The organism is Streptomyces sp. NPDC006739, assembly GCF_042869815.1.
Classification (GTDB): Bacteria; Actinomycetota; Actinomycetes; order Streptomycetales; family Streptomycetaceae; genus Streptomyces.
Genome location: NZ_JBIAGM010000004.1, coordinates 393,232 through 450,056, shown reverse-complemented (window position 1 = coordinate 450,056; position 56,825 = coordinate 393,232). Strand labels below are relative to the sequence as shown.

General features: G+C 71.5%; 50 protein-coding genes, 1 tRNA gene and 1 pseudogene (2 of these 52 only partly in view). 23 read left to right on the top strand and 29 right to left on the bottom strand.

All coding sequences use genetic code 11. The features are described from left to right. On the bottom strand, window positions 1-1,076 hold the 5' portion of the coding sequence (gene ssd / locus ACFYMM_RS11895) for a septum site-determining protein Ssd (RefSeq protein WP_388385689.1). 25 nt of this gene lie to the left of the window's left edge; the window shows 1,076 of its 1,101 coding nt (coding positions 1-1,076); its start codon is at window positions 1,074-1,076; its stop codon lies beyond the left edge, outside the window. A gap of 605 nt (window positions 1,077-1,681) precedes the next feature. On the opposite strand from ssd, the gene ACFYMM_RS11890 reads away from it, so the two are divergent. After that, window positions 1,682-2,521: an HAD family hydrolase gene (locus ACFYMM_RS11890; protein WP_388385688.1), complete on the top strand. Its 840-nt coding sequence runs from the start codon at window positions 1,682-1,684 to the stop codon at window positions 2,519-2,521. Window positions 2,522-2,837: 316 nt separating this feature from the next. Here ACFYMM_RS11890 and ACFYMM_RS11885 read toward each other — a convergent pair whose 3' ends face one another. Next, a complete protein-coding gene (locus ACFYMM_RS11885; RefSeq protein WP_388385687.1) occupies window positions 2,838-3,662 on the bottom strand; it encodes an oxidoreductase in 825 nt (274 codons plus the stop codon). Window positions 3,663-3,756: 94 nt separating this feature from the next. Here ACFYMM_RS11885 and ACFYMM_RS11880 point away from each other — a divergent pair, with 94 nt between their 5' ends. Beyond that, the gene (locus ACFYMM_RS11880; RefSeq protein WP_388385686.1) at window positions 3,757-4,743 is read left to right on the top strand and encodes an ATP-binding protein; all 987 of its coding nucleotides are present in this window, start codon (window positions 3,757-3,759) and stop codon (window positions 4,741-4,743) included. Window positions 4,744-4,799: 56 nt separating this feature from the next. Here the strand turns inward: ACFYMM_RS11880 and ACFYMM_RS11875 are convergent, their stop codons facing one another. Further along, window positions 4,800-6,065, bottom strand: coding sequence for a hypothetical protein (locus tag ACFYMM_RS11875; RefSeq protein ID WP_388385685.1), 1,266 nt, complete (start codon window positions 6,063-6,065; stop codon window positions 4,800-4,802). 276 nt (window positions 6,066-6,341) lie between these two features. On the opposite strand from ACFYMM_RS11875, the pseudogene ACFYMM_RS11870 reads away from it, so the two are divergent. The 6 genes and pseudogenes from ACFYMM_RS11870 (at window position 6,342) to ACFYMM_RS11845 (ending at window position 14,012) form a co-directional block, all read left to right on the top strand. Beyond that, window positions 6,342-8,512, top strand: a pseudogene (locus ACFYMM_RS11870) (bifunctional SulP family inorganic anion transporter/carbonic anhydrase). Between the two features lie 107 nt (window positions 8,513-8,619). Beyond that, the gene (gene acs, locus ACFYMM_RS11865; RefSeq protein WP_388385684.1) at window positions 8,620-10,575 is read left to right on the top strand and encodes an acetate--CoA ligase; all 1,956 of its coding nucleotides are present in this window, start codon (window positions 8,620-8,622) and stop codon (window positions 10,573-10,575) included. Between the two features lie 222 nt (window positions 10,576-10,797). After that, window positions 10,798-12,234, top strand: a complete 1,437-nt coding sequence (gene nhaA / locus ACFYMM_RS11860; RefSeq protein ID WP_388385683.1) for a Na+/H+ antiporter NhaA — start codon at window positions 10,798-10,800, stop codon at window positions 12,232-12,234. 54 nt (window positions 12,235-12,288) lie between these two features. Continuing rightward, window positions 12,289-12,774, top strand: a complete 486-nt coding sequence (locus ACFYMM_RS11855) for a phage holin family protein (protein ID WP_388385682.1) — start codon at window positions 12,289-12,291, stop codon at window positions 12,772-12,774. Next, window positions 12,771-13,703 carry an alpha/beta fold hydrolase gene (locus tag ACFYMM_RS11850; RefSeq protein WP_388385681.1) on the top strand — a complete coding sequence of 311 codons (933 nt, stop codon included), beginning with the start codon at window positions 12,771-12,773 and terminating at the stop codon, window positions 13,701-13,703. Before ACFYMM_RS11855 ends, ACFYMM_RS11850 begins: the two co-directional genes overlap by 4 nt. A 129-nt stretch (window positions 13,704-13,832) precedes the next feature. After that, window positions 13,833-14,012, top strand: a complete 180-nt coding sequence (locus tag ACFYMM_RS11845) for a hypothetical protein (protein WP_388385680.1) — start codon at window positions 13,833-13,835, stop codon at window positions 14,010-14,012. Window positions 14,013-14,070: 58 nt separating this feature from the next. Here the strand turns inward: ACFYMM_RS11845 and ACFYMM_RS11840 are convergent, their stop codons facing one another. From ACFYMM_RS11840 to nth, 3 genes are all read right to left on the bottom strand, one after another. After that, complete coding sequence (locus ACFYMM_RS11840) at window positions 14,071-15,270, bottom strand: MarP family serine protease (RefSeq protein WP_388385679.1); 1,200 nt, start codon at window positions 15,268-15,270, stop codon at window positions 14,071-14,073. 57 nt (window positions 15,271-15,327) lie between these two features. Beyond that, a complete protein-coding gene (locus tag ACFYMM_RS11835) occupies window positions 15,328-16,023 on the bottom strand; it encodes an NUDIX hydrolase (RefSeq protein WP_388385678.1) in 696 nt (231 codons plus the stop codon). A gap of 100 nt (window positions 16,024-16,123) precedes the next feature. Next, entirely contained in the window at window positions 16,124-16,960 is an 837-nt protein-coding gene (nth, locus tag ACFYMM_RS11830; RefSeq protein WP_388385677.1) for an endonuclease III, read from the bottom strand. A gap of 276 nt (window positions 16,961-17,236) precedes the next feature. On the opposite strand from nth, the gene ACFYMM_RS11825 reads away from it, so the two are divergent. Together ACFYMM_RS11825 and ACFYMM_RS11820 are read left to right on the top strand one after the other, a co-directional pair. Continuing rightward, the gene (locus ACFYMM_RS11825) at window positions 17,237-17,911 is read left to right on the top strand and encodes a Crp/Fnr family transcriptional regulator (protein WP_030734182.1); all 675 of its coding nucleotides are present in this window, start codon (window positions 17,237-17,239) and stop codon (window positions 17,909-17,911) included. Further along, a complete protein-coding gene (locus ACFYMM_RS11820) occupies window positions 17,911-18,045 on the top strand; it encodes a hypothetical protein (RefSeq protein ID WP_388385676.1) in 135 nt (44 codons plus the stop codon). Before ACFYMM_RS11825 ends, ACFYMM_RS11820 begins: the two co-directional genes overlap by 1 nt. A gap of 316 nt (window positions 18,046-18,361) precedes the next feature. Here ACFYMM_RS11820 and ACFYMM_RS11815 read toward each other — a convergent pair whose 3' ends face one another. From ACFYMM_RS11815 to ACFYMM_RS11795, 5 genes are all read right to left on the bottom strand, one after another. Next, on the bottom strand, window positions 18,362-19,192 hold the full coding sequence (locus ACFYMM_RS11815; RefSeq protein ID WP_388385675.1) for an MBL fold metallo-hydrolase: 831 nt from the start codon (window positions 19,190-19,192) through the stop codon (window positions 18,362-18,364). After that, complete coding sequence (locus ACFYMM_RS11810; RefSeq protein WP_388385674.1) at window positions 19,189-20,085, bottom strand: NUDIX hydrolase; 897 nt, start codon at window positions 20,083-20,085, stop codon at window positions 19,189-19,191. The genes ACFYMM_RS11815 and ACFYMM_RS11810 overlap by 4 nt, the downstream gene beginning before the upstream one ends. Window positions 20,086-20,237: 152 nt before the next feature. Further along, a complete protein-coding gene (locus ACFYMM_RS11805) occupies window positions 20,238-20,702 on the bottom strand; it encodes a RidA family protein (protein WP_388385673.1) in 465 nt (154 codons plus the stop codon). Beyond that, window positions 20,699-20,875, bottom strand: coding sequence for a DUF4177 domain-containing protein (locus tag ACFYMM_RS11800; RefSeq protein WP_388385672.1), 177 nt, complete (start codon window positions 20,873-20,875; stop codon window positions 20,699-20,701). Before ACFYMM_RS11800 ends, ACFYMM_RS11805 begins: the two co-directional genes overlap by 4 nt. A gap of 105 nt (window positions 20,876-20,980) precedes the next feature. Beyond that, a complete protein-coding gene (locus ACFYMM_RS11795) occupies window positions 20,981-21,574 on the bottom strand; it encodes a DinB family protein (RefSeq protein ID WP_388385671.1) in 594 nt (197 codons plus the stop codon). 231 nt (window positions 21,575-21,805) lie between these two features. Between ACFYMM_RS11795 and ACFYMM_RS11790 the strand changes: the two genes are divergently transcribed. Together ACFYMM_RS11790 and ACFYMM_RS11785 are read left to right on the top strand one after the other, a co-directional pair. Next, on the top strand, window positions 21,806-22,783 hold the full coding sequence (locus tag ACFYMM_RS11790; RefSeq protein ID WP_388385670.1) for an ArsA family ATPase: 978 nt from the start codon (window positions 21,806-21,808) through the stop codon (window positions 22,781-22,783). Further along, window positions 22,780-24,129 carry an ArsA family ATPase gene (locus ACFYMM_RS11785; protein ID WP_388385669.1) on the top strand — a complete coding sequence of 450 codons (1,350 nt, stop codon included), beginning with the start codon at window positions 22,780-22,782 and terminating at the stop codon, window positions 24,127-24,129. Before ACFYMM_RS11790 ends, ACFYMM_RS11785 begins: the two co-directional genes overlap by 4 nt. A gap of 104 nt (window positions 24,130-24,233) precedes the next feature. On the opposite strand, the gene wblA is transcribed toward ACFYMM_RS11785, so the two are convergent. Continuing rightward, window positions 24,234-24,572 (bottom strand): transcriptional regulator WblA, encoded by a 339-nt coding sequence (gene wblA / locus ACFYMM_RS11780; RefSeq protein WP_067046754.1) that lies wholly within the window; start codon window positions 24,570-24,572, stop codon window positions 24,234-24,236. A gap of 407 nt (window positions 24,573-24,979) precedes the next feature. Between wblA and ACFYMM_RS11775 the strand changes: the two genes are divergently transcribed. Further along, window positions 24,980-27,304: a transglycosylase domain-containing protein gene (locus tag ACFYMM_RS11775; protein ID WP_388385668.1), complete on the top strand. Its 2,325-nt coding sequence runs from the start codon at window positions 24,980-24,982 to the stop codon at window positions 27,302-27,304. A gap of 195 nt (window positions 27,305-27,499) precedes the next feature. Here the strand turns inward: ACFYMM_RS11775 and ACFYMM_RS11770 are convergent, their stop codons facing one another. Next, window positions 27,500-27,967, bottom strand: coding sequence for a GatB/YqeY domain-containing protein (locus tag ACFYMM_RS11770; RefSeq protein ID WP_388385667.1), 468 nt, complete (start codon window positions 27,965-27,967; stop codon window positions 27,500-27,502). Between the two features lie 94 nt (window positions 27,968-28,061). Here ACFYMM_RS11770 and ACFYMM_RS11765 point away from each other — a divergent pair, with 94 nt between their 5' ends. The 3 genes from ACFYMM_RS11765 (at window position 28,062) to ACFYMM_RS11755 (ending at window position 30,055) form a co-directional block, all read left to right on the top strand. Further along, entirely contained in the window at window positions 28,062-28,988 is a 927-nt protein-coding gene (locus ACFYMM_RS11765; RefSeq protein WP_388385666.1) for a metallophosphoesterase, read from the top strand. Window positions 28,989-29,156: 168 nt separating this feature from the next. Further along, entirely contained in the window at window positions 29,157-29,948 is a 792-nt protein-coding gene (locus tag ACFYMM_RS11760; protein ID WP_388385665.1) for a Pr6Pr family membrane protein, read from the top strand. A gap of 33 nt (window positions 29,949-29,981) precedes the next feature. Then, window positions 29,982-30,055 (top strand) — tRNA-Pro (locus tag ACFYMM_RS11755). Window positions 30,056-30,151: 96 nt separating this feature from the next. Here ACFYMM_RS11755 and ACFYMM_RS11750 read toward each other — a convergent pair. Beyond that, complete coding sequence (locus ACFYMM_RS11750) at window positions 30,152-30,550, bottom strand: hypothetical protein (protein ID WP_388385664.1); 399 nt, start codon at window positions 30,548-30,550, stop codon at window positions 30,152-30,154. A 191-nt stretch (window positions 30,551-30,741) separates the two neighbouring features. Between ACFYMM_RS11750 and ACFYMM_RS11745 the strand changes: the two genes are divergently transcribed. The 3 genes from ACFYMM_RS11745 (at window position 30,742) to ACFYMM_RS11735 (ending at window position 35,405) form a co-directional block, all read left to right on the top strand. Further along, window positions 30,742-31,011, top strand: a complete 270-nt coding sequence (locus ACFYMM_RS11745; RefSeq protein ID WP_388385663.1) for a DUF3761 domain-containing protein — start codon at window positions 30,742-30,744, stop codon at window positions 31,009-31,011. A 387-nt stretch (window positions 31,012-31,398) separates the two neighbouring features. Continuing rightward, window positions 31,399-32,355 carry a phosphorothioated DNA-binding restriction endonuclease gene (locus ACFYMM_RS11740; RefSeq protein WP_388385662.1) on the top strand — a complete coding sequence of 319 codons (957 nt, stop codon included), beginning with the start codon at window positions 31,399-31,401 and terminating at the stop codon, window positions 32,353-32,355. Between the two features lie 164 nt (window positions 32,356-32,519). Continuing rightward, a complete protein-coding gene (locus ACFYMM_RS11735) occupies window positions 32,520-35,405 on the top strand; it encodes a transglycosylase SLT domain-containing protein (protein WP_388385661.1) in 2,886 nt (961 codons plus the stop codon). Between the two features lie 47 nt (window positions 35,406-35,452). On the opposite strand, the gene ACFYMM_RS11730 is transcribed toward ACFYMM_RS11735, so the two are convergent. The 5 genes from ACFYMM_RS11730 to ACFYMM_RS11710 all read right to left on the bottom strand — a co-directional run bounded on the left by ACFYMM_RS11730 (window position 35,453) and on the right by ACFYMM_RS11710 (window position 41,779). Next, window positions 35,453-37,447, bottom strand: a complete 1,995-nt coding sequence (locus ACFYMM_RS11730) for a YncE family protein (protein ID WP_388385660.1) — start codon at window positions 37,445-37,447, stop codon at window positions 35,453-35,455. A gap of 115 nt (window positions 37,448-37,562) precedes the next feature. Further along, complete coding sequence (locus tag ACFYMM_RS11725; protein ID WP_388385659.1) at window positions 37,563-38,645, bottom strand: LacI family DNA-binding transcriptional regulator; 1,083 nt, start codon at window positions 38,643-38,645, stop codon at window positions 37,563-37,565. Next, the gene (locus ACFYMM_RS11720; protein WP_388385796.1) at window positions 38,642-39,757 is read right to left on the bottom strand and encodes an MFS transporter; all 1,116 of its coding nucleotides are present in this window, start codon (window positions 39,755-39,757) and stop codon (window positions 38,642-38,644) included. Before ACFYMM_RS11720 ends, ACFYMM_RS11725 begins: the two co-directional genes overlap by 4 nt. Before the next feature lie 184 nt (window positions 39,758-39,941). Continuing rightward, window positions 39,942-40,715 (bottom strand): TIGR03943 family putative permease subunit, encoded by a 774-nt coding sequence (locus tag ACFYMM_RS11715; RefSeq protein WP_388385658.1) that lies wholly within the window; start codon window positions 40,713-40,715, stop codon window positions 39,942-39,944. Continuing rightward, window positions 40,712-41,779 (bottom strand): permease, encoded by a 1,068-nt coding sequence (locus ACFYMM_RS11710; protein ID WP_388385657.1) that lies wholly within the window; start codon window positions 41,777-41,779, stop codon window positions 40,712-40,714. The genes ACFYMM_RS11715 and ACFYMM_RS11710 overlap by 4 nt, the downstream gene beginning before the upstream one ends. A 159-nt stretch (window positions 41,780-41,938) precedes the next feature. Between ACFYMM_RS11710 and ACFYMM_RS11705 the strand changes: the two genes are divergently transcribed. After that, window positions 41,939-43,825 (top strand): NAD-binding protein, encoded by a 1,887-nt coding sequence (locus tag ACFYMM_RS11705; protein WP_388385795.1) that lies wholly within the window; start codon window positions 41,939-41,941, stop codon window positions 43,823-43,825. A 139-nt stretch (window positions 43,826-43,964) separates the two neighbouring features. Here ACFYMM_RS11705 and ACFYMM_RS11700 read toward each other — a convergent pair whose 3' ends face one another. Continuing rightward, window positions 43,965-45,782: a prolyl oligopeptidase family serine peptidase gene (locus tag ACFYMM_RS11700; RefSeq protein WP_388385656.1), complete on the bottom strand. Its 1,818-nt coding sequence runs from the start codon at window positions 45,780-45,782 to the stop codon at window positions 43,965-43,967. A gap of 163 nt (window positions 45,783-45,945) precedes the next feature. Between ACFYMM_RS11700 and ACFYMM_RS11695 the strand changes: the two genes are divergently transcribed. Continuing rightward, the gene (locus tag ACFYMM_RS11695; protein ID WP_388385655.1) at window positions 45,946-46,737 is read left to right on the top strand and encodes an SURF1 family protein; all 792 of its coding nucleotides are present in this window, start codon (window positions 45,946-45,948) and stop codon (window positions 46,735-46,737) included. 18 nt (window positions 46,738-46,755) lie between these two features. Here the strand turns inward: ACFYMM_RS11695 and ACFYMM_RS11690 are convergent, their stop codons facing one another. From ACFYMM_RS11690 to ACFYMM_RS11655, 8 genes are all read right to left on the bottom strand, one after another. Then, window positions 46,756-47,802 (bottom strand): hypothetical protein, encoded by a 1,047-nt coding sequence (locus tag ACFYMM_RS11690; protein ID WP_388385654.1) that lies wholly within the window; start codon window positions 47,800-47,802, stop codon window positions 46,756-46,758. A 134-nt stretch (window positions 47,803-47,936) separates the two neighbouring features. After that, complete coding sequence (locus ACFYMM_RS11685) at window positions 47,937-48,614, bottom strand: SigE family RNA polymerase sigma factor (protein ID WP_388385653.1); 678 nt, start codon at window positions 48,612-48,614, stop codon at window positions 47,937-47,939. A 414-nt stretch (window positions 48,615-49,028) separates the two neighbouring features. Further along, window positions 49,029-50,087: an aspartate-semialdehyde dehydrogenase gene (locus ACFYMM_RS11680; protein WP_388385652.1), complete on the bottom strand. Its 1,059-nt coding sequence runs from the start codon at window positions 50,085-50,087 to the stop codon at window positions 49,029-49,031. Then, the gene (locus ACFYMM_RS11675) at window positions 50,087-51,364 is read right to left on the bottom strand and encodes an aspartate kinase (protein ID WP_388385651.1); all 1,278 of its coding nucleotides are present in this window, start codon (window positions 51,362-51,364) and stop codon (window positions 50,087-50,089) included. The genes ACFYMM_RS11680 and ACFYMM_RS11675 overlap by 1 nt, the downstream gene beginning before the upstream one ends. A gap of 170 nt (window positions 51,365-51,534) precedes the next feature. Beyond that, window positions 51,535-51,789: a hypothetical protein gene (locus ACFYMM_RS11670; protein ID WP_388385650.1), complete on the bottom strand. Its 255-nt coding sequence runs from the start codon at window positions 51,787-51,789 to the stop codon at window positions 51,535-51,537. 82 nt (window positions 51,790-51,871) lie between these two features. Then, window positions 51,872-52,534 (bottom strand): DUF5063 domain-containing protein, encoded by a 663-nt coding sequence (locus tag ACFYMM_RS11665; RefSeq protein ID WP_388385649.1) that lies wholly within the window; start codon window positions 52,532-52,534, stop codon window positions 51,872-51,874. Then, the gene (recR, locus tag ACFYMM_RS11660) at window positions 52,527-53,126 is read right to left on the bottom strand and encodes a recombination mediator RecR (RefSeq protein ID WP_388385648.1); all 600 of its coding nucleotides are present in this window, start codon (window positions 53,124-53,126) and stop codon (window positions 52,527-52,529) included. The genes ACFYMM_RS11665 and recR overlap by 8 nt, the downstream gene beginning before the upstream one ends. Window positions 53,127-53,181: 55 nt before the next feature. Further along, window positions 53,182-53,526, bottom strand: a complete 345-nt coding sequence (locus ACFYMM_RS11655) for a YbaB/EbfC family nucleoid-associated protein (protein ID WP_388385647.1) — start codon at window positions 53,524-53,526, stop codon at window positions 53,182-53,184. A 227-nt stretch (window positions 53,527-53,753) separates the two neighbouring features. On the opposite strand from ACFYMM_RS11655, the gene ACFYMM_RS11650 reads away from it, so the two are divergent. Continuing rightward, on the top strand, window positions 53,754-54,506 hold the full coding sequence (locus tag ACFYMM_RS11650) for an SLATT domain-containing protein (RefSeq protein ID WP_388385646.1): 753 nt from the start codon (window positions 53,754-53,756) through the stop codon (window positions 54,504-54,506). A 31-nt stretch (window positions 54,507-54,537) separates the two neighbouring features. On the opposite strand, the gene ACFYMM_RS11645 is transcribed toward ACFYMM_RS11650, so the two are convergent. Further along, a complete protein-coding gene (locus ACFYMM_RS11645) occupies window positions 54,538-56,673 on the bottom strand; it encodes a protein kinase (protein WP_388385645.1) in 2,136 nt (711 codons plus the stop codon). A gap of 145 nt (window positions 56,674-56,818) precedes the next feature. Here ACFYMM_RS11645 and ACFYMM_RS11640 point away from each other — a divergent pair, with 145 nt between their 5' ends. After that, on the top strand, window positions 56,819-56,825 hold the 5' end (the start) of the coding sequence (locus ACFYMM_RS11640; RefSeq protein WP_388385644.1) for an aspartate aminotransferase family protein. It continues 1,349 nt past the right edge of the window; the window shows 7 of its 1,356 coding nt (coding positions 1-7); the start codon lies at window positions 56,819-56,821; its stop codon lies beyond the right edge, outside the window.

Genomic DNA, 56,825 nt, shown 5'->3' with positions numbered 1-56,825 from the left:
GTCCGCTGCCAGAAGTCCTTGCAGAAGCGGGCCAGCGGTCCGCGCCCGGGCACGCCGGGCGGCTTTCCCCCGCCGTGGGCCCGCAGCAGGGCCGGTTCGACGGGTACCTCGCCGGCCAGCGGCAGGCCGAGCAGCCGGGCCACCTCGCGGTCGTCGAGGCCGGGCGCGTACGGCCCCCGTACCGCCACTCGCAGGTCGCGCAGGACCATGCCGACGGCGGAGGCGACCCGTGCGGCGGCCGCGACGGCCCGCAGTTCGGCCGGGACGACCAGAACGGCGAGGTCGAGCTGGGCGAGGGCTTCGGCGACCCCGTCGTCCAGGCGCCTGGGCAGGTCGACGACGACCGTCCCGCCGCGCCGCCGGGCGGCGGCGAGCACCGCGCGTACGGCCTGCGGCGGCACGGCGACGCAGTCGCCGCGGTCCCAGCTGAGCAGCCGCAGCGAGTGCAGTTCGGGCAGCGACTCCTCCAGGGCGCCGCCGCCGACCCGGCCGCGGGACGCGGCGAAGGCGGGCCAGCGCAGGCCCTCGGCCGTCTCGCCGCCCAGCAGCACGTCGAGTCCGCCGCCCAGCGGATCGGCGTCCACGAGCAGGGTGCGCGCTCCCTCGCGGGCGGAGGTGACGGCGAGCGCGCAGGCCAGCGTGGACGCACCGGCCCCGCCCCGGCCTCCGATGACCCCGACGGTGAGGGCAGGACGGCCCACGCCCTCGGCGACATCGGCGATGCGGTCGACCAGCCACTGCTCGCCGTCGGGGAGCACCAGGACGTGGTCGGCGCCGATCTGGACGGCCCGCTTCCACACCCCGGGGTCGTCCTGGTCGCGGCCGACCAGCACCACTCCTCGTCTGCGGGCGGCCCCGCGCACCCGCCGCGCGGCGTCGTCGCCGACCAGGACGAGCGGGGCGGCCTCCCAGCCGCCGCGTTCCGGAACCGCGTGGTGGACCTCGGGTGTGGCGCCGGCTGCCGCGCACAGGCGCAGCAGGTCGTCGAGGAGTTCGGCGTCCTCGGTGACGATGAGCGGCCTGGTGGGCCGCCCTTGGGCGGTGGGTGGCGGGTCATGGGTGACGGTTCCGGCCACGGGTGTTCCCCCTTCGCTGCGTCCTTCGCGCAGCCCCCGCGGCCACGCGTTTCCCCAAACATGTGAAGAACCGGCAACCGGGCCTCCATACGAGCGGCCGACATGAATCGGCCATACACGCTCCGACAATCGGAACCGGTCGTGGACTTGCCGCGGCCGGAGCGCATGGGAATCACGGTGCAGCGATCCGGGAAATCATGTGGATCTTGGTCAAAAACAGTGGACAACCGTGGGGCTGTGAATATCTCCGTCACCCACACCGGTGACCGCTGAACCAGTCCCCGGACCGGGGCTCGCGCGGCTTCCACAGCGCAGCCCGATGACTACCCACAGTGACGAACCATGGGCATGGCGAAGCGGCGGCCGAATCCGCGGCCGCCAGGCCTCAGGGCCATGGAGAGAGGGAGAGAAGGTTGAAAACGCACCCGGACATGCGACGACCCCCACCGGGGGGGAGAGTGGGGGTCGTCTCCACGGCCGACTCGGGGGGGGAGGAGCCGGACCGGGTTAGCACGGTCGCGAACGATCCGTGACTTCCATGGTGTACCCGAGAGCCCTCTCAGGCAAACCCACGCGCCCCACCTTACGCCGAATGGTGGGCGCCTATGCTCAGGGTCGTGGATAACCACTCCTTGCCCCGCACAGCGGCCTTCTTTGACCTGGACAAGACGGTCATTGCGAAGTCGAGCACTCTCACCTTCAGCAAGTCCTTCTACCAAGGCGGGCTGATCAACCGCCGGGCCGCGTTGCGAACCGCATACGCCCAGTTCGTCTTCCTCGTGGGCGGCCTGGACCACGACCAGATGGAGCGGATGCGGGAGTACCTGTCCACGCTCTGCCGCGGCTGGAACGTCCAGCAGGTGAAGGAGATCGTCGCCGAGACCCTGCACGACCTGATCGACCCGATCATCTACGACGAGGCGGCCTCGCTCATCGAGGAGCACCACACGGCCGGACGGGACGTCGTGATCGTCTCCACCTCCGGCGCCGAGGTGGTCGAGCCGATCGGTGAGCTGCTCGGCGCCGACCGCGTGGTGGCCACCCGCCTGGTCGTCGGCGAGGACGGCTGCTTCACCGGGGAGGTGGAGTACTACGCCTACGGCCCCACGAAGGCCGACGCGGTCCGGGAGCTGGCCGCGTCCGAGGGCTACGATCTCGACCGCTGCTACGCCTACAGCGACTCGGCGACCGACGTGCCGATGCTGAGCGCCGTCGGGCATCCGCACGCCGTGAACCCGGACCGCGCGCTGCGCCGTGAGGCCCTCGCGCGCGGGTGGCCGATTCTGGACTTCCACCGCCCGGTACGGCTCAAGCAGCGGCTGCCCACGCTGTCCGTTCCGCCGCGCCCGGCCCTCGTCGCGGCGGCGGCGATAGGAGCCGCGGCCGCCACCGCCGGCCTGGTCTGGTACGCGAGCCGACGACGGGCCCGTTTCACTCCTGTTTGAGAGTAAAAGTAAAGAACTGCAGGCAGGGGTTCCGCTTACCCCCCTCTTGCAGTACAAAGGACTCAACGGCCCGCGAGACCAAGGACATCCGAAAGGATCACCTTTTAAACGCATTTGGCCCACGGACCGCGCATGAATACTGGGCACCCACGCGACGTCGACCCGTCGATTACGGGCCAGCCGCACCAGGTGATGGGCAAAGCTCCCCACCTGATGGGCACATATCGAGGACGCTTGGTAACCCGGTGAGCATGCCAGCGGCGGTACGAGAAATCGTACCGCCGCAACCCTTTTGTGCAGATTTCCGCGCCGCCCCTCAGACCGCCCCGCGCTGCAGCGCCTCGCACACCGCCGTCGACTCGCGCACCCCCAGCTCGACCGCCCTGCCACAGTGGGCGATCCAGCTCGCCATGCCCTCCGGAGTACCCGAGACATAGCCGTCGAGGGCCGCCAGATATGCGGCGCGGCCCAGCTCGGCGTGGCCCACCTCGGACGGGCAGACCGATTTCGGGTCCAGGCCGCTGCCGATCAGGACGATGCGTTCGGCCGCACGTGCGACGAGACCGTTGTGGGAGGCGAAAGGACGCAGCGCGAGCAACTCGCCGTGCACGACGGCGGCAGTGACCAGCGCCGGTGCGGCGCTCCCCGCGATGATCAGCTGCGAGAGCCCCTCCAGCCGTCCGGACACCTCGGCCGCGTCCGGCAACGGCAGCTCGATCAGCGGCTCGTCGACCTGCTCGCCCGCCTGGCGCGGCCGTCCGACCTCGTCCCCGTCGCCGGCGGCGGCCACCATGTGCAGCCGGGCCAGCACCCGCAGCGGCGACTGCCGCCAGATGGACAGCAGCTGCCCCGCCTCGGCGGTCAGCCGCAGCGCCGCGCCCACCACGCGCGCCTCGGCATCGCCGCTGAAGTCGGTACGCCGCCGCACCTCCTCCAGGGCCCAGTCGGCACCGGAGAGCGCCGCGGAACCACGGGCGCCGCGCAGCGCCGCCTCGGAGGTGATCGCATTGCTGCGCCGCCGCATGATCCGGTGCCCGTAGACCCGGTCCACGGCCTTGCGCACGGACTCCACGGACTCGGCCACACCGGGCAGCGAACCCAGGGCCGCGAGCGGATCGGCGGTCGCGCCTGTCGTACTCATGAGTACGACCCTACGCACCCCGGCCCCCCACCCCACGAAGGAGTGGTCTTCTTCACTCCACCCGGCACAGAGCGCTGTCGTACGACTACCCTTCGTGAACATGAAAATTGCTTTCGTCGGGAAGGGCGGCAGTGGCAAGACCACGCTCTCCTCCCTCTTCATCCGCCATCTCACCGCCGCCGGCGCTCCGGTCGTGGCCATCGACGCCGACATCAACCAGCACCTGGGTACCGCGCTCGGCCTCGACGACGCGGAGGCCGCCGCGCTGCCCGCGATGGGCGAGCGGCTGTCACTGATCAAGGACTATCTGCGCGGAGCCAACCCGCGCATCGCCTCCTCGGCCACGATGATCAAGACGACCCCGCCCGGCGAGGGCTCGCGCCTCATCCGGGTGCGGGAGCCAAATCCGGTGTACGACGCCTGCGCGCGCCCGGTGGAACTCGACGGCGGCGCCGCCCGTTTGATGGTCACCGGGCCCTTCACGGACGCCGACCTGGGGGTCGCCTGCTACCACTCCAAGACGGGAGCGGTGGAGCTGTTCCTGAACCACCTCGTCGACGGCGCCGACGACTACGTCGTGGTCGACATGACGGCGGGTTCGGACTCCTTCGCCTCCGGCATGTTCACCCGCTTCGACATCACGTTCCTCGTGGCCGAGCCGACCCGGAAGGGAGTCTCCGTCTATCGCCAGTACAAGGAGTACGCCCAGGACTTCGGCGTCGCCCTGAAGGTCGTCGGCAACAAGGTGCAGGGACAGGACGACCTCGACTTCCTGCGCGCGGAGGTCGGGGACGACCTGCTCGTGACGGTCGGGCACTCGGACTGGGTGCGCGCCATGGAGAGGGGCCGCCCGCCCCGGTTCGACCTCCTTGAGGAGTCCAACGCCCGCGCCCTGCGCACGCTCAGGGAGGCGACCGACGCGACGTACGCGCTGCGGGACTGGGAGCGCTACACCCGCCAGATGGTGCACTTCCATCTGAAGAACGCCCTGACGTGGGGCAACGAGCGCACCGGGGCCGACCTGGCGGCGCAGGTCGACCCCTCCTTCGTGCTCGGCGAGGGCGTGGGCGCTCCCGCCTGAGGCCGTCGCCGGACAGTCGGCTGATGCCGGACCGCCGGCCGCCGCTGGACGAGCGGTTACCGCTGGACGGCCGGTGCCCCGGGTACGCCCTTGGGCGCCGGTGCCGGGGGTGCGGAGAGGAAGGACGCCCAGCCCTGCTTCGGGGCCTCGCCCACGTTCAGGGAGCGCAGCTTCGCCAGGGTCTGCGGGTCCTGGGCGTCCAGCCAGTCGGCGAGCTGGTGGAAGGAGACGCAGCGCACCTCGGGCTTGTTGCACACCTCCTTCACCACCTCGTCGAGGGCGCGCATATAGGTGCCGCCGTTCCATGACTCGAAGTGGTTGCCGATGATCAATGGGGCGCGGTTTCCGTCGTAGGCGCGGTAGAAGCCCTTGAGCAGGCCATCGCGCATCTGGTCGCCCCAGTAGTCGAACTTGTCGGGGTCACCCTGGGTCTGGGTGCCGGACTGGTTGACCATGAAGTTGTAGTCCATGGTCAGCTGCTCGTAGGTGTGCCCCGGGAAGGGGACCAGCTGCATCGACAGGTCCCACAGGCCCTCCTTCTTCTTGGGCCACACCTGGTCGTTGACACCGCTGGTGTCGTAACGGAAGCCCAGCTGGCGGGCCGCCTTCATGAAGTTCTTCTGCCCTTCCAGGCAGGGGGTGCGGGCGCCGATCAGCTCCTTGTCGTAGTCGAAGGGCAGCGGTGCCGCCTTGTTCATGCCGGTGTTGGTCTTCCAGGTCTTCACGAACTGCTTGGCCTGGGCGATCTCGCTCTTCCACTCCGCCACCGACCACTCGCCGACCCCGCCGTCGGGCCCGCAGAAGTGGCCGTTGAAGTGGGTGCCGATCTCGTTGCCCTCCAGCCAGGCCAGCCGCACCTGCTTGACGGTGTCGGCGATTCCCCGCTGGTCGTTGAAGCCGATCTCGGAGCTGCCGGGCGAGTGCTGCGGCGGTGTGTAGAGATCGCGTTTCTCCTCCGGCAGCATGTACACGCCGCTGAGGAAGAACGTCATGGTCGCGTTGTTGGCCTTGGCGACCTTGCGGAAGTGGGAGAACAGCTTCTGGCTGTCCTCGCCCGCGCCGTCCCAGGAGAACACCACGAACTGCGGCGGCTTCTCCCCCGCCTTGAGCCGCTCGGGCCGGGGCAGATGCGGCTGCGACCCGGTGTAGGCGGTGGAGCCGTCACCGATCAGACGAAGCACACTGTTGGGCGCCGGCGCTCCCTTCTGGGGCCCGGACGCCCCTTCATTCGAATCGTTGGAGCCGGTCGCACAACCGGCGAGCGATGCGGCACAGGCCGCGGTGACCATGGCACCGACGGCGATCCTGTGGGTGGCGGCCATGTTCCGCCCACCTTCTTCCTTCTCTCAGACACACGCTGATGAGGGCGTTTTCCGGTGATGTGCCGGGTTGTACCGACAGCGCCGCCAAGGTCGCACAGGAACCGAGAAGGAATTAATACGACAAGCCGATAAAAATATTAGTTCGCTCATTAGCGTGAATCGATGGCCCAAATGCCCTGAAAATACATACCTGCACTTTACTTTGCATTACGATTTTTTTGCCGAGACTTGAATTCAACCCGCCGCTACCGCGCTCACCTCGGAGGAGACGGGAACATGCCAGCCTGCGCACCGACCCCCGACCACGCGTTCCGCTGTATGGGCGCCGATCTGTCGGCGTCCATCGCGGTCTTCCTGATCGCCCTGCCCCTGTCCCTGGGCATCGCCCTCGCCACCGGAGCGCCTCTCCAGGCCGGCCTGGTCGCCGCCGCCGTCGGCGGACTCGTCGCCGGACGCCTCGGCGGCTGCCCGCTCCAGGTCAGCGGTCCCGCGGCCGGACTCACCGTGGTCACCGCCGACCTGATCCACCGGTACGGATGGCGTACGACGTGCGGCATCACGGTGCTCGCCGGGCTCGCCCAACTGGGCCTGGGCTGCCTGCGAGTGGCACGCGGCGCGCTCGCAGTCAGCCCGGCCGTGGTGCACGGCATGCTCGCCGGCATCGGCGTGACCATCGCCGTCGCCCAGTTGCACATCGTCCTCGGAGGCAGCCCACAGAGTTCCGTCCTCGCCAACATCCGCGCGTTGCCCGCCCAGTTGGCCCATCTGCACCCCGCCGCGGTGGCGATGAGCGGGCTCACCCTGACCCTGCTGCTGGCCTGGCCCCGGATCCCCGGCCGCCCCGGCCGCCTCCTGCGCACGGTCCCGGCCGCCCTGGTCGCCGTGGCCGGCGCCACCGCGACCGCCTCGCTCACCGGCCTGACCCTGCCGAGGGTCGATCTGCCGTCCTGGCGCAGCCATGCCCTTGCGGGACTCCCCGAGGGACCGGCGCTCGGCATCGTCGCCGCCGTTCTCACCACCACGCTGGTGTGCAGTGTCCAGTCGCTGCTCGGGGCCGTCGCCGTGGACAAGCTGATCGCCGGCCGGCCGGGGCCGCAGTCCCGGGTCCGCCGCGCCGACCTCGATCGCGAGCTGCTAGGGCAGGGCGCCGCCAACATCGTCTCCGGGCGCTCGGCGGGCTGCCGGTCGCCGGGGTGGCGGTGCGGAGTTCGGCGAATGTGAGATCCGGTGCCGTGAGCCGGAACTCCACGATGCTGCACGGCGTTCTCGTAGTGGTCGCCGCGCTGCTGACGGTCCCGCTCCTGGAACTGATCCCCCTCGCCTCGCTCGCCGCCCTGGTGCTGGCCGTCGGCATCCAGATGGTGTCCCTGCACCACATCCGCACGGTGACCCGCCACCGTGAAGTGCCGGTGTACGCCGTCACCACACTCGGCGTGGCCTTCCTCGGCGTCCTGGAGGGCGTGGCCCTCGGGGTCGCCATGGCCGTCGCCCTCGCCCTGCACCGCCTCGCCCGCACCCGCATCACGCACGAAGAGAAGGGAGGAGCCCATCACGTACACGTTCGAGGCCAGTTGACGTTCCTCGCGGTGCCCCGACTCAGCAGAGCCCTGCATCTCGTACCCCAAGGCGCCCACGCCGTCGTGGAGTTGAACGGGTCGTTCATGGACCACGCGGCGTACGAGTCACTGCGGGACTGGCAGAGCGCCCACACCGCGCGGGGTGGCTCCGCCCGGCTGACAGGCCGGCGCACCGGAGTCCGGAACAATGGGCATGAACTCGCCCACGGCATCAGCTCGATCCAGCGACACACCGCACCGCTGGTCCGGGACAAGGCCGCTCGGCCGGCTCGGGAGGGGCAGCGGCCCTCGCGGCTCTTCCTCACCTGTGCCGATTCACGGCTGGTCGCGTCGATGGTCACTTCCAGTGATCCGGGGGACCTGTTCGTCGTGCGCAATGTCGGCAACCTGGTGCCGACGCCGGGCGAGGAGTACGGGGACGACTCGGTGGCGGCGGCCGTCGAGTACGCGGTGGAGGTGCTGAAGGTGCGGTCCATCACCGTGTGCGGGCACTCCGGGTGCGGGGCCATGCGGGCGCTGCTCGATTTCGAGCCCGCAGGTGCCCGGACCCCGCTCGAGCGGTGGCTGCGGCACGGGCTGCCGAGCCTGCGGAGGGTGGCCGCCGAGGGCGGCCGAGCCCGGGCCGAGCCGACCGGGCGGCTGCCCGGGGACCCGGTGGAGCGGTTGTGCATGGCCAACGTGGTCCAGCAGCTGGAGCATCTGCGGGCCCACGAGTGCGTGTCGCGGGCGCTGGCCGACGGGGTGCTTGAGCTGCACGGGATGTACTTCCACGCGGGTGAGGCGCGGGCGTATCCGCTCAGGGAGGACGGCGCGAGGGAAGGAGTGTCCGAACATGTGACAGGTGTGGAGGAAGTCGTCGGTCCCGTCTGAGCGGCGACAGGTCTAAACCAATTATCGGACGGCCCTTGTCATGGGACCCCGGCTTCTGATGAGCTGTGGCCTGGGACACAACGGACACCCTTCGAACGGGAGATGTCGTGAGCAACGAGAGCCTGGCCAACCTGCTCAAGGAAGAACGCAGGTTCGCGCCCCCCGCCGACCTGGCCGCGCACGCCAACGTCACGGCGGAGGCGTATGAACAGGCCAGGGCTGACAGGCTCGGCTTCTGGGCCACGCAGGCCCGCCGGCTGACCTGGGCCAAGGAGCCGACCGAGACGCTGGACTGGTCGAACCCGCCGTTCGCCAAGTGGTTCAAGGACGGCGAGCTGAACGTCGCGTACAACTGCGTGGACCGGCACGTGGAGGCGGGGCACGGCGACCGGGTCGCCATCCACTTCGAGGGCGAGCCGGGCGACAGCCGGGCGATCACCTACGCCGAGTTGAAGGACGAGGTCTCCAAGGCCGCGAACGCCCTGCTGGAGCTGGGAGTTCGCAAGGGCGACCGGGTCGCCGTCTACATGCCGATGATCCCGGAAACGGCGATCGCGATGCTGGCCTCCGCCCGGATCGGCGCCGCTCACTCCGTCGTCTTCGGCGGGTTCTCGGCCGACGCGCTCGCGACGCGCATCCAGGACGCCGACGCCAAGGTCGTCATCACCTCCGACGGCGGCTACCGGCGCGGCAAGCCGTCCGCGCTGAAGCCCGCCGTGGACGACGCGGTGGAGCGGTCCGGCAATGTCGAGCATGTGCTCGTGGTGCGCCGTACCGGGCAGGACGTGGCGTGGAACGACGAGCGGGACGTGTGGTGGCACGACCTGGTCGAGCGCCAGTCCGCCGAGCACACGCCGGAGGCGTTCGAGGCCGAGCAGCCGCTGTTCATCCTCTACACCTCCGGTACGACGGGAAAGCCGAAGGGCATCCTGCACACCTCCGGCGGCTATCTGACGCAGTCGGCGTACACGCACTGGGCGGTGTTCGACCTCAAGCCGGAGACGGACGTGTACTGGTGCACGGCCGACGTCGGCTGGGTCACCGGCCACTCCTACATCGTGTACGGGCCACTGGCGAACGGCGCGACCCAGGTGATGTACGAGGGCACCCCGGACACCCCGCACCAGGGCCGGTTCTGGGAGATCGTGCAGAAGTACAAGGTCACGATCCTCTACACGGCGCCGACCGCGATCCGTACGTTCATGAAGTGGGGCGACGACATCCCCGCGAAGTTCGACCTGTCCTCCCTGCGCGTGCTGGGTTCGGTCGGCGAGCCGATCAACCCCGAGGCGTGGATCTGGTACCGCAAGCACATCGGCGCCGACCGGACCCCCGTCGTCGACACCTGGTGGCAGACCGAGACCGGCGCCATGATGATCTCGCCGCTGCCCGGCGTCACCGAGGCCAAGCCCGGGTCGGCGCAGCGCCCGCTGCCCGGCATCTCGGCGACGGTCGTCGACGACGAGGCGAACGAGGTGCCCAACGGCGGCGGAGGCTACCTGGTGCTGACCGAGCCGTGGCCGTCGATGCTGCGCACCATCTGGGGCGACGACCAGCGGTTCCTGGACACGTACTGGTCGCGCTTCGAAGGCAGGTACTTCGCCGGTGACGGGGCGAAGAAGGACGACGACGGGGACATCTGGCTGCTGGGCCGGGTGGACGACGTGATGCTCGTGTCCGGGCACAACATCTCCACCACCGAGGTCGAGTCCGCGCTCGTCTCCCACCCGTCCGTCGCCGAGGCCGCGGTGGTGGGCGCGGCCGACGAGACCACCGGGCAGGCGATCGTCGCGTTCGTGATCCTGCGCGGTACGGCGTCCGAGGACGACAAGCTGGTCGGTGAGCTGCAGGGCCACGTCGGCGCCACGCTCGGCCCGATCGCCAAGCCGAAGCGGATCCTGCCCGTGGCGGAGCTGCCGAAGACCCGCTCCGGCAAGATCATGCGCCGGCTGCTGCGCGATGTCGCCGAGAACCGCCAGCTGGGTGATGTCACCACGCTGACCGACTCCACGGTCATGGACCTCATCCAGGCCAAGCTGCCCGCGGCACCCAGCGAGGACTGAGCGACGGCCCTGGGGGCACCCGGCCGCAGACGCGCCGGGTGCCCCTTCCGCGACTGACGTGAAGACCACCGGGAGCGGCACGCCCGCCTGGGGTCCGTTGGGTAAAGCACGCACCGCCTTGGGTAAAATAAGCAAAGCGTCAAGAACGCGGCAAGATCCATAGGTGCGCCGGGAAGTCTGGTCGGCATGCGAGCCGTCCCGCCCACTCACCGGAGGTCTCCCGTGGCCGCGCCCCGCACCGCCCCCGTCCGCAAGGTCCTCGGACGTCTGTCCCTGCCCGAGCGGACCTTCGTCGCGGACGCGCTGCGCACCGAGACGGTCGGCGGCGTCCTGCTGCTGATCGCCGCGATCACCGCTCTGGTCTGGGCGAACATACCGGCCCTGCACCACGGCTACGAGACCGTGAGCCACTTCCACCTCGGCCCGGAGACACTCGGCCTGCGGCTCTCCGTCGCCCACTGGGCCGCCGACGGCCTCCTCGCCGTCTTCTTCTTCGTCGCCGGCATCGAGCTGAAGCGCGAGCTGGTCGCCGGTGACCTGCGCGACCCCAGGGCCGCCGTACTGCCCGTGGCTGCCGCGCTGTGCGGCATGGCCGTACCCGCGCTGGTCTCCACCCTCACCAACCTCGTCGGCGGCGGCTCGACCCAGGGCTGGGCGGTGCCGACCGCCACCGACATCGCCTTCGCCCTCGCCGTGCTGGCGGTCATCGGCACCTCGCTGCCGAGCGCCCTGCGCGCCTTCCTGCTGACCCTCGCGGTCGTCGACGACCTGTTCGCGATCCTGATCATCGCGGTCTTCTTCACAGCCCGGATCGACTTCGCCGCGCTCGGCGGGGCCGTGGCAGGGCTCGTCGTCTTCTGGCTGCTGCTGCGCGCGGGTGTACGCGGCTGGTACGTGTACGTACCGCTGGCCCTGGTCATCTGGGCGCTGATGTACAACAGCGGCGTGCACGCGACCATCGCGGGCGTCGCGATGGGCCTCATGCTGCGCTGCACCACCCGTGAGGGTGAGAAGCGCTCTCCCGGGGAGCGCGTCGAGCACCTGGTGCGCCCCCTCTCGGCGGGGCTGGCCGTGCCGCTGTTCGCCCTGTTCAGCGCCGGTGTCCCGGTGTCCGGCCGGGCGCTCGGGGACGTCTTCGGCCGGCCGGAGACCCTCGGGGTGGTCCTCGGCCTGGTCGTCGGCAAGACCATCGGCATCTTCGGCGGCACCTGGCTGACCGCCCGCTTCACCCGCGCCTCCCTCAGTGAGGACCTGGCCTGGGCCGACGTCTTCGCGGTCGCCTCCCTCGCCGGGATCGGCTTCACCGTCTCCCTGCTCATCGGCGAGCTGGCCTTCGAGGGCGACACGGCGCTGACGGACGAGGTGAAGGCGGCCGTCCTGACCGGTTCACTGATCGCGGCCGTGAGCGCGACCGTGCTGCTGAAGATCCGCAACGCCCGATACCGCAGGCTGTGCGAGGACGAGGAGCGCGACGACGACCTCGACGGCATCCCGGACGTCTACGAACAGGACGACCCGTCCTACCACCTGCGGATGGCGGAGATCCTCGAACGCAAGGCCGCCGACCACCGCAGACTGGCCGCCGAGATGGCCGCCGCTCGCCACGGGCTTGCCGAAGTGGCGGGCGGGGCAGGCGACGAGGACGACCGTCGGGCATGATCTGACGAGACGGTACAAATCAAGATGGCAGCAAAGACGGAGAGGGAGACCGCGATGAGCGCACCCGACGGCAGCCCGGTCGGTGCCGAACGCAGCATCGGCCAGCTGTTCGCCTCGGCGACGACCGAATTGTCGGCGCTGGTGCACGACGAGATCGCGCTGGCCAAGGCGCAGCTGAAGCAGGACGTCAGGCGCGGCGCGGTCAGCGGCGGCGCGTTCTCGGGGGCGGGCGCGGTGCTGGTGTTCTCCCTGCCGATGCTCAACTTCGCCCTGGCGTACGGCATCCGGACCTGGAGCGGCTGGAACCTCGCGGTCTGCTTCCTGCTGTCCTTCGCGGCCAACGTGCTCGTCGCGGGCGTTCTGGCGCTGATCGGCGTGGCCTTCGCGAAGAAGACCCAGAAGAGCAAGGGCCCGCAGAAAGTGGCCGCCTCGATGAAGGAGACGGCCGTCGTCCTGCAGAACGCCAAGCCGCATCCGCGCCCCGAGCTGGAGGACCGGGCGCCCGAGGCCATCGAGGCTGTGGCACGCTCCTCCTCATGACCGAGCCCGCCGCGTCGTCGGCCGTACGCATCGACGTCCCCGGAGCGCATCCGACGCACCGGGACGTCGCGGCCAACGGTGCCCGCTTCCACATCGCCGAACTCGGCGACGGCCCGCTGGTGCTGCTGCTGCACGGCTTCCCGCAGTTCTGGTGGACATGGCGGCACCAGCTCGTCGCGCTCGCCGACGCGGGTTTCCGGGCCGTGGCCATGGACCTGCGGGGCGTCGGCGGCAGCGACCGCACCCCGCGCGGGTACGACCCGGCCAACCTCGCCCTGGACGTCACCGGCGTGGTCCGCTCCCTGGGCGAACCGGACGCCGCGCTGGTCGGCCACGACCTGGGCGGCTATCTGGCGTGGACGGCCGCCGCGATGCGCCCCAAGCTCGTACGGCGGCTCGCGGTGGTCTCCATGCCGCATCCCCGGCGCTGGCGCGCCGCGATGCTGCGGGACGCCCGGCAGACCGCCGCCAACTCCTACATCTGGGGGTTCCAGCGGCCCTGGATCCCGGAGCGTCAACTGACCGCGGACGACGGTGAACTGGTAGGCCGGCTGATCCGGGACTGGTCCGGGCCGACGCCGCCGGACGACGAGGCGATCGAGACGTACCGGCGCGCGATGTGCATCCCCTCCACCGCGCACTGCTCCGTCGAGCCGTACCGCTGGCTGGTGCGGTCCCTGGCGCGCCCGGACGGCATCCAGTTCAACCGCCGGATGAAGCGGCCGGTGCGGGTCCCGACCCTGCATCTGCACGGCTCCCTGGACCCGGTGACCCGCACGCGCAGTGCGGCCGGGTCGGGCGAGTACGTCGAAGCGCCCTACCGCTGGCGGCTGTTCGACGGGCTGGGGCACTTCCCGCACGAGGAGGATCCGGTCGCCTTCTCCTCGGAGCTGATCCACTGGCTCAAGGATCCCGAACCCGACCGGTGACCGATCCGACGCGCCCGGTGGCCGTAGACCTGAACACCTGTCCTACGAACGCTCACATGCCCGGCGCATACGCCAATTGGGCGCCTCCGGGGCGGTTATCGACCTTGGGGCGGGGGCACACGTCGGGGTATGGGCTGGACGCACGACTACAGTGACGCACCCCGCAACCGCCGCTCGGCCACCGGCCTGAGCAGCCACCAGCGAGGCACACCGCAACTGGCGGGCGCGGACCTCCGCGTGGGTATTCCGCGCATCCTGCGCCGCCGGGCCCGCTGGGTCTCGGTACGGCTGCGTCACCCGCGCGGCTGACGCCCACAAGACACCCGAACGCCCCGCAGCGTTCCCGAAGCACCCCTGACGCGCCGTCCTACAGGGCGCAGCTGTCGGTGCCCACCTGGTCGTTCGCGGTACGACCCCGGCTGATGTCCGGCTGGATCTCGTCCGCCGTGAGCGCGTACCCGGTGTCGGCGTCGTCGAGGGACTTCGCGAACACCACGCCGTAGACCTTGCCGTCGGGCGTGAGCAGCGGGCCGCCGGAGTTGCCCTGGCGGACCGTCGCGTACAGCGAGTAGACGTCACGGCGGACCGTGCCCCGGTGGTAGATGTCCGGGCCGTTGGCCGTGATGCGCTGGCGCACGCGCGCGGCGCGGACGTCGTACGACCCGTTCTCCGGGAAGCCCGCGACGATCGCGCCGTCGCCGCTCGCGGCGTCCTTGGCGGAGAACCTCAGCGCGCTGGCCCTGAGGTCGGGCACGTCCAGTACGGCGATGTCGCGCTGCCAGTCGTAGAGGACGACCTTGGCGTCGTACTTGCGGCCCTGGCCGCCCATCTGGACGGTCGGCTCGTCGACGCCGCCGACGACGTGCGCGTTGGTCATGACGCGGCGGTCGGCGAAGACGAACCCGGAGCCCTCCAGGACCTTGCCGCAGCTCTGCGCGGTGCCCACGACCTTGACGATGGACCGCTGTGCGCGGGTGGCGACGGCGCTGCCGGCCAGGGCCGGGTCGGGCGGCCGGACGTCGGTGATGGGCTCGTTCGCGAAGGGGCTGAAGACCTGCGGGAAGCCGTTCTGCGCGAGGACGGTGGAGAAGTCGGTGAACCAGGTGTCGGCCTGGGCCGGCAGCGCCCGGGAGACGCCGTGGAGCACCGTGGAGTTGCGGACCTCCTTGCCGAGCGTGGGCAGCGTCGTCCCGGCGAGGGCGGACCCGATCAGCCAGGCGACCAGCAGCATCGCCACGACGTTGACGAGGGCGCCGCCGGCGGCGTCCAGCGCGCGGGCCGGGGACCAGGTGATGTACCGCCGCAGTTTGTTGCCGAGGTGGGTGGTCAGGGCCTGGCCGACGGAGGCGCAGACGATGACGACGACCACCGCGACAACGGCGGCGGTCGTGTCGACCTCCGCCTTGTGGGTGACCGTGTCCCACAGGACGGGCAGTGCGTAGACGGCGGCGAGACCGCCGCCGAGGAAACCGATCACCGACAGGATGCCGACGACGAAGCCCTGCCGGTAGCCGACGATCGCGAACCACACGGCGGCGACCAGCAACAGGATGTCCAGCACGTTCACCGCTTCAGGCCTCGCCTCTTGCGTCCCCCGGGAAAACACAGCACGGGGTTCACCCTGTCATGACCGCCAGTCGAGCGGGACCCGCTTCTCCCTGTCCCAGGGACGCTCCCAGCCGGCGAAGTGCAGCAGGCGGTCGATGACGCCTGCCGTGAAACCCCAGACCAGGGCCGATTCGACCAGGAATGCCGGACCCCGGTGGCCGCTGGGGTGGACGGTGGTGGCTCTGTTCCCGGGATCCGTGAGATCCGCCACGGGGACCGTGAAGACACGGGCGGTCTCGTTCGGGTCTACGGCACCGACCGGGCTGGGCTCGCGCCACCAGCCCAGGACCGGTGTGACGACGAAGTGGCTGACCGGGATGTAGAGCTTGGGCAGCACACCGAAGAGCTGCACTCCGGCCGGGTCGAGGCCGGTCTCCTCCTCGGCCTCGCGCAGCGCGGCCCGCAGCGGCCCCTCGCCCCTCGGGTCGCCGTCCTGCGGGTCGAGGGCGCCGCCGGGGAAGGAGGGCTGCCCCGCGTGGGAGCGCAGGGAACTCGCCCGCTCCATGAGCAGCAGCTCGGGGCCGCGCTCGCCCTCACCGAAAAGGATCAGTACGGCCGACAGGCGGCCCGATCCGTTCTCCGGCGGCAGAAAGCGGCTCAGCTGCAGCGGCTCGACCGTCTCCACCACGCGCACCACCGGGTCGAGCCAGCCGGGCAGCCCCTCTTTGCTGAGCGTCACCGCGCCGCCCTGGGTATTGCTCGCGTGTGTCATAGCCACCCCCCGTTCTGCCGTGTCCAACGCCCGGGCACCCCGAGATCGTTCCGTCACCGGTACCCACACCGCCCGGCGGTCCGGCGTGTCGTCCGCGCCGTCATCCGGCCCCCAGCGGCGGGGCCGGCCGGCCGCCCGCGTCGAGGTAGGCCTGCGGGGGCTTCAGGCGCTGGCCCGGGAAGCCGCCCTTCTCGTACTTCAGCAGCTTCCTGGCCTTCTCCGGGTCGGTCTCGCCCTCGCCGAAGGCCGGGCAGAGCGGAGCGATCGGGCAGGCACCGCAGGCGGGCTTGCGGGCGTGGCAGATGCGGCGGCCGTGGAAGATCACGTGGTGCGAGAGCATCGTCCACTCGCTCTTCGGGAAGAGCGCGCCGACGGCGGCCTCGATCTTGTCCGGCTCGGTCTCCGTCGTCCACTGCCAGCGCCGTACCAGCCGCTGGAAGTGGGTGTCCACGGTGATGCCCGGCCGCCCGAAGGCGTTGCCGAGGACGACGAAGGCGGTCTTGCGGCCGACGCCCGGCAGTTTGACCAGGTCCTCCAGCCGGCCGGGCACCTCGCCGCCGAACTGCTCGGCCAGGGCCTTGGACAGCCCTATGACCGACCTCGTCTTGGCGCGGAAGAAACCGCAGGGACGGAGGATCTCCTCAACCTCCTCCGGGTTCGCCGCGGCGAGGTCCTCCGGGGTGGGGTACTTGGCGAAGAGCGCGGGCGTCGTCTGGTTGACGCGCAGGTCGGTGGTCTGGGCGGACAGGACCGTGGCGACCAGGAGCTGGAAGGGGTTCTCGAAGTCCAGTTCCGGATGCGCGTACGGATACACCTCGGCCAGCTCGCGGTTGATGCGGCGGGCCCGACGGACCAGGCCGGTACGGGACTCGGCCGCCGGGACCTTTTTGGCCGTTTTAACTGTTTTCTTACTACTGCTGGAGCCTTGTTCGCCCACAGCGGAATCACGACGTACAACCACCCGCCAAGCCCCCTAGCCCTGTGCTCTCACCGGCGATTTGGACACCCGGCCAGCCTAAAGCCCGGCGCCGACATCCGCCCCGGACCCCGGGGATCAGCCCCCGATTGGACCCCTGCCGCTTACCCCGGGACACCTGTGCGGCATCCTTGTGACAGATCACACTGTTTGGACCGTCCGGCAAAATGGGGAACACGGTCCCCTGGCACACGGGGGAGCAAGATCCCCTGAGCAGGTCGACAAGGGAGATAACTCGTGGACGACGTTCTGCGGCGCAACCCGCTCTTCGCGGCGCTCGACGACGAGCAGGCCGCGGAGCTCCGCGCCTCCATGAGTGAGGTGACCCTCGCGCGCGGTGACTCGCTCTTCCACGAGGGTGACCCCGGAGACAGGCTGTACGTCGTCACCGAGGGCAAGGTCAAGCTGCACCGCACCTCCCCCGACGGCCGGGAGAACATGCTGGCCGTCGTCGGACCCGGCGAGCTGATCGGCGAGCTGTCGCTGTTCGACCCGGGCCCGCGCACGGCGACCGCGACCGCGCTGACCGAGGTCAAGCTGCTCGGTCTCGGCCACGGCGACCTGCAGCCCTGGCTGAACGTCCGCCCCGAGGTGGCCGGCGCCCTGCTGCGCGCGGTCGCCCGTCGGCTGCGCAAGACCAACGACGCCATGTCCGACCTGGTCTTCTCCGACGTCCCCGGCCGTGTGGCGCGCGCCCTGCTGGACCTCTCCCGGCGCTTCGGCGTGCAATCCGAGGAGGGCATCCACGTGGTGCACGACCTCACCCAGGAGGAGCTGGCCCAACTGGTCGGCGCCTCCCGCGAGACCGTGAACAAGGCACTGGCGGACTTCGCCCAGCGCGGCTGGCTCCGCCTGGAGGCACGGGCCGTGATCCTGCTGGACGTGGAGCGGCTGGCCAAGCGGTCGCGCTAGTGCCCCGGCGGGCGCTGGTCGCCGAGGAGTTCCGGCGGATCGACCGCGTCGGCACACCGCTGTTCCGCCGCGCCCAGCCACTGAGCCGGCGGACCGGCCGACGCCACGGCGAGGGCCTGGGCCGCCCGTTCTGACCCGGTCCGGCGCCTTCCGACCCGGTCCGGTCCGACTCGGTCCGGCCCAGCCCGGTCGGGTCCGGCCCGGTCGGGACGCGGCTAGTGCCGCAACAGGCAACGTTCGACCCGTCGCGACGCCCGGCACGCGCCCCCACCCTCGAACCGGCTTCGCCGCCTCGGGCGGGGGGATCCCCTTCGCCGCACCGGCCGAAAGCCCAAGTACGTCCAGTACGAGGACTTCCGGCCGGCACTCCCCCAGCCTCCGGCCGGGGGGGGACCCCCAGAGCACGCACCGGACGCCGCTCCTTGACGGGCGACGTTGCCTGCCGCGGCACTAGATCAGTCCGTGCTCCAGCAGGTAGTCCAACTGCGCCCGCACCGACAGTTCCGCCGCCGGCCACAGGGTGCGGTCCACGTCGGCGTACACGTGGGCCACGACCTCGGAAGGGGTCTGGTAGCCGTCCTCTACGGCCGTCTCGACCTGGGCGAGGCGATGGGCGCGGTGGGCGAGGTAGAACTCGACGGCGCCCTGGGCGTCCTCCAGGACCGGCCCGTGGCCCGGCAGCACCGTGTGGACGCCGTCGTCGACCGTCAGGGACCTCAGCCGTCGCAGGGAGTCCAGGTAGTCCCCGAGGCGGCCGTCCGGGTGTGCCACGACCGTCGTACCGCGCCCGAGGATGGTGTCGCCGGTCAGGACGGCCCGGTCGGCCGGCAGGTGGAAGCACAGGGAGTCCGCGGTGTGGCCGGGGGTCGGTACGACCCTCAGCTCCAGGCCGCCGACGGTGACCACGTCCCCGGCGCCCAGGCCCTCGTCGCCCAGCCGCAGCGCCGGGTCCAGCGCCCTCACCTTGGTGCCGGTCAACCCGGCGAAGCGGACGGCGCCCTCGGCGTGGTCGGGATGGCCGTGGGTGAGCAGGGTGACGGCGACGCGCTTGCCGGCCTGCTCCGCCGTGTCGATGACGGCGCGCAGATGGGTGTCGTCCAGCGGACCGGGGTCGATCACCACGGCCAGGTCGGAGTCGGGCTCGGCGACGATCCAGGTGTTGGTGCCGTCCAGGGTCATCGCGGAGGCGTTGGGCGCCAGGACGTTGACGGCCCGTTCGGTGGCGGGCCCCGTCAGGACCACGCCCCGGGGCTGGCCGGGCAGGGCTGCTGCGTCCGTCATGCGGGGCCTCCACCGGTCGGGGCGGTCTGTGCGGTCGCGGTCGACGGGATGTGTTTGGTGAACTCGTCGTGGCCCGGCCAGGACAGGACGATCTCGCCGTCGACCAGGCGGGCCCGCGCCAGGACGGGCGTGAGGTCGCGCGCGGGTGCGGCGGCGAGCGCCTCGGCGGCACCGGCGTACGGCGTCAGCTGGCGCAGGGTGGCGATGGTGGGCGGCATCATCAGCAGCTCGCCCCTGTCGTAGCCGGCGGCGGCCTCCTCGGGGCGGATCCACACCGTCCGGTCGGCCTCCGTGGAGGCGTTGCGGGTGCGCTGCCCCTGGGGGAGGGCGGCCACGAAGAACCAGGTGTCGTAGCGACGGGCCTCGAACTCCGGCGTGATCCAGCGCGTCCAGGCGCCCAGCAGGTCGGAGCGCAGGACCAGGCCCCGGCGGTCGAGGAACTGTGCGAAGGACAGGTCACGGGCGACCAGCGCGGCACGGTCGGCCTCCCAGTCCTCGCCCGTGGTGTCGCCGACCACCGCGTCGGGGGCGGGCCCGGCGAGCAGGACGCCCGCCTCCTCGTAGGTCTCCCGCACGGCCGCGCAGACGACGGCCTGGGCGTCGCTGTCCTCGACGCCGAGCCGTTCGGCCCACCACGCGCGCGTGGGACCCGCCCAGCGGATCCGGTGGTCGTCGTCGCGCGGGTCCACACCGCCGCCGGGATACGCGTACGCGCCTCCGGCGAAGGCCATGGAGGCGCGTCTGCGCAGCATGTGGACGGCGGGCCCGGTGGGCGTGTCCTTCAGGAGCATCACCGTGGCCGCCCGCTTGGTCGGCACCGGCGTGAGGGTGCCGTCGGCGAGCGCACGAATGCGTTCCGGCCACTCCTTGGGATACCACTGCCCATTCGCCATGGGCGCGAGGCTATCCCGTGGCGCGCGAATGTTCGAGAGGTGCCCGAGGTCGCCGAAGCCGAGGCACCCGAGGTCAGGGGGTTGACATGGCCCAGGTCAGCGGCACCGGGGTACCGCGGGCCCTCGGCACGGGACGTGTCCGGGTCGGTGGGCTACGGCTCCAGCTCCACCTGGATCTCGACCTCCACCGGCGCGTCCAGCGGCAGCACCGCGACGCCCACCGCGCTGCGGGCGTGCACGCCCTTGTCGCCGAGGACCTCACCGAGCAGCTCGCTGGCGCCGTTGACGACACCGGGCTGGCCGGTGAAGTCGGCGGCCGAGGCGACGAAACCGACGACCTTCACCACGCGCGCGATGCGGTCCAGGTCGCCGGTGACGGACTTGACGGCGGCCAGCGCGTTCAGCGCGCAGACGCGGGCCAGGTCCTTGGCCTCCTCGGGGGTGACCTCCGCACCGACCTTGCCGGTGACCGGGAGCTTGCCCTCCACCATCGGCAGCTGGCCGGCGGTGTAGACGTACACCCCGGACCGCACGGCCGGCTGGTACGCGGCCAGCGGCGGTACCACCTCAGGGAGGGCCAGGCCCAGTTCGGCCAGCTTGGCCTCGACCGCGCTCACGCCTGCTTCTCCCGCTTCAGGTAGGCCACGAGCTGCTCGGGGTTGTTCGGCCCGGGCACGACCTGGACGAGTTCCCAGCCGTCCTCGCCCCAGGTGTCCAGAATCTGCTTCGTGGCATGGACGAGCAGCGGCACGGTCGCGTACTCCCACGAACGACGGCGAGGATCAGCCATGACAACACCCCAGGTGGTAAGCGGTATGAACTTTCACGTCGCAGGCTACACACGACGGTCCCACCGACGGGTCAACGGCTGCGGTCCCCGCTGATCCGGCCCCCGTCATGCGCCTCGGCCGGCTTCCCGCGCCGCGCGCTCCAGCCGGCCCCGGTAGTCCTCCCACCAGGCGGAGTCACCCGGCGCCATGCTGCCGTTGCCGTTGTTCATCCCCACCGCGCCGTCCGTCAGCTCCCGGAGGATGTCGGCGTGCCCGGCGTGCCGGTGCGTGTCGGCGATCACGCGCACCACGGCATGATGCAACGTCACCTCGTCCCTGCCGTCGGGCCACCACGGCACCCTGCCGATCGTGTCCAGGGCCAGCGCGTCGATCGTCGCGTCCGCGTGTGCCCACGCCCGGCGGTACAGCGCCACGATGTGCTCGCGTGACTCGTCTGCGGTGGCCCACATGTCCGCGTTGGTCTCGGCAGCGTCCTCGAGCCAGGGCAGGGCCTCGCCGGACGGCCGTCCGAAGGTGTCCCCGAGGTAGCCCAGCTCCACGCCGGCCACGTGTTTGACCAGGCCCAGCAGGTTGGTGCCGGTCGGTGTCAGCGGGCGGCGTACGTCGTACTCGGTGAGCCCTTCGAGCTTCCACAGCAGGGCGTCACGGGCGGACTGCAGGTACCGGTGAAGGTCGGCCTTGGGATCCGATGCGGTCATGCGGGCCAGTCTGCCGCTCGTGCGATCTTTGTCCAGAAGGACCGGCAAACCGGTCCGCCGGTGCGGCCCGGACGGGCATAACCGCAGGCCACGGCATGCCGCGGTGGTTTGTGGCGATAACGGAGCGGTCGGCTGGGGCCGCTGTCGTCCTCCGGACATGTGGCCGACTACGGCCCCTGTTGTCCACAGCCTCCCGCGTGGTCGTCGGCGGGACTGGTTAGGCTCGAAGACGTGAGCAGGCTCCAGGTCGTCAGCGGCAAGGGCGGGACCGGAAAGACGACGGTCGCCGCCGCACTCGCGCTGGCCCTGGCCACGGAGGGGAAGCGGACGCTCCTCGTCGAGGTCGAGGGCCGGCAGGGCATCGCACAGCTCTTCGAGACAGAGGCGTTGCCGTACGAGGAACGGAAGATCGCGGTCGCTCCAGGGGGCGGGGAGGTGTTCGCCCTGGCCATCGACCCCGAACTGGCCCTTTTGGACTACCTCCAGATGTTCTACAAGCTGGGCGGTGCGGGCAGAGCCCTGAAGAAGCTCGGGGCCATCGACTTCGCGACCACCGTCGCGCCGGGTCTGCGGGACGTCCTGCTGACCGGCAAGGCGTGCGAGGCGGTGCGGCGCAAGGACAGGAGCGGGCGGTTCGCCTACGACTACGTCGTCATGGACGCCCCGCCCACCGGGCGCATCACCCGCTTCCTCAACGTCAACGACGAGGTCGCCGGCCTCGCGAAGATCGGTCCGATACACAATCAGGCGCAGGCCGTCATGCGGGTGCTCAAGTCGCCGGAGACGGCGGTTCACCTGGTGACGCTGCTGGAGGAGATGCCGGTCCAGGAGACCGCGGACGGCATCGCCGAACTGCGCGGGGCTCGGCTGCCGGTGGGCCGGGTCATCGTGAACATGGTGCGGCCGCGGGTGTTGGACGCGGCCGACCTGGAACTCGTACGCGGGGTGCCGCGCACCGCCGTGGCCCAGTCGCTGTCGGCCGCGGGGCTGGGCGGGGCGCGCCGGGGCGGGAACGCGGAGAAGCTGGTGGACCCGCTGCTGGAGCAGGCGGCGCAGTACGCCGAGCGGTACGCCCTGGAGCAGGAGCAGCGGGCGGTCCTGGGCGAGCTGGACCTGCCGCTGCACGAACTGCCGCTGTTCGCCGAAGGCATGGATCTGGCGGGGCTGTACGAACTCGCCACCGAGCTGCGGAAGCAGGGAATGACATGAGTCCGGACCCGGCGACTGCCCAGGAGGGCGCCCGCCGCCTCTCCCCCGCGCGCGTGCTGGACGTCGATCCGCTGCTCGACGACCCGAAGACCCGGATCGTGGTGTGCTGCGGATCGGGCGGGGTCGGCAAGACGACGACCGCCGCGGCCCTGGGGCTCAGGGCGGCCGAGCGGGGCCGCAAGGTCGTCGTCCTCACCATCGACCCGGCGCGCAGGCTCGCCCAGTCCATGGGCATCGACTCGCTGGACAACGTGCCCCGCCGGGTGAAGGGCACCGACGGTGACGGCGAACTGCACGCGATGATGCTCGACATGAAGCGCACCTTCGACGAGGTCGTCGAGGCGCACGCGGATCCCGAGCGGGCCGCCGCGATCCTGGCCAACCCCTTCTACCAGTCGCTTTCGGCGGGCTTCGCGGGCACGCAGGAGTACATGGCGATGGAGAAGCTGGGGCAGCTGCGGGCCCGGGACGAGTGGGACCTGATCGTGGTCGACACCCCGCCGTCCCGTTCGGCGCTGGACTTCCTGGACGCGCCGAAGCGGCTCGGCTCGTTCCTGGACGGCCGGCTGATCCGGCTGCTGACGGCGCCGGCCAAGCTGGGCGGGCGCGCGGGGATGGCGTTCCTGAACGTCGGCATGTCGATGATGACCGGCACCCTGGGCAAGCTGCTGGGCGGTCAGCTGCTGAAGGACGTGCAGACGTTCGTGGCCGCGATGGACACCACCTTCGGTGGTTTCCGTACCCGCGCGGACGCCACGTACAAGCTGCTCCAGGCCCCCGGTACGGCCTTCCTGGTGGTGGCGGCCCCGGAGCGGGACGCGCTGCGCGAGGCCGCGTACTTCGTGGAGCGGCTGGCCGCGGAGGACATGCCCCTGGTGGGTCTGGTGCTCAACCGGGTCCACGGCAGCGGCGCCGAACGGCTGTCCGCCGAACGGGCGCTCGAAGCCGCAGAAAATCTTGAGGAGCCCCGCATTGTGGATCAGGGGGCCGGGAAAGCTGGACTTCGTAACTCTCCCGACACGTACGACAGTTCAGAATCGCCCACGCCCACGCCTGAGCCCACGTCACCGGCGCCCGCCTCGAAGACCCCCGAGGTGGAATCCGTCGCTTCGGGATCCTCTACGACGGAGTCTCCCGTCGACCGGCTCACCGCGGGTCTGCTGAGGCTGCACGCCGAGCGCATGCACCTGCTCTCCCGAGAGCAGCGCACGCGTGACCGCTTCACCGCCCGGCACCCCGAGGTGGCGGTGGTGGAAGTGGCCGCGCTGCCCGGCGATGTGCACGACCTCGCGGGACTGCGGGACATCGGGGACCGGCTCGCGGCCGAACGGCCGGAGCTGCCCTGAAGGATCCTGAAGGTGTACGCCGCCCTCGGCTGACCGCGAGGAACGCTCGTCCGGCCGCGAGGGATGCGGGCTGACCGCCAGGTACTTGGCTGACCGCCAGGTACTCAGCTGACCGCCGCGTAGTGCTCGTACACCTCGTCACTGTCGAGGGGCACGATCCCGGTTCCGCGCTCGTACTCCGAGCGCGCGGTCTCCAGGAGCCGGCGCCAGGAGGTCACGGTGGGCCGCCTGCGCAGCAGCGCGCGCCGCTCCCGCTCCGTCATGCCTCCCCACACGCCGAACTCGACGCGATTGTCCAGCGCATCGGCCAGGCATTCCGTGCGTACCGGACATCCGGTGCACACCGCCTTGGCCCTGTTCTGCGCTGCTCCCTGCACGAACAGTTCATCCGGATCGGTAGTGCGGCAGGCGGCCTGCGCACTCCAGTCGGTTACCCAGCCCATACCGGCGCCGTCCTCTCCCGAATCGAGGCTCCCCCACGGCGGCAGCGGCATATGCACCGCTGCCAGTTGAGGACGTTACGGAAGGTGGGCACAGCGCAACACCCCCTTCGGGCCCAATCTTGAATGGCCCGAACGGACTATGGGTAAGCGGCAGATCACCCGCGGGAGTGAGCTGGCGACATGCGTGATCATTCCGGCAAACCGGTACAGCCGTGATGCGCCACAACGGACGCGAAGTGACACACGAGGCGGATTCGGACACGCCCCCACCAAAAAGCCGGGCTACTTCCGGAACGATTCGGGGTCGCCGGACGTATTGATACGTGGCCTCACTGCTGTGACAGTTGATTGCAGCTTAGGCCAAGGCATATACGCGTGTCCGGCGAATGAGAACGTAGGCTGCCCTCATGCCAAAGAAGCGCTCGGGCGGTGGCCTGTCGGCGACGCAGCAGGCCGCCAAGTTCCTCGGTGTCAGTGTGCTCGCGGGAGCCGTGATGGCGGGCATCGCCCTGCCCGCCGCAGGCGCGCTCGGACTTGTGGCCAAGGGGTCGGTCCAGAGCTTCGACGACATCCCGGCCAACCTGAAGAGTCCGCAGCTCAGCCAGCGTACGACCATACTGGACGCCGAGGGCAAGCAGATCGCCATGGTGTACTCCCGTGACCGTACGGTGGTGGACCTCAAGGACATCTCGCCGTACATGCAGAAGGCGATCGTCGCGATCGAGGACTCGCGCTTCTACCAGCACGGCGCCATCGACCTGAAGGGCGTCCTGCGCGCCCTGAACAAGAACGCGCAGAGCGGCGGGGTCGCCCAGGGCGCCTCCACGCTCACCCAGCAGCTGGTGAAGAACTACTTCATCGAGGAAGCCGGCGACGACCCGACGAAGGTCGCGGAGGCCACCCAGCAGACCATCGGTCGCAAGATCCGCGAGCTGAAGTACGCGATCCAGATCGAGGAGAAGCTCGGCAAGAAGAAGATCCTCGAGAACTACCTCAACATCACCTTCTTCGGCGAGCAGGCCTACGGCGTCGAGGCGGCCTCCCAGCGCTACTTCTCCAAGCACGCCAAGGACCTCACCCTCCCGCAGGCGGCGCTGCTCGCGGGCATCGTCCAGTCCCCGAGCCGCTACGACCCGGTGAACGACGAGGCCGAGGCCACCAAGCGGCGCAACATCGTCCTGCAGCGCATGGCCGAGGTCGGCGACATCTCGCAGGCGGAGGCGGACGCGGCCAAGGAGAAGCCGCTCGGGCTCAACCCGAGCCAGCCGAAGAACGGCTGCATCACCGCGGTCAAGGGCGCCGGCTTCTTCTGCGACTACGTGCGCGAAACGTTCCTGAACAACCCGGTCTTCGGCAAGACCCGCGCGATCCGCGCCAAGACGTGGAACCAGGGCGGTCTGACGATCCGTACGACGCTCGACCCGCAGGCGCAGGAATCCGCGCAGGCGTCGATCAAGGACCACGTCTACAAGAGCGATGCCGTGGCGACCGCCGCCACCATCGTCGAGCCCGGCACCGGCAAGATCCTCGCCATGGGCCAGTCCCGTCCGTACGGCTTCGGCCGGAACGAGACGCAGATCAACCTCTCCGTCGACCAGGACATGGGCGGCGGCGCCGGCTACCAGCCCGGTTCCACGTTCAAGCCGATCGTGGCCGCGGCCGCCATAGAGGGGGGCAAGCCGGCCACCCAGCAGTACCCGTCGCCGTACGAGATGCCCTATCCGAGCCCGGTGTCCATCTGTGACGGCAAGACCTGGCGCAACGACCCGAACAAGCCGGCCAAGCTGACCAACGAGAACGAGTCGGAGCACGGGCCGTACGGCATGAAGGAAGCGACCGCCAAGTCGGTCAACACCTACTACGTGCAGCTGATCAGCGACATCGGTATCTGCCCGGTCATCCAGATGGCCGGCAAGATGGGCGTGGCCCGCGCCGACGCCCGCAAGATCGACCAGGCGCCGTCCATCGCGCTCGGCACCCAGGAGATGTCGCCGCTGACGATGGCGAACGCGTACGCGACCTTCGCCTCGCGCGGCATGTACTGCACGCCGATCGCCATCGAGTCGATCACGCAGACCATCGGCAGCGAGAAGAAGTCCCTGGACGTGCCGAAGTCCACCTGCTCGCGCGCGATGTCGGAGAAGACCGCGGACACCGTCAGCACGCTCCTCAAGGGCGTGGTCGAGGACGGCACCGGCCAGCAGGCCGGCCTCGGCGACCGCCCGAGCGCGGGCAAGACCGGTACGACGGACAACCGCTACGCGGCCTGGTTCGTCGGCTACACCCCCAACATGGCGGGCGCGGTCTGGGTCGGCGACCCCGCACACAAGCGGCGCATGATCAACATCAGCATCGGCGGCGTCACGCGCGACAAGGTCTTCGGTGGTGAGGTCCCCGGACCGATCTGGCGGGACATGATGACCGGCGCCCTGGACGGCAGGCCCGCCCCCGACTTCCATCTCATCGACATCCCCGACGACAACAAGGGCAAGGGCCGCGGCCATGGGAACGGCAACGGTGACGGCAACGGGAAGAACGGCGACAACACCGGCGGTGTGATCGGCGGCCTCATCGGCGGCCTGACCAACGGCGGTACGACGGGCGCCACCGGCGGCGACACGGGCGGCGGCAACGGCTTCCCGACGCCGACCTTCTCCATCCCGGCCGGCTTCATCCAGGGGCAGGGCAACGGCGGGAACAACGGGAACGCCAACGGCGGGCCACGCCGCTGACCGGACCCTCATGAACGGCGGCGGGGCCGCACCCTCGGGTGAACCGAGGGTGCGGCCCCGTTTCGGGTCGTGGCGCGCCGCGACGGTCTCGGTGCGCTGGGCCGGTCGTGAAGTGATCCCGCCTGGCCAGGCTTGGTCAGCCTTGGCCAGCGAGCTTTCAGTCTTGGTCAGCCGCCGAGGAGTTTTCAGTCTTGGTCAGCCGGCGAGGAGCTTCTTCACCACGGCGGCGACGCGGCCGCCCTCGGCCTGGCCGGCCACCTTCGGGTTCACGATCTTCATCACGGCGCCCATGGCCCGCGGCCCCTCCGCACCGGCCGCCTTCGCCTCCGCGACCGCCTGGGCGACGATCTCCTCCAGCACCTCGTCGGACAGCTGCCGGGGCAGGTACTCGGCGAGAACCTCGCCCTCCGCCTTCTCCCGCTCCGCGGACTCGGGACGACCACCCTGGGCGAACGCGTCCGCGGCCTCGCGGCGCTTCTTGGCCTCCTTGGTGATCACCTTGAGGACCTCGTCGTCGGACAGCTCCCGCTTCTCCTTGCCCGCGACCTCCTCCTTGGTGATCGCGGCGAGCGTCAGCCGGAGCGTCGAGGAGCGCAGCTCGTCGCGCTCCTTGATCGCGGCGTTGAGGTCGTCGTGCAGCTTCGACTTGAGCGTGGTGGTCATGGCTCCGATTGTCGCAGGTGCGCGAGTCCGAACGCCCGCTGATTTAGCGGTCGCCCGGTCTCGAGGCCCCTCCCCCGTCTGACACGATGGTCGTATGCGCGCGCGATACGGAGTACCCCTGGGAATTGCGGCGGCCGGCGCCGCCGGTCTGGCGTATGCGGCGGGATTCGAAGCCCGCTCCTTCCGGCTGCGACGGGTGACGGTGCCGGTCCTGCCGCCGGGCATGGGCCCGCTGCGTGTGCTCCAGGTCTCCGACATCCACATGGTCGGCGGTCAGCGCAAGAAGCAGCGCTGGCTGCGCTCGCTGGCGGGCCTGCGCCCCGACTTCGTGATCAACACGGGCGACAACCTCTCCGACCCCGAGGGCGTCCCCGAGGTCCTCGACGCGCTCGGCCCGCTGATGGACTTCCCCGGCGCCTACGTCTTCGGCTCCAACGACTACTACGGCCCCAAGCCCCGCAACCCCGCCCGCTACCTGCTGGAGAAGGCGAGCGGCCGCCACGGCCTGAACGGCAACGCGCCGGCGGTCGGCGCGATCCACAACCCGTGGGAGGACCTGCGCGACGGCTTCGACGCGGCGGGCTGGCTGAACCTGACCAACACGCGGGGTGTCCTGAAGGTCGAGGGCGTCTCCGTCGAGCTGACCGGCCTGGACGACCCGCACATCAAGCGCGACCGCTACGCGCGGGTGGCCGGCGGCCCCTCCGCCTCCGTCGACTTCTCGATGGGCGTGGTGCACGCACCGTACCTGCGCGTCCTGGACGCGTACACGGCGGACGCCTACCCGCTGATCCTGGCCGGCCACACCCACGGCGGCCAGATCTGCGTCCCCTTCTACGGCGCCCTGGTCACCAACTGCGACCTCGACACCGACCGCGTCAAGGGCCTGTCCACGCACACGGCGGAGGGTCACACGTCCTACCTCCACGTATCGGCGGGCTGCGGCACGAACCGCTACACACCGGTACGGTTCGCGTGCCCGCCGGAGGCGACCTTGCTGACGCTGGTGGGGCGGGAGTAGCCGAGGCACGGGCGTAGGTCGAGGCACGGGGGCAGGACGGGGGGCGGGACAGGACGGCGCACGGTGCCGGACGGAGTAGGGCGCGGCCGGGCGCTTGCGGCGCGGGGCGGGTACCTCACTCGGCCCACCCACATCGCCCGTTTCGCACCGTTTCCCTAGCGTGAGGGCATGACCGCCCCGATACCCAGGGACATCCCGGACCTGCCCGCGGTCCCGGGCCGGCCCCCGCTGCAGCCCTCACCCGTCCCGGCCACGGCGGTGGTGGCCCCCTACCCCCGCCCCCTGACCGCGGCGTTCCGCCTCCTGACCGCGCTGACGGCGGCCGCCGGCATCGCCCTGGAACTCCTCCTGGGCAGCCCGTCCCGCACCCTGAGCTACTTCAGCGTCCAGAGCAACGCCCTGCTCGCCCTGGTGATGCTCGTCTCGGCCCACCGCGCCTGGCGGGCACGCCGCCCCCTCCCCGCCGCCCTGACGGGCGCGGCACTCCTCTACGCCGTGATCGCGGCCCTGGTCTACCACCTGCTGCTGGCCCACACGACGCCCCCGTTCGCCATGACGGAAGCCGTCACGGCACCGCCCCGCTGGCACGCCCGGTGGACGGCCCTCCAGATCCTCCATACGGCCGTCCCCACGGCGGCGGTCCTGGACTGGCTGCTCCTCACCAACCCGACCCGCCTGCACCTGCGCCAGACGGCGACCTGGCTCCTCTACCCCCTCGCCTACCTGGCCTTCTCCCTCACCCGAGCCGAATTCCTCCTGCCCGGCACCCCGCCCCACTACCTCTACCCCTTCCTCGACGTCGACCAGCACGGCTACCGCTCGGTCCTCGCCAACGCCCTCCTGCTCGGCCTCTCCTTCTACGCCCTCGCCGTCCTCCTGGTCGCCCTCGACCACACCCGCCCGAACCCGATCCGCCGCCGCGCCAAAACCGGATTTCGTCTCCAGCCACCAGTGGGCTAAAGTAAACGACGTCGCCGCGACGAGCAGCGACATCGGGGTGTAGCGCAGCTTGGCAGCGCGCTTCGTTCGGGACGAAGAGGTCGTGGGTTCAAATCCCGCCACCCCGACAGCTGAAACACCAGGTGAGGCACCTACTAGTCACTAGTAGGTGCCTCACCTGGTTTCGCTGCGTGTCTAACTGCGTGACTACCGCTTTCGCGTGTCTACGGCCGCCGCTCCTGCGCTCCGAAGATCCCGTCCATGACCACCGCGCCGGTCTGGATCACAGGCCGGATCTGCTTCCGGTACACCCCCTCGGTCACGGCCGTCCCGGAGTGCCCGACGAGCCGGGAGATCTCCTCCGGCGGGACGCTCCGGTCGGACAGCAGGGACACGAAACTGTGTCGCAGCTCCCTCGGCGTCCACTCGTCCGGTTTGATCCCGTGGTGGTCCCGCAGCACCTCCTTGAGCCTGTTCCCGGCTTCGGTCTTGGTCTTGCCACTCCCCCGCTTCACGATCCGCTCGCCGCTCGGATCAAAGCCGAGGTTCGCCGTGGCGATCCACCGCTGTCTCTTCTCGTCCCGGTGCAGACCACCGTCACCGCGACTCCGACGCTTGGTCATCAGGCCGCACGCTCCATCTGCCCGCGAATGAGGTCGCCCATGGCGGAGGCGGGGATGCGCCGACACCGGCCGACGGGATCAGCCCCGGCGCGACCCACCTCGTGTGCGGGAAATTCCATACGAGCCACCGATTGGTTGAAACCCGTATACAGTCCCCCTGCACTTGTCCGACTCAAAAAGGGGGGGTCCCTTTGCGTGCTCGTCTTGCCGTCTCGGCCATAGCTGTCGCCGTGTCCGGCGTCTTCTTCAGCGCACCGAGCGCATTCGCGGTGACGTTGCCGTCCACCAACACCGCCCACCACTGCGTCGCCCACACCACGGGCGTGTGCGGCTGGACTCACCACCAGAAGCCCAAGGACAAGTACGAGACCGCGAAGTGCGTGGATGCCACGCTGTCCTACTCGCGGCACTCGCAGGGCACTTGTTCCCACCACCACGGCGTCCGCTACTGGTTCAAGTAAGCCGCCGGGCAAGCGCCGTACCGGACGGGGCATGAAGCGCGGGTGCAAGTGCGGGTGCGTGGGGGGCTGCGTGACAGCACCGACGGACAGCGGCGGACACCCGCGTACCCCTACGGACCGTCGCAGCAGGTGAGAGACATCCCAGACCCAGGTCCGGCACCCACCTGAGTTGCTTCGGGACGAAGAGGTCGTGGGTTGTGCGGCAGGTCGAGGCGGAGGTCGCTGCGAAACCTCCGGCGCGGACTACGAGTTGCCGGCGGCCGAACGTCCTGTGCCATCCCGGCGGAGGTGCGCCGCGCTGCAAAGGCAATGGCGGGCCGGCGGGTGCAGGAGGAGTTGTCGCCCGGACAGCTTGAGGTGCGGGCAGGCATCACTACGATCACCGTCATGGACTGGCTGGAGCGGGCCGCGAAGTTGAGGCAGTGGAGCCGGGACGGGGTGCGGGCGCCGCACAAGCCGTTGCTGCTGCTGTACGCGCTGGGCCGGTTTCAGGCTGATGCCGGGGACGAGTTGCCGTACAGCGCGGTGGAGGCGGATCTCAAGCGGCTGCTGGTGGAGTACGGTCCGCCGCGCGGGACCACGCCCGCCTACCCCTTCCACCGTCTGGTCAGCGACGGGGTGTGGGAGGTGCGGACCGAGCACGGCGCCGGCAGCCCGGGCACCGGGGTGCGGGAACTGCGGGCCAGCCGGGCCACCGGGCGGCTGGCCCCGGACCTTCGGGCGGCGCTCCGGCGGGAACCGTCGCTGCTGGGCCGCATGGCAAGGGTGCTGCTGGACCTGCACTTCCCGGCGTCGCTGCACCAGGACCTGTGCGACGCGGTGGGTCTGGAACTGGAGCTGGCGGAGACCGACGCCCTGGCAGCGCCCGGGAGGCGGCAGCGGGACCGCCGGATGCGGGAGATGGTGCTGACCGCCTACGAGTACCAGTGCGCGTTCTGCGGTTACGACGGCATGATCGGCGCGGCGCCGGTCGGACTGGAGGCCGCGCACGTGCGCTGGTGGGCGTTCGACGGCCCGGACGACGTCGACAACGGTCTGTGCCTGTGCTCGCTGCACCACAAGCTCTTCGACAAGGGCGTCCTCGGCATAGGCGACGGTCACCGCGTCCTGGTCTCACAGCAGTTCATCGGCCGCAGCCCGGCTGCCCGCGAGCATGTCACCGCGCTCTCCGGCCGTCCGCTCATGGGCCCTCAACCCGGCAGCCCGCCCATCTCGGCAGCCCACCGCTCCTGGCACACCAGCCAGGTCTTCCACGGCAGCCCACGCCCGACCGCGTTTGCGGAAGTTTCAAGGATACCGTCCGGTAATCCTCCCGGGATTCCTGGTACGGACACGTCGGATTGATAGCTTCCGGCTCACCGGCGGGGGGACGCGTCACAGCCGGTATCCGACCTGTACAAGTGAAGACGGAACCAAACACCTTGCGCGCTTCTCGTGAACATCCAGAGGGAAGGCATCGCCGGCGCGGGCCGAAAAGCCGGCGCGGTCGGGTGGCCGCCGCCGGAGCCATGTCCGTACTGGCGCTGGCGCTCGTCGCACCGCTGGCATCGGCCGCCCTGACCGACTCCTCCGCCCCCTCGGCCGGCTCGTCGCTGCCGGACCGGGTGACCGACACCTCCCGGCTGCCCCAAGGCTGGCAGCGGTCGGGCGACCGTGTCGTCACCTATGACGGTGACTCCACCGGACTGCACGTGCTGGTCGCCGACGCCGCGCACGCCTACAAGTGGCGTACCGCGGCCACCCTCTCCGAGCCGGGCGTCGACACCGACCAGTGGATCGGGCAGAGCTGTGTGACGGCGTCGGGCGACCGTGCCGTGGTGGTCTACGCGCCCCGGCAGGCGGTCAACGACCGACAGGGCTTCGAGGAAGGCGGTTTCGCCGCCGTGGTCGACCTGACCGACGGCAGGGTGACCAAGCTGCCGGAGCTGGTCTCCCTCGCCTACTTCGACCCCGGGTGCGGCGACGGCGAGCAGGCCGTGCTCTCCCGGCCGCAGGGTGACGGCACCCGGTTGCTGACCGTCGACGCCCGGCAGGGAAAGCTGGTACGGCGGCAGACCGTGGCGGGACGGCTGACGTCCGCCGTGCCCTTCGCGGGCGGGATCGCGGCGGCCTCCGGTGACCTGGTGGTCTCGGTGAACCGCCGGGGGCTCTCGCACACCCTGGCCCGCACGGCGGGAACGCCGTTCCGGCTGGTGCCGGACGCGCACGGCGGTCTCGCCTACCAGGTCCCGGCCGCTGAGAAGACGGTGCAGGTCCGACGGGTCACCGCCGGCGGCCTGGACCGGCTGCTCGGCTCCGGCCCGCTCGGTACCCTGGCGGTGCGCGGCAACGGCGGGCGGGTCTTCGTGACCGGCGAGGACGCGCGGAAGGCCGTAGCGCGATCCGCTCTGCCGAAGAGCTGGACGGCGCTGGACGTACCGGCCGCGGCCGACGTGTCCACCACCGGCTCGCTGGCCCTGACGTCCGTCGGCAGCGGCACGGGGGCCGCCGGCGCCGGAAGAACGGGCGCGACCGCCGCCGACGGCGCCGCGCGGCCGGTCGGCATCAAGGCCGTCCTCCCGGGGACCGGCACCGCCCTCGGCTTCCGGGTCGAACCCGGAGCGTCGCGGCGTTCGCAGGGCGCCGCGCAGTCCCCGGCGCTGTCCGGGCGCGCGGCCACCGCGGACGGCGGAGTGCACACGGACGGCCTCACCGCGGCCGAGGTCCAGGCCGCCGCGGCCGGCTCACCGGCGCACACCACGACCGACCCCGACCGTGCCTGCGCCGTCACCCGCAACGACCCCGGCCTGCAAGCGCTCCAGCCCTCGCCCGCCATGGTCGAGTGGGCGACCGACCTCGCCGTGCGGGGCAGGCTCGACGTCCGCCGGCGCAAGGGGTGGAACGGCACCGACCTCGCGTCGTACACCCCGCAGGGTCTGTTCCCGTCCGTTCCGCTCAAGGGCGGCGGACGGGTGCCCGCGCAGATCATGCTCGGCGTGCTGGCCCAGGAGTCGAACATGACGCAGGCCAACCCCAAGGCGTCCGCCGCCGAGAGCGGCAACTTCGTCCAGGTCGGCTACTACGGCAACGCCGGCAGCGTCCACACCGTCAACTGGGCCGCGGCCGACTGCGGTTACGGCATCGCGCAGGTGACCAGCGGCATGGCGACGTCGGACACCACCTTCACCGCCGAACAGCAGAAGGCGGTCGCCGTGGACTACGCGGCCAACATCGCCGCCGGGCTGCGGATCCTCCAGGACAAGTGGAACCAGCTCTACGACAAGGGTGTCCTCGCGAACGGCGGCGACCCGAAGTACCTGGAGAACTGGTGGTTCGCCCTGTGGGCGTACAACAGCGGCCTCAACCAGCCGAACGCCTCGGACCCGGCCGCGCCCTGGGGCCTGGGCTGGTTCAACAACCCGGCCAACGGCATCTACCCGCCGGACCGGAAGATGTTCCTGTCCTCCGGCTACGGCGACGCCCGCACCCCCAACCTGTGGAGCTACCCGGAGCGGGTCCTGGGCTGGGCGGCCTACTCCCAGCGCAAGACCGACCCGGCCACCGGCACCACCGGCCCGGCCTTCACCGTCGGCAGCTGGCCGACCGGCGACGCGCCGGGCGCCGAGCCCGCGCACGACACCTTCTGCGAGCCCGCCGTCGACGACTGTGACATCTCCAAGCCCCGCAAGGCCGACGGGTCCGGCCAGCCCGTGGGCCCCTGCCAACGGGACGACTTCAAGTGCTGGTGGCACGAGCCGGTCTCCTGGACCGACTGCACCACCACGTGCGGCACCGAGGTACTGAAGTACCAGGCCACCGACCCCGAGCCGACGGCCACCCCGCTGCACCCGGCGTCCTGCGCCTCCACCCTGCCGCCGAACGCCCTGATCGTGGACGACGTACCGAACACCGTGAGGTTCCGGGTCGGCGACACCCGTCCCTGCGCGGGCAAGCGGAACTGGGTCGGCCGAGGCGCCCTGACGTTCACGTTCGGCTCCGCCGAGCAGAACGGCGCGACGGTCTATCCGTCGAAGATCGACTTCCATCAGCTCGGTTCGGGTTTCGGTGGCCACTTCTGGTTCACCCACACCCGGGACCCGAAGTACACCGACTCGGTCGTCACCGGCACCTGGACCCCCGACCGGAAGATCAGGGGCTGGGCACAGATCATGGTCCACCTGCCCGACCACCAGGCGGACACCGGCCAGGCGACCTACCACATCGCCCTGGGTGACGGCAGGACCGTGGACAGGACGATCTCCCAGGACACCGGTGGCAGGAACACCTGGGTTTCCCTGGGTTCGTACGAGTTCCACGGCACCCCGAGCGTCTCGCTGGGTTCGGCGACCGCGGACGGCACCGGCGACGACTCGATCGCCTGGGACGCGCTCGCCTTCGTACCCCTGCAGCACTAGTGCGGAAACAGGCACGGGCCCGCTGGTGCGGGCCCGTGCTCCGGGGGTCAGCTGGTGAAGATGAGGTACTGCCAGGTTCCGTACGTCGTCGAGTTCACGTTGTCGCCCGACGTCGTGTCGATGTAGGACGAACGGACCCGGAAGCGGACGCCCTTGGGCGGGGTGCCGCCGAGGGTGAGCGTGGCCTTGCCGCCGGAGCCGAGGACGAAGTACGCGGAGTGCGTGGCACGCCAGGCGCCCTGGTAGTAACCCTCCATCTCCACCTTGTACTTACGGCCCGGGTAGGGCGTCATCGTCGTGGTGAGGACGGGAGCCTTGGACTGGTGGAAGTAGCGGTACGTCTGGCTCCACGCCGTCTTGCTCGTGTAGTAGCCGCTGAGCCCGTTCGTGACGCTGACGCGTGCGCCGACCGTGCTGGTGGCCGTCGCGGGCGCGTAGCGGGTGTCGCCCGTGAACTGGGCGGTGAGCTTGGTGTCACGGGTGAGGTCGAGGGTGACGGAGAGGTTGCCGGAGGAGTCGACCGTGCCGGACTTGACCAGCTTGTTGGGCTTGTCGGCGCCGTACGGGTCGGCGTAGATCGCGACCGTGCGGTTCTTGTACGTCGTCCCCAGGTGCGCCGTGAACTTCACCGCGCTGTTGTACGAGTACACCGAACCGTTGTTGGAGAGGGTCAGCGTCGTCGCCGTGGGGGCGACCGTCACGGTGCTCGTGGCGGTGGCGCCCGCGTGGTCCTGGTCGCCCGCGTAGCTGACCGTGTACGTCACCTTGCCGCCGGCCTGCGGGGTGTCGGCGAAGGAGTACGAGCCGTCGGCGGCGACCGGCGCCGTGCCGAGCGCCGTGCCGGACGGGGACTCGGCGTCGGTGCGGGTGACCGAGACCGTCGTGCCGGACGGGAGGGTGCCCGACGTCAGCTTGCCGGTGACGGTGAGGGGCTTGGCGCGGACGGCGGTGGCCGGGGCGCTCGCCGTCAGGGTGCTGGCGGTCTTCAGCGGGCTGTCGTAGATCCGCAGCGAGTAGACCTTGTTGCTGTCGTACGACACCGCGAACAGCTTGCTCTCGTCCGGTGCCCAGGCCAGGCCCGCGCCCGCCAGTTCGTCGGAGGCGCTGCCTCCGGTGGAGCTGGGGAAGTCGTACTCCCTCGTGGGAGCCGAGGCGCCCGCCTTGAAGACGTGGACGTCGGATCCGTACATCGAGTCCGTACCGGCGGCCACGTCGCCGTTCGGCGCGATGTCCACGGCGTCCGGGTAGTTGGTGGTCTGGTACTTGCCGTCCGCCGTCAGGTCGGAGAGCTTGTAGACCGCCTGGTAGTACGGCGATCCGCTGGCGGTGACCACGTCCTTGCCGTCCGGAGTGACCGCGAGGTCGCGCAGGTTGCCGCCACCGGTGCTGCCCGGGTCGAAGGCGTACGCGGTGCGGCTCGCGGCGCCCGACGAGACGTCGTACACGGCGAGTTCGACCGGGCTCTGGCCGGGCACGCCCGCCACCAGGGTGCCCGGGGCGCCGGGTGAGGCGTCCAGGATCGGCGCCTGGTAGAAGGTGCGCGCGTCCTGGTTCAGGGTGACGACGGGGGCGGCGCCGCTCAGGTCGAGCGAGCCGATGTTCCCCTTGGCCGCGCCGCCGTAGCCGAACCAGAGCTTGCCGCCGGTGTAGGCGACGTACTCGGGGTCCGTGCCGTCGCCCGTCGGGTAGCTGTGGGCCTCGGTGGCGGTCGCCGTGTCGATGGCGACGATGGCGTTGGCGTCACCGACGGCCGCGTACAGGGTGCCGGAGTCGGCGGACAGCTCCAGGCCGCGGACGCCCGGCAGTGAGTCGACGGTACCGACGACCGTACCGCTGTAGTCGGTCGCGACGACCTTTCCGCTGGTCGGGTCGCTGATGAAGACCCGCTGGTGGACGCCGTCCACGACGACGTCGCCGGTCGACTTGACCGGCAGGAGGATGCTGGAGTCGGCCAGCGCGGGCGCGGCCGAGGTGACCGCGAGCGCGGCCGAACTGAAGACGACCGCGAGCGCGGTCGTAGCCGGAAGAGTGCGTATGCGCACGGTGGTTTCGAACCCCCCGGAACGAAAAAGAGCCCCAGTCGACCTGGGGAAGTGACGGGAGCATAAATCACACCTGTGACAGCGGGGACAAGAGGGGGGCAAGGATGATCAAATCTCATCCGGGAAGCGGCCTGGCTGTGCTGCGCCGCACGATCAGTTCCACCGGGACGCTCACCAGCCGCGGCGCTGCGGCCACCGGGGCGCCGTCGATGCGGGCGAGCAGCAGGCGCAGCGCACTGCGCCCGATCTCCGCGAAGTCGGTGCGGACGGTGGTGAGCGGGGGCAGCAGATGCGCCGCCTCGGGAATGTCGTCGTAGCCGACCACGCTCACGTCCTCCGGGACCCGGCGACCGGCCTCGTGGCAGGCCCGCAGGACCCCCAGGGCCATCTGGTCGTTGGACGCGAACACGGCGGTGACCTCGGGGTCTTCGGCCATCCGGCGGCCCAGCTCGTAGCCGGAGTCGGCGCTCCAGTCGCCGGTCAGCGGGGCCGGGACGGCCGCCCCGGCGGCGCGGAGCGTGCTGCGCCAGCTCTCCAGGCGGCGGTCGGCGGAGGCCCAGCCGGGCGGCCCCGCGATGTGCCGGACGGTGGCGTGGCCGAGGCCCAGCAGATGCTCGGTGGCCAGGCGGGCGCCGGTGGCGGAGTCCGCGGTGACCCAGGGGGTGCCGTCCCCCAGATCGCTCTCCAGCACCACCATGGGCGTGTCCAGGCGCGCCTCCGCGAGCGCGGCGCCGACCCAGCGCTGCGGGGCGATGGCGATGACGCCGTCCGCTCCCTCGGCCGACAGCCGGTCGGCGGCACGTACCACGGTGTCCCGGTCCGCGGTGTCCAGCGCGATCGAGCTGAGCAGGTAACCGGCCTCCTGGGCCGCCCCGTTGATCGCGGTCAGGATGGAGGCGGGGCCGTAGCGCGCCGCGTCGAAGGAGATCACGCCGAGCATCCTGGTCCGGCCGCTGGCCAGCGAGCGGGCGCTGCGGCTGGGGCGGTAGCCGAGCGTGCGCATGGCCTCCAGGACCGCGTCGCGGGTCTCCGGGCGGACCGCGGGGTTCTCGTTCAGGACGCGGGAGACGGTCTGTTTGGACACGCCGGCCAGCCGCGCCACGTCGTCCATCACGGGCCGCGTGCCCGCGAAGTTGCGCCGGCTGCGGCCCCTGGGGGACGGGGCGGGGGCGGAGTCGTCGTCGGGGCTGCGGGTCATCGCGGTGACGCCCCCTCGCTTGCCCGGGTGGCCCTGGCCAGCCACACCGTCGCCGCCAGGCAGAGGGCCGACACACCGCCCAGCAGCAGCGGTACGGCCCGGATGTCCGACCATTCGATCGCCTTGCCGAGGGCCGGGCCCGCCGCCACCCCGCCCACCATGGACGCGGCGATGACCAGCGCGCCCGCCCGCCGGGCCCGGGGTGCCGCCTGGTTGAGCCAGGGCAGTCCGGTGGGGAAGATCGGCGCGATGAACAGGCCGACCCCGGCGTACGCGTAGGGGGCGAGGGCGGGTACGGCCGCCAGCAGCAGGCAGACCGTCATGCCGGCGCAGGACACGGTGATCAGGGCCGGGGCCGGGAAGCGCAGCGCGAGCGGCGCGACCAGGAACCGGCCCACCGTCATCATCAGCCAGTACACGGAGGTGGCGGTCGCGGCGGCCCCGGCGCCGTAGCCGACGGTCTCCAGGTGCGTGGGCTCCCAGCCGCCGACGCCCGCCTCGATGCCGACGTGCAGGACGTACAGCGCGACGAACACGGAGAGCACGGAGAGCAGGCTGCGGGACAGGACGGGGCCGGTCGCGGCCTCTTCCTCGGCTCCGGCCGCCGGTCGCCCCGGCGCCCGGTCGCGTACCCCTCTCAGGCACAGCAGCAGCGGAAGATCGGCCACCGCGAAGGCGAGGAACACCGCCGGGTAGTGGGCGGCGCCGACCGCGCCGATCAGGGCCGGGCCGAGGATCGCGCCGATGCCGAAGTGTGCGTTGAGGACGTTCAGCATCGCCGTCGAACGACGGCCGAAGCCGACGGCGAACAGCTGGTTGAGGCCGTAGTCGATGCCGCCGAAGCCCAGCCCCGCGAGCAGTGCGGCGGTCAGGGCCAGGGGCCAGTTCGGGGCCAGCGCGAAGCCGGCCGCGCCGAGCGCCATCAGCAGGTACGACGTCGCCAGGATCTGCCGGTTGCCGAGGCGGCCGTAGAGCCGGTCGAAGAGCAGGACGCCCGCCACGCCGCCGACGAAGTGGGCGCTCAGCCCGAGCCCGGCGGCCGACGGGGAGAGGCCGAACTCCTGGCGCAGGGCCGGGATCGAGGGGCCGTAGAAGGCCTGCAGCGCGCCGATAAGGACGAAGCCGACGCAGGAGGCGACGACGGCGGCCGGGCTGAAGACGGGGGTGTCGGTGGCCCCGGGCGCGGCCGGCTGTCCGGTCTCGGTCTCGGTCTCGGTCTCGGTGTCAATCTCCGTCACTTGAGTGACTGTTACCGGTAACAGCTCGGGCGTCAAGGTGTTTGAGCTGTTCCGGGCCTCAGTTGTTCAGGGTCTCGTCGTACGGATCGGACGGGGTCGGGACCGGCTTGGCCTCGGTGACCTGGAGGAACGGGATACGTCCGTTGTTGACCGGGTCCTTCGCGCGACGAGCGGTGTACGTCCCCGTCACCTGCAGCCACGCGTCCGGTTGCAGGACCGGCGGGATCTTGCCGGTGAGGCCGATCTTCACCGGCTGGGCGTCGGCGGCACAGCAGTTGAGGGCCATGCGGACCAGGTAGGGGGTGCCGGCCTGGTCGAGGGCCACGAAGCCGGTGACGCGCACGGTGCGGCCCCGCAGGGAGCGGCCGTCGTCGTACGCCGCGCGGCCCGCGTAGTCCACCAGGTTGAGCGGGACCGGATTTCCGGCGGGCAGGTGCAGGTAGCCGTACGGCTTCTGCAGGGCCGTACCCGCGCGCATGGCGCTGTAGGAGCCGAGCGCCGGCGGGGCGATGAGGATGAGGGCGAGGAGGGGGAGGACCAGGAGCCAGGAGATACGGGGTTCGGGGTGGACGTGCTCCTCGGGGGCGTGGCCGTCCGGGGCGTGGGCGTCGGGGGCGTGCGCGTCCGTGGAGTGCTGGGCGGTCTTGCGTCGGCCGTGCTTCCACTCGTACCAAGCCGTCGCCAGCGCCGCCACGATCAGCACCGCTCCCGAGGCCAGCAGCAGGGGCTGAAGTCCCGCCTTGACGTAGCGCAGATAGAGGTCGGTGAGGCCCGCGTGCAGCAGGGCCGCACCCACCAGGAACATGACCGCCGCCTGGGCCTGCCGGTTCACAGCAGCACCGCCCCGGTCAGGACCCCGCCGGCGATGGCGAGGACGAAGGTGGCGGGGGCGAAGCGCAGGGCGAATCCGCGGCCGAAGGTGCCCGCCTGCATCGCGAAGAGCTTCAGGTCGATCATCGGGCCGACCACCAGGAACGCCAGCTTCGCCGTGAGCGAGAACTGGGTCAGCGAGGCCGCCACGAACGCGTCCGCCTCCGAGCAGATGGACAGCAGTACGGCGAGGACGGCGAGGGCGAGGACCGAGAACACCGGGTTGCCGGCCGCCATACGCAGCCACTCCGCCGGGACCACCGCCTTCAGCGTCGCCGCGGCCATCGCGCCCAGCACCAGGAAGCCGCCGGCGTGCATGACGTCGTGCCGTACCGAGCCCCAGAACGCCTCCCCCTTGGTCTCGCCCTCGTGCCCGGTGTGCGCCGGCATGCGCAGCCAGTCGGTCCGGCCCAGCCGCTGCCACAGCCAGCCCATCGCGCAGGCCACCAGCAGACTCGCGGCGAACCGGCCCAGCACCATCTCGGGGTTGTGGGGGAAGGCGACGGCGGTGGCGGTCAGCACGATGGGGTTGATCGCGGGGGCGGACAGCAGGAACGCGATCGCCGCCGCCGGGGTGACTCCGCGCCGTACCAGCGCGCCCGCCACCGGCACCGAGGCGCACTCGCAGCCCGGAAGTACGGCGCCCGCCACCCCGGCCACCGGTACGGCCAGGGCGGGCCGGCTGGGCAGGGCGCGGGCGAAGAAGGACGGGGGCACGAAGACCGCTATCGCCGCCGAGAGCAGGACGCCGAGGACGAGGAACGGCAGGGCCTGGACGACCACCGCCACGAACACCGTCATCCAGCTCTGCATCACGGGGGTGGACAGCGCGCCCCGGACGCGGCCCTGGAACACCACCACCAGGAGCAGCAGCAGGGTCAGCGCCAGCGGGGAGTTGAGATGCCAGCCCTCGCGGCCCTTCTCGGCCGCCGGGGCCGCCGGTGCGGTGTGTCCGGCCTGCCCGGTCCGGCCCGGCTGGCCGGTCTGCTGCGACCGCTCGGGCGGGGCTTCTTCGGTGATGGCCACGGGTGGGGTACCTCCGGCTGTGTGCTCCCTCCCCCTGAGTACGCGGGTCGGGGCACAGGTGTTCAGGTCATTGCTGGAACCACCCGTCTCCATGGGGCAGTCTTTCCCCTCGTGGGGAGCGTTCCGAATCAGGGTGGGCATCATGACGCGCCCGCGCACATGGTGGTGTGCGGGGACGACGGGCTGGCGCACCGGCTGGCCGCCGAGTTGCGCGGAGTGTACGGCGAGCAGGTCACGCTCGTCGTGCCGCCGAACGAGCGCACGGCACCGGCGCCGGTCGTCGGGCGGCCCAGGGCCACGTCGGCGGGGCTGCTGGACCGGATGGTGAACGCCGCGGTCGGCCGGGCGGGCGGCGGCAACGGTCATGGTGGTGCGGGTGCCGCGGCCGCGTCCTCCGGGAGCACGAGCACCGGAGGTGCCGGCGAACCCGGGCGTGCGGACCGGGTGTTGGAGGCCGGTGAGGCCACCGAGGCGGTGCTCGCCGAGGCGGGCGTGGAGCGGGCCGGCGCGCTGGCGCTCGTGTACGACGACGACGAGACCAACATCCGTGCCGCGCTCACCGCGCGCCGGCTCAATCCCCGGCTGCGGCTCGTACTGCGCCTGTACAACCGGCGGCTCGGGCAGCACATCGAGGAACTCCTCGACCAGGCCGCCGCGTTGGTGTTCGCTGAGGGCGAGGGAGGCGACGCCTCCACGACCGTGCTGTCCGACGCGGACACCGCCGCTCCGGCGCTGGCCGCCACCGCGCTCGTCGGGACCACCAAGGTCGTCCAGACCGACGGACTGCTGCTGCGGGCCGTGGAGCGGACGCCCCCGGGGCCGGGGCAGACCGTCGACACGGGCCTGTGCACGCTTGCCCTGCTCTCGGCGACCAGCACCGATCCCGCCGGGGCCGACGGCTCGGAGGGCAGCGGGGAGCAGGGGCCCCGGCTGCTGCCGGACGAGGCGGAGGTGCGGGAGGCGGCCGGGCGGGGCGTCGTGGTGCTGGAGCAGGTGTCCTCCTCGGCCCGGGAGTCGTCGGTGGCCGCGCTCGGGGTGGGCCGGGTGCCGCCGTTGGCCTCGCTGTTCTCGCGGCGGCTGCGGTGGTCGCTGGCCGGGATGGTGGGGTGCGTCGTCGCGCTGGCCCTCGCGCTGTCGCTGGTGACGGGGATCCATCCGCTGCGGGCCTTCTACCTGACGTTGCTGGACCTGTTCGCGATCGACAATCCGGCCATCGGCGAGTCCACCGGCCGGCAGATCCTCCAGTTGCTTTCGGGGCTGACGGGGTTGCTGCTGCTGCCGGTGCTGCTGGCGGCCGTGCTGGAGGCGCTGGGGACCTTCCGGACCGCGTCCGCGTTGCGCAAGCCGCCGCGGGGGCTGGGCGGGCATGTGGTGCTGCTCGGGCTGGGCAAGATCGGGACGCGGGTGCTGACCCGGCTGCGGGAGCTGCACATCCCGGTGGTGTGCGTGGAGTCCGGTCCGGAGGCGCGCGGGCTGGCGACGGCTCGGCGGCTGCGGGTGCCGGTGGTGCTGGGGGACGTGACACAGGAGGGGGTGCTGGAGGCCGCCAAGATCCACCGGGCGAGCGCGCTGCTGGCGGTGACCAGTTCGGACACGACGAACCTGGAGGCGGTGCTGTACGCGCGGTCCGTGCGGCCGGATCTGCGGGTGGTGCTGCGGCTGTACGACGACGACTTCGCCACGGCCGTCTACCGGACGCTGCGGGCCGCCCATCCGGGGGCGCAGACCCGCAGCCGGAGCGTGTCGCATCTGTCCGCGCCCGCGTTCGCCGGGGCGATGCTGGGCCGGCAGATCCTCGGCGCGATTCCCGTCGAACGGCGGGTGCTGCTGTTCGCCGCGGTGGAGGTGGGCGGGCATCCGCAGTTGGAGGGGCGGACCGTGGCGGAGGCGTTCCGGGCCGGGGCGTGGCGGGTGCTGGCGCTGGAGGGACGACTGCACGTCTCCGCCGAGCATGTGCTCAAGCCCGGCGACCGTGTGGTGCTGGCGGCCACCCGGCGGGGCCTCGCGGAACTCCTGGGCCACCGCCCGGCGGCCTCACCGGGCTGAGGGGCCGTGGGCGGGCCGGGGGTTGCAGACGGGCCGAGAGGTCGGCCGGCCCGCCTGCCCGACGCGCCCCTCAGGCGCACCACCCGCCCGAGCGGCGACCGTCACCCCCACCGTCCGCCCAGGAGGCAACCCCCACCGCCTACCCGTCGGTCAGGTGGCGGGTCGCGAACTCCAGTTCCAGCCTCACCTGCTTGATCCGTTCGTCCACGACCAGTGATCCGTGCCCGGCGTCGTACCGGTACACCTCGTGGGCCGCCCCGCGTGTCTCCAGCCGCTTGACGTAGTTGTCGATCTGGCGGATCGGGCAGCGTGGGTCGTTGAGGCCCGCCGAGATGTACACGGGCGCGGTGACCCGGTCCACGTAGGTGATCGGGGACGACGCCTCGAAGCGCTCCGGGACCTCCTCCGGGGTGCCGCCCAGCAGCGTGCGGTCCATGGCCTTCAGGGCCTCCATCTCGTCGTGGTAGGCAGTGACGTAGTCGGCGACCGGGACCACCGCGATGCCCACCGTCCAGGACTCCGGCTGGGTGCCGAGGCCCAGGAGGGTGAGGTAGCCGCCCCAGGAACCGCCGGTGAGGACGAGTCGGTCGGGGTCGGCCAGGCCCGAGGAGACGGCCCAGTCGCGGACCGCGGCCACGTCCTCCAGCTCGATCAGGCCCACCCGGTGCTTGAGGGCGTCGGTCCAGGCGCGGCCGTAGCCGGTGGAGCCCCGGTAGTTGACGCGGACCACCGCGTAGCCGTGGTCCACCCAGGCCGCCGGGCCGGCCGCGAAGGAGTCGCTGTCGTGCCAGGTCGGACCGCCGTGCAGGTCGAAGACGGTGGGCAGCGGGCCGGTCGCGCCGGCCGGTTTCTGGACCAGGGCGTGGACAGGGCCGCCCGGCCCCGGCACCCACACGTCCTCCACCGGCACCGAGGGCGGGCACTTCATGCCCGGCGGGTCCAGCACCACCCCGCCCGTCGTGGAGCGGACCGCCGGCGGCTCGGCGGCCGAGGACCACAGGTACTCCACGCTGCCGTCGGGCCGGGCCGTCGCCCCGGAGACCGAGCCGGGCGGGGTCGGGATCCGGGTCAGCTCGCGGGTGGTCAGGTCGAAGCGGAACAGTTCGCTGCGGGCCTCGAAGCTGTGGACGACGAGCAGGGCCGAGCCGTCCGGATACCACTCGGCGCCGACGTCACCGGGCAGCTCCAGGGCCAGGTCCGTCTCCTCGCCCGAGGCGACGTTCCACACCAGGGGCTCCCAGCGGCCGCGCCGCTGGTGGCCGATCAGCAGCCGGCTGTCCCCCTCGACCGGTGCGAAGCCGAGCACCTCCAGGCCCAGTTCCTCGGTGCCGCCCTTGGTGTCGTCCAGGTCGGCGACCGCCGTACCGTCCGGGCGCAGTACGCGCAGCGCCGAGTGCATCGCGTCGCCGTGCTCGGTGTGCTCGACGGCGATCAGGGAGCCGTCGTGGGAGAGGTCGCCGACGCCCGCCGACTCGCGGTGCCGGTACAGCTCGAAGGGGGCCTCGCCCGCGCGCGTGACGTGGATCGTCGTGCCCTCCTCGTCGGTGGAGCGGCCGACCACCGCCGTACGACCGTCCCGGCCCAGGGCCAGGCCCGCCGGGTAGGAGGGGTCGAGGCCCGGGGCGGCCGGTTCGTCCGGGCCGCCCTCGAAGGGCTGGCGGCGCCAGATGCCGAACTCGTCGCCGTCCTTGTCGTCGAACCACCAGATCCACGCGCCGTCCGGGGAGAGCAGCCCGTCGGTCGTGCCGTTGGCCCGGTCGGTGACCTGCCGCTGGTGGCCGGTCCTCCGGTCCCACGCGTACAGCTCGTACGTCCCCGTCGCGTTCGACACGAACAGCGAACGGTCCGGGGCGTCCTCCGCCCAGTCGGGCAGCGACACCCGCGGCGCCCGGAAGCGCTTCTCCCAGTCCGGCATCGGCGTCGCGCTGCCGCCGTCCGGCGTCCTGCTCTCACTCATGGCACCCGTCATGGCCCCATACTGCCCGCCCCCACCGACAATCCGCTGCCGGGTGTCCGCAGCCTGTGGACAACTTCGCGACCAGGGCCGCGCGGCGGTGCACGGGGCCGCCTAATCCGGCCCCAAGGACCGGCCGCGCCGAGGGCGCCGTACCGTTGGGGGCGTGTACCGGTTTCTGCTGACACCCCGCTGGTGGGGCATCAACGTCTTCGTGCTGCTCGCCATCCCGTTCTGCCTCTTCATGGGGTCGTGGCAGCTGAGCCGGTTCGAGGCCCGGGTGCAGGAGCACCGCAACGCCACCGCGCAGGCCGCCTCCGACAGGAGCGAGGCGGCCCGACCGCTGGCCTCGATGCTGCCCGTCGACCAGGCCACCTCGGGCCGCCGGGTCAGCGCGAGCGGCCGCTACGGCAAGCAGCTCCTGGTCCCCGGCCGGCGACTGGACGACAAGCCCGGCTTCTACGTGCTGACGCTGCTGCGCACCGACTCCGGCAAGGCCCTGCCCGTGGTGCGCGGCTGGCTGCCCGGCACCGCGGACCCGGCCAAGGCGCCCGCCCCGCCCTCCGGCGAGGTCACCGTCACCGGCGCGCTCCAGGCCTCCGAGACACCGGGCGACAACGGCGTCAGCGCCCAGGGCGGCCTGCCGGCGGGGCAGACGGCGGCGATCAGCTCGGCCTCGCTGGTGAACCTGGTGCCGTACCGGCTGTACGACGCCTGGGTCACCCTCGACCGGGCCGACCCGGGGATGAAGGCCGTGCCCGCGAGCGCCCCCGACAACACCGGTCTTGACCTGAAGGCGTTCCAGAACCTCGGCTACACCGGTGAGTGGTTCGTCTTCGCGGGGTTCGTGGTCTTCATGTGGTTCCGGCTGCTGCGCCGCGAGGCGGAGTTCGCCCGGGACGCGGCGCTGGGCCTGGTCCCGGAACCGGACCAGCAGCCGGTGACCGCCGGCGGCTGAGAGCCACGGCAGCCGGGGCTACGGCGCCGCCAGCACCCCGGTCCAGTACACGACCCCCGCGCACTCGTCGGGCACGGTCGCCGAGACCGTCGGCGAGCCCGCCTGCGGGGTGTGGGAGACCACGACGCTGCCGTCGGCCGGGCCGTCCTCGGTGAGGAGCTGGGTGGTCGCTCCCGAGGTGCTGCCGCCCGTGCCGGCGCCGCTGGTCGTGCCGGCGTCCTGGGTCGGCGACGGGTCGGGAGAGGGGCTGCTGCCACCGCCCGTGCCGCCGGTGGTGGAACCGCCGGTGGTGGGGCAGGTCCCGGAGGGCACGAAGGCGAACTTCTCCTCGTAGGCCGCCCCCGGCTGCAGGATCAGCGCTGCGACCTCCTGGGAGGGGTCGGGCAGACCCGCCGCCGCGTCCCCGGCGACGTGCCGGGCGGCCCTGACCTTGGCGGCGTCCGCGGCACCCTGCGCCGACAGGCCGATCGTGCCGACGCCGCCCACGGTGCAGCTGCCGCCGGAGACGTTGGTGACGCGGAAGACGCCGTAGACCACGCCCGCGGAGTCGGGCGCGGCGGCGCTGCCGGAGGTGGAGCCCAGCTGGGCCGCCGTGCACAGCGGGGCGCTCGCGGCCACGGAGGGCGAGGGGCCGGGGCCGCCGGTGCCGCCGCCGGTGCCGCCGCTCCTGCCGTGCCCGGGGTCCTTGCTGGCGCCCTTGCCGGGCCCTGCGTTCTTGCCGCCGTCCCGTGTGGCGCCGGTTCCGCCGTCGGGGTTCTTCTCCTGTCCGGCGCCGCCCTGGGCCTGGCTGCTCTGCCCGGCCATGGCGGTGTCGGGGTCGGAGCCGCCGGAGTCGGAGACGTGCACCAGGGCCGGGATGGCGGTGCCGATGAACAGGGCCGCGGCCGCCATGCCGACGGCCGCCTGCCGCTTGCGCGCCCGGCGGGCCGGCACGGCGCGGCGCAGGTGGTCGAGGGCACCGTCGCGCGGCTCCATGTCCTCGACCGCCGACTGCAGCAACCGGCGCAGGGCCGACTCGTCCGATTCGAGCCCCTCGGGGCCCTTTTCGTCGGGGCCGTGGTTCACAGTTCCGTTCCCAGCGTGCGATGACGTGTGCTCTTGCGCCGATGGCGTGTGTTCTTGCGCGGGCCGAGCCGTCGGCCCGTGCCAGGCGTAGGGCTCGTGGCGGTCAGGGGAGTCGCCTCCCTCGGGGCGCTCGCTCATGCGGGCGTCTCCATCGCCACGCGCAGCGCCGCGATGCCGCGCGAACCGTAGGCCTTCACCGAACCCAGCGAGATCCCGAGGGTCTCGGCGACCTGGGCCTCGGTCATGTCCGCGAAGTAGCGCAGGACCAGGACCTCGCGCTGGCGGCGCTGCAGGCCCTTCATCGCCTTGATGAGGTCCCGGCGCTCCAGGCTGTCGTAGGCGCCCTCCTCCGCGCTGGCCATGTCCGGCATCGGCTTGGAGAGCAGTTTCAGGCCGAGTATGCGGCGGCGCAGGGCGGAGCGGGAGAGGTTGACGACCGTCTGGCGCAGGTACGCCAGGGTCTTCTCGGGGTCGCGGACGCGCTTGCGGGCCGAGTGGACCCGGATGAAGGCCTCCTGGACGACGTCCTCGCAGGAGGCGGTGTCGTCGAGGAGGAGCGCGGCGAGGCCCAGCAGCGAGCGGTAGTGCGCCCGGTAGGTCTCGGTGAGGTGGTCGACCGTGGTGCCGACGGCCACCGTGTTCTCGGCGGACTCGCCGTCTCGCTGACCGGGTATGCGGGCGGGCCGCGCTGCGGGCACGGGCGCGATCACCGGCATGCCGCCGGGCGTGCCGGGCATGCGCGGTCGAAGCGTCGCGCGGGGCCGAAGGGCCGTACCGCGGGCCGCCACCGTGAAGTCGAGAACCTCTGCCACGCCAGTTGGACACGCTTCCCCCCGTGGGGGTTGTACGTGCCGGGCGTCACGTTCGCGCCCGGTGCCCCGGGCATGACTCTTCCCCCGGCCCGCGCGCACGCGTCCGGCAGCACATCCGACGGTGGCTCACTGGCCGTCATGCGTCCCGCTCTTCCCTTATGTCCCATATGAACGGGCGTCCCCACGCCCCGATCACGGCGTCCCCACGCCAGGATCACGCGCCCCCAGGCCCCCGAGGGTGACCGCAAAGACGCTCCCCGCCGTCCGCGCGGTTGCGGAGGGCGGGGAGGGAAATCTTCGGGCGCCGAGGGGGCGTGGATCAAGTGGTCGAGACCATGCTTCCGACCACATTTCTTACGGAGATCCTACAATTGGAACCGCTCCCACGGCTGTTTTTTCGGCGACCGGCGGTCCTCACGACAGCTCCGCCGCCACCAGCTCGGCGATCTGGGCCGTGTTCAGGGCGGCGCCCTTGCGCAGATTGTCGCCGCAGACGAACAGTTCGAGCGCGGTGGGATCGTCGAGCGCCCGCCGCACCCGCCCGACCCAGGTGGGGTCGGTGCCCACCACGTCGGCCGGGGTGGGGTACTCGCCGGCTTCCGGGTCGTCGAACAGCACGACCCCCGGTGCGGTGGCCAGGATCTCGCGGGCCCCGTCGACGCTGACCTCGCCCTGGAAGCGGGCGTGGACGGTGAGGGAGTGCGTGGTGACCACCGGCACCCGCACACAGGTCACGGCGACCGGCAGCTTCGGCAGCCCGAGGATCTTGCGGGACTCGTCCCGCACCTTCATCTCCTCCGACGACCAGCCGTCCTCGCGCAGCGACCCGGCCCACGGCACCACGTTGAGCGCGACCGGCTCCGGGAACGGCCCGGTGTCGTCCCCGACGGCCCGCCGTACGTCACCGGGGCTGGTCCCCAGCTCCGTGCCGGCCACCAGCGACAGCTGGGCCCGCAGCGTCTCCACACCGGCCCGCCTGGCCCCGCTCACCGCCTGGTACGACGACACCACCAGCTCGCGCAGCCCGAACTCGGCGTGCAGCGCGCCCAGCGCGACGATCATCGACAGGGTGGTGCAGTTGGGGTTGGCGATGATGCCGCGTGGCCGGCGGCGGGCGCAGTGCGCGTTGACCTCGGGCACCACCAGGGGCACCTCGGGGTCCATCCGGAAGGCGCCGGAGTTGTCGACCACGACCACACCGCGCGCGGCGGCGATCGGCGCCCACCGCTCGGAGACCTCGTCGGGTACGTCGAACATGGCGACGTCGACGCCGTCGAAGGCCTCCTCCGTGAGGGCGAGCACCTCGACCTCCGCGCCGCGCACGGCCAGCTTGCGGCCGACCGAGCGCGGGGAGGCGATCAGCCGGATCTCGCCCCAGACGTCCGCGCGCTGGGACAGGATCTGGAGCATGACCGAGCCGACGGCCCCGGTCGCACCCACGACCGCGAGCGTCGGCTTGCCGGTCGGCGCCATCAGCGGCCCGTACCCCCGTAGACCACGGCCTCGTCGCTGTCGGAGTCGAGTCCGAAGGCGGTGTGCACGGCGCGCACGGCCTCCGGCACGTCGTCGGCGCGGGTGACGACCGAGATACGGATCTCGGAGGTCGAGATCAGCTCGATGTTCACGCTCGCCCCGGACAGCGCCTCGAAGAACGCGGCCGTCACTCCGGGGTTGGTCTTCATACCGGCGCCGACCAGGGAGATCTTGCCGATCTGGTCGTCGTAGCGCAGCGAGTCGAAGCCGATGCCGGAGCGGTTGCGCTCCAGCGCGTCGATGGCCTTGCGGCCCTCGGTCTTCGGCAGGGTGAAGGAGATGTCCGTCAGGCCCGTGGACGCGGCGGACACGTTCTGCACGACCATGTCGATGTTGATCTCGGCGTCGGCGATGGTCCGGAAGATCGCGGCCGCCTCGCCCGGCTTGTCCGGCACGCCGACGACCGTGATCTTGGCCTCGGAGGTGTCGTGCGCGACACCGGAGATGATGGCCTGCTCCACCTGCTTTTCCCCTTGCTCGATCGGCTCGCTGCTGACCCACGTGCCCTGCAGTCCGCTGAAGGAGGAGCGGACGTGGATCGGGATGTTGTAGCGGCGGGCGTACTCCACGCAGCGGTGGAGCAGCACCTTCGACCCGGAGCTGGCCAGTTCGAGCATGTCCTCGAACGAGATCCAGTCGATCTTCCGGGCCTTCTTCACCACACGCGGGTCGGCGGTGAACACGCCGTCGACGTCCGTGTAGATCTCGCAGACCTCGGCGTCGAGGGCGGCGGCGAGCGCCACGGCCGTGGTGTCGGACCCACCGCGTCCCAGCGTGGTGATGTCCTTCTTGTCCTGGCTGACGCCCTGGAAGCCGGCGACGATGGCGATGTTGCCCTCGTCCAGCGCCGTCCTGATCCGCCCCGGCGTGACGTCGATGATCCGGGCTTTGTTGTGGACCGAGTCGGTGATCACGCCTGCCTGGCTGCCGGTGAACGACTGGGCCTCATGACCCAGGTTTTTGATCGCCATGGCCAGCAGGGCCATGGAGATACGCTCTCCGGCGGTCAGCAGCATGTCGAACTCACGCCCGGCAGGCATCGGAGAAACCTGCTCGGCGAGATCGATCAGCTCGTCCGTCGTGTCGCCCATCGCGGAAACCACGACAACCACCTGGTTGCCGTTCTTCTTGGCTTCCACGATCCGCTTGGCGACGCGCTTGATGCCCTCGGCATCGGCTACGGAGGAGCCTCCGTACTTCTGCACGACAAGGCCCACGTGCGCTCCTCGCTCGGTTCGTTTGTGTCGGTTCAGTCTATCGAGCGTCCGTATTCCACCGTCGCGCTCCCGCATGGTGAGACATCGGCCGCTCGGATCCGGAACCTGCCCAGCGAGGGGCACTCCACGCGAAAAGTGCCCCGGCTCACAGTGGCACGACGAATCACACGTCAGGCGGCGGCGCCGGCCTTCCTCCCCCGGCCCCGGGCCAGGCCCGCGCCGGCGCCCGCGCCGGCCCCGAGGGACACGACGCCCATGCCGACGGCGGTGATCACACCCTGCGTCCCGTCGACCACGAAGGGCGCGGCGACGGCGACGACGGCGTTTAAGAGGAACAGGAACCGCAGGACGGCGTGGAGGCGGGCAGCGACTTCATCGGTTTCCTCGTTTCGGGGCGGTGGGACTCGTTGACCTGCTGAGATCAACGATCCCGTGCCGACCCCGCGGAACGAGGGAGCGGCCTCCCCGACCCGGGGTGCAGACGGCTGCACCATGCCGCCGGTGGCCCTACTTGGCCGGCCGCACCCCGAGGGGCCCGCCGATCTCCTCCGCCATCACACGGCCCGCCTCGAACTCCAGGGTCTCGTCGCCCAGGGTGGCCTGGTCGGTGTCGAGGCCGTCCAGCTCCTCCAGGGGCTGGTTGAGGCGGACATGGGCCACCAGGGACTGGAGTGCGCGCAGGGTGGCGGAGGCGGTGCCGCCCCAGTTGGAGAAGTACGAGAACTGCCACCACCACAGGGCCTCGGTGGTGCGGCCCGCGCGGTAGTGGGCCATGCCGTGGCGCAGGTCCGCCATGACGTCGGCCAGGTCGTCGGAGATACGGGCCGGGACCGGGGCCTTGCGGGGCTCGTACGGGTCGAAGACCTCGGAGTAGACGTCGATGGGTTCCAGCAGGCGGGCGAGGTTCTCGCGCAGCTGGTCGACGTCCGGCTCGGGGCCGAGGTCGGGCTCGTAGCGCTCGTCGGGGACGATGTCCTCGTGCGCGCCGAGACGGCCGCCGGCCAGCAGGAGCTGGGAGACCTCCAGGAGGAGGAAGGGGACGGCCGAGTCGGGCTCGTCGCCCTTCGCCACCTCCGTGACGGCCACCAGGAAGCTCTCCACCTGGTCCGCGATCTGGACCGCGAAGTCGTCCGGGTTACGCGTCGAGTCGTGCAGCGTGGCGTCAGACATCTAGGAGTCGTCTCCCCTCGAAGGCGCGGCCGAGGGTCACCTCGTCCGCGTATTCCAGGTCGCCGCCCACCGGGAGGCCGCTGGCCAGGCGGGTGACCTTCAGGCCCATGGGTTTGATCATGCGGGCGAGGTACGTGGCCGTCGCCTCGCCCTCCAGGTTCGGGTCCGTGGCCAGGATCAGCTCCGTGACCGTACCGTCGGCCAACCGCGCGAGAAGTTCTCGTATACGCAGGTCGTCGGGTCCGACACCCTCGATCGGGCTGATCACTCCGCCCAGGACGTGGTACCGGCCGCGGAACTCGCGGGTGCGCTCGATGGCGACCACGTCCTTCGGCTCCTCCACCACGCAGATGACGGAGAGGTCGCGGCGCGTGTCGCGGCAGATGTTGCACAGTTCCTCCTGCGCGACGTTGCCGCACGTCGCGCAGAAGCGGACCTTCGCCTTGACCTCCATCAGGGCCTGCGCGAGGCGCCGTACGTCCGTCGGCTCCGCCTGCAGGATGTGGAAGGCGATCCGCTGGGCGCTCTTGGGACCGACGCCGGGCAGCCGTCCCAGCTCGTCGATGAGGTCCTGGACCACGCCTTCGTACAACGGACTGCCCTTCTCGGAGTCTTTCCCTACGTACCGTAGTTGGCCGCGGCCGGTCTTAGAAAGGCAGGCCCGGAATGCCGCTGCCGCCGCCCAGTCCCTGGGCCAGCGGGCCGAGCTTCTGCTGCTGGAGGTTCTGGGCGTTCTCGTTGGCCGCCTGGACCGCGGCGACGATCAGGTCGGCCAGGGTCTCGGTGTCCTCCGGGTCCACCGCCTTGGGGTCGATCTTCAGCGCGCGCAGTTCGCCGGCGCCGGTCACGGTGGCCCGCACCAGACCACCGCCCGCCTGCCCGTCCACCTCCGTGTTCGCCAGTTCCTCCTGGGCCAGGGCCAGGTCCTGCTGCATCTTCTGGGCCTGCTGGAGCAACTGCTGCATGTTGGGCTGGCCACCACCGGGGATCACGATCAGCTCCTGGTTTCCGCGATTCGGTTTTCTCCGTTGTGCACGAGCCTACGTGGTCCACGCAGCCATCGCTCCGTCACTCTTTCGAGTGAGAACCCGGTGCGGCCTATACCTGATCAAGGCCCCCCTTCCGGGCGGAAAAGTGGTGAAAGCCGGGTCTTCGCCACCCATTGGGCGGTAGGAAGGGTGCCGCGCGTGCACACATCTTGAGCAGTAGGGAGTGCCGGGTGGGTCAACCGGAGATGCGGCCCGAGGGTCCACCTCAGGACGGGCGGGGCGAGGGTGCGGCCGGGCTGCGGCCGGGCGATCTGACCGGGTGGGCTTTCCCGCTCGGGGACTGGGCCGAGCCGGCCGACCGGCTCCACGAGCTGTACCGGTGGGTGGAGCGGCGGGCACTGGAGACGGCCGCCTGGTATCTCGTGGACCGGGTGTGGAAGCGGCGGGCGGCGCGGGCGCTGCGGGCCGGGGCGGCGGCGGGAGCGGTGTGCGGGGCCGGGCTGCCGCTGCTGGATCTGACCGGGGTGACCGGCGGGGTGGCGCCCTGGGGGTATCTGGCGTTGCTGCTCTCGGTGGCCTGCGTCGGCATCGACCGGTTCTTCGGGGTCACGTCCGGATGGATAAGGGACATGGCCACCGCTCAGGCCGTGCAGCGGCGGTTGCAGGGCCTGCAGTTCGACTGGGCGTCGGAGAACGTCCGGGAGGTTCTCGGACCGGCGGAGGGGACGGCGGGCGAGGCCGCCGAGCGGTGTCTGGGGGTGCTGCGCAGGTTCTCCGAGGACGTGACGGAGCTGGTGCGCACGGAGACGGCCGACTGGATGGTGGAATTCCGGACCGGGCCGGCGCCGCTGGGCATCCAGGCGGCGGTGTCCGGGGGATCCCGTCCCGACACGTCCGGCTGTCCCGGGGGGCGGTTTCCGATGCCGCCGGTGAACGGCGCACGGCCCAACATGCCGCGCCAGCGCCCGCCCGAGCCACGGTGAACGACGCCGCTCCTTCGCGTCCCTCCCGCAGCTACTCCTTCCTATAGGTCAGGCTCTCCCCGCTGCCCTTCTTCGCCCGCTTCAGACTGCCGTCCGGGAGCAGCGTCACCTCGCTGGGATCGCCGGGCGTGCACGCCGAACTCGGTTCTCCCGAGGTCACGTCGGACGGCCCGATCTCCAACGGGCCGCCTCCGGTGGGCTGTTCGGTCAGCTTCGCCTCGAAGACGCAGTGATAGGTGCCGCCGTCGGTGGGACCGTCGGCGACCAGGGTGAGGACCGTGTCCCCCACCCCGCCCTGCCGGATGGTGAGTTCGCGGGTGTTGTGGCCGGTGGAGTTGTCGATCGACGACGTCCACGTGCCCAGGTAGCCGGCCGGGATCGCGCCGTGCGCCGAGTCCGACGTGCTCGGGGACGCGGGGTCCGAGGCCGTCCCGGTGGGCCCGGAGCCGGCCGGGGAACCGGTCCCCGAGGCGGTCGGGGAGGAGCCGACCGTGCCGCCGCCGGTGTCCTTGCCGCCGTTCTTCATCAGCGCGTACACCGAGGCGCCCGCGGCCAGCGCCACGACCAGCGCGATCACCACGAGCAGGGCCGTGGACCGCCGGTCACCGCCCGGCCCCCCGGGCCCGACCCCGACCGGCGGCGGCCCGTACGGCGGGGTGGGCGCCTGGCCACCACCGGCATACGGGTTGTACGGCTGCGGCTGCCAGGCGCCGCCGCCGGTGCCGGGCGGCTGCGGGTAGCCGTAGGCGGGCTGCTGGGGGTGCTGCTGCGGATAGCCGTACGCGGGGTGGGCCGGGGGCGCGCCCGGCGCGGGCGGCTGACCGGCGGCCATCGTGGGCAGGTGGTTCAACCGGTCCGGCGGAGCGCCACCGGACGACTCCCCCGCCTGTCCTCCCGGTCCGCCGGGCGGAGGCGGCACGGAGGCCTCGTCGGAGACGGGCGCGTGCTCGGGCGAGGCGGCGGGCGGGGGCACGGGGGCCGGTCCTCGGTCGGGCATACGGTCCTGGGCCGGGCCGGCCGTGCGGTCCTGGGCGGACGGGCCCATGCGGTCCGCCGGCGGGCGGTCGGGCATACGGTCCTGGGCGGCGCGGTCCGTCGGACGGTCCGGCGCCCGGCCGGGCATGCGGTCGGGCATGCGGTCGCCTCCGGGACCCGCGACCGGATCGGGTACGCCCCCGGACCCCGACCCCGACTCGGCCCGCTCCTCCGCCGCGCGCGGCCCCGCCCCTTCCGCCCCCTCCGCTCCTTCCGGGTCCTCCACCTCCAGCAGCCGCACCGCATGGCGCCCCAGCTGGGCCACCAGCGCCCCCGGCAGCCAGGGGTCCCGTGAGCGGCCCCCCGAAACCGTGTCCTCCGCACCCGTACGGTCCAGGATCTCGCCCAGTGAAGGACGGGCACCGGGGTCCTTCTTCAGGCAGTCGCGCACCAGGTCGGCGATGCCCTCCGGCAGACCCTCCAGGTCGGGCGGCTCCTGGGCGATGCGGAACATCAGCGCGTGCACCCCGCTGTCGGCGGAGCCGAAGGGCAGCGCGCCGGTCGCCGCGTACGCCAGCACCGAGCCCAGGCAGAAGACGTCGCACGCGGCCGTGACGCGGTCGCCCCGCACCTGCTCCGGCGCCATGAAACCCGGGGACCCCACGAGCGAGCCCGTGCGGGTGAGGCCGTCCCCGGCCGGCGTCTCCAGCGCCCGCGCGATACCGAAGTCGATGACCCTGGGCCCGTCGATGGTGATCAGCACGTTGGACGGCTTGAGGTCGCGGTGGACGATCCCGGCGGCGTGGATGTCCTCCAGCGCGTGCGCCAGCCCGGCCGCCAGGATCCGTACCGACCGCTCGGGCAGCGCCCCGTGGTCGTGCCCGACGACCTGCTGGAGGCTGGGCCCGGCGACGTACCCGGTGGCCACCCACGGCACGGCGGCCTCGGTGTCCGCGTCCAGGACCGGGGCCGTCCAGTAGCCCCCGACCCGCCGCGCGGCCCGCACCTCCTGCCGGAACCGGGCCCGGAACTCCTCCTCGGCGGCGAGTTCCTCCCGCACCAGCTTCACCGCGACGGTACGGCCCCGGTCCGACCGCGCGAGGTACACCTGGCCCATCCCGCCCGCGCCCAGCCGCGCGAGCAGCCGGTACGCCCCGATGCGCGGTGGATCCCCCTGCCCCAGTTTCTCCATGGCTGCCCCGCCTTCCCCCCGTAGGTGTGCAACAGACCGAGAATAGTGGCGTGGCGGACCGTCGACACCCTGTCGCAAAAACCCCCCGTCCACGGAACAGGACGCCGATACCGCTTCCGCATCGCGGACATTTACGCTCACCCGCATGACCC

Bases quoted from the DNA above. Each gene is read 5' to 3' on its own strand.
- ACFYMM_RS11700 (WP_388385656.1), bottom strand. From the start codon at position 45,782: ATGAGTGAGAGCAGGACGCCGGACGGCGGCAGCGCGACGCCGATGCCG.
- ACFYMM_RS11725 (WP_388385659.1), bottom strand. From the start codon at position 38,645: ATGACCCGCAGCCCCGACGACGACTCCGCCCCCGCCCCGTCCCCCAGG.
- ACFYMM_RS11760 (WP_388385665.1), top strand. From the start codon at position 29,157: ATGACCGCCCCGATACCCAGGGACATCCCGGACCTGCCCGCGGTCCCG.
- ACFYMM_RS11800 (WP_388385672.1), bottom strand. From the start codon at position 20,875: ATGGCTGATCCTCGCCGTCGTTCGTGGGAGTACGCGACCGTGCCGCTG.
- ACFYMM_RS11855 (WP_388385682.1), top strand. From the start codon at position 12,289: ATGAGCGCACCCGACGGCAGCCCGGTCGGTGCCGAACGCAGCATCGGC.
- ACFYMM_RS11665 (WP_388385649.1), bottom strand. From the start codon at position 52,534: ATGTCTGACGCCACGCTGCACGACTCGACGCGTAACCCGGACGACTTC.
- ACFYMM_RS11705 (WP_388385795.1), top strand. From the start codon at position 41,939: ATGGTGGTGTGCGGGGACGACGGGCTGGCGCACCGGCTGGCCGCCGAG.
- ACFYMM_RS11785 (WP_388385669.1), top strand. From the start codon at position 22,780: ATGAGTCCGGACCCGGCGACTGCCCAGGAGGGCGCCCGCCGCCTCTCC.
- ACFYMM_RS11815 (WP_388385675.1), bottom strand. From the start codon at position 19,192: ATGACGGACGCAGCAGCCCTGCCCGGCCAGCCCCGGGGCGTGGTCCTG.
- ACFYMM_RS11680 (WP_388385652.1), bottom strand. From the start codon at position 50,087: ATGGCGCCGACCGGCAAGCCGACGCTCGCGGTCGTGGGTGCGACCGGG.
- ACFYMM_RS11740 (WP_388385662.1), top strand. From the start codon at position 31,399: ATGGACTGGCTGGAGCGGGCCGCGAAGTTGAGGCAGTGGAGCCGGGAC.
- ACFYMM_RS11810 (WP_388385674.1), bottom strand. From the start codon at position 20,085: ATGGCGAATGGGCAGTGGTATCCCAAGGAGTGGCCGGAACGCATTCGT.
- ACFYMM_RS11850 (WP_388385681.1), top strand. From the start codon at position 12,771: ATGACCGAGCCCGCCGCGTCGTCGGCCGTACGCATCGACGTCCCCGGA.
- ACFYMM_RS11885 (WP_388385687.1), bottom strand. From the start codon at position 3,662: ATGAGTACGACAGGCGCGACCGCCGATCCGCTCGCGGCCCTGGGTTCG.
- ACFYMM_RS11890 (WP_388385688.1), top strand. From the start codon at position 1,682: ATGCTCAGGGTCGTGGATAACCACTCCTTGCCCCGCACAGCGGCCTTC.
- ACFYMM_RS11795 (WP_388385671.1), bottom strand. From the start codon at position 21,574: ATGACCGCATCGGATCCCAAGGCCGACCTTCACCGGTACCTGCAGTCC.
- ACFYMM_RS11835 (WP_388385678.1), bottom strand. From the start codon at position 16,023: ATGACACACGCGAGCAATACCCAGGGCGGCGCGGTGACGCTCAGCAAA.
- ACFYMM_RS11775 (WP_388385668.1), top strand. From the start codon at position 24,980: ATGCCAAAGAAGCGCTCGGGCGGTGGCCTGTCGGCGACGCAGCAGGCC.
- ACFYMM_RS11735 (WP_388385661.1), top strand. From the start codon at position 32,520: ATGTCCGTACTGGCGCTGGCGCTCGTCGCACCGCTGGCATCGGCCGCC.
- ACFYMM_RS11645 (WP_388385645.1), bottom strand. From the start codon at position 56,673: ATGGAGAAACTGGGGCAGGGGGATCCACCGCGCATCGGGGCGTACCGG.
- wblA (WP_067046754.1), bottom strand. From the start codon at position 24,572: ATGGGCTGGGTAACCGACTGGAGTGCGCAGGCCGCCTGCCGCACTACC.
- ACFYMM_RS11875 (WP_388385685.1), bottom strand. From the start codon at position 6,065: ATGGCCGCCACCCACAGGATCGCCGTCGGTGCCATGGTCACCGCGGCC.
- ACFYMM_RS11750 (WP_388385664.1), bottom strand. From the start codon at position 30,550: ATGACCAAGCGTCGGAGTCGCGGTGACGGTGGTCTGCACCGGGACGAG.
- ACFYMM_RS11845 (WP_388385680.1), top strand. From the start codon at position 13,833: ATGGGCTGGACGCACGACTACAGTGACGCACCCCGCAACCGCCGCTCG.
- ACFYMM_RS11770 (WP_388385667.1), bottom strand. From the start codon at position 27,967: ATGACCACCACGCTCAAGTCGAAGCTGCACGACGACCTCAACGCCGCG.
- ACFYMM_RS11765 (WP_388385666.1), top strand. From the start codon at position 28,062: ATGCGCGCGCGATACGGAGTACCCCTGGGAATTGCGGCGGCCGGCGCC.